Below are 56,437 nucleotides of genomic sequence, written 5' to 3' on the forward strand. Positions count from 1 at the left end.
GTCGCCCGCCGGGTCGGTGACGATCGTCCCGATCCCGTTATCGAGCAGGGGAGTGCGGCTGCCGCGATCGTAGACGGTGAACTCTATGCCGTCATACGCGGCCAGCCCCTCCCAGGTCGCGAACCACAGGCGTCCATCCGGCGTCTGCGCGATGTCGCGGATCGAATTCTGGGGCAGGCCGTCCCGCGTGGACCAGTGATCGATGACGTAATTGGCCAGCGGGGGTGGAGGGAGACCCGCCCGGGCCGGGAGCGGCAGGCCGATCATGCCGCACAGCAGGACGATCAGCACCTGCCACGGCGCCACGCTTCCGGTGGAAGACAAAAAGGGGGCGATGCGCCTCCGGGGCCCTGACGGTGGCATCGGGGAGGGCTTGCCGGAATCCATCGGCGTCAGCTCAGGGCGCCGTTCACGATACGCATCGGGATTCAGGCTCCGCGTCCGACGAGATCCAGGATCTGCACTAACCGCATGGCACAGATGTTCCATCATTGGGAGGTGCGTCAAGACCACATCGCGCGTGCGCGTTTGCATTCCCTTCCGGTCGCCATGTCGATGGGTGAGGGCGCCGTGTTTCAGGCGGGTGTGAGCCTGCGCGGATGATCCCCGGCGGCGGGCTGGCCGGTCTCGCCCAGGATCGCGGCCATCAGGCCGGGGAAGCGCCGGTCCAGCATATCGCGGCGCAGACTGTTCATATGTTCCACGCCCTGGCTGGTCGTGTGCAGCACGCCTGCGGCGCGCAGGATGCGGAAATGGTGCGACATGCTCGATTTCGGACGGCCGAAGCTCAGGTCGCCGCAATTCATGGGGACGGCGCTGGCGGCAAGGGCGCGGACGATCCGCAGCCGGTAAGAGTCGGACAGGGCGTGGAAGATCGCCTCCAGGGATAATGTCCCCTCATCCGGATGAGAAAAGCCGCTTTCGTCTCTTGCCATGGCGCCAACTCTACCCGAGATTTTGTTTGTTCGATAAAAATGGAACTAATCCTTCCCTCGTGGGGAAGGCGAAGGACAAGGAACACGGCATGGCTCATCTCTTTACGCCATACACGCTGGGCGACGTGACGCTGCGCAACCGGATCGCCGTTTCGCCCATGTGCCAGTATATGGCCCGGGATGGTGTGGTGAACGACTGGCACCATGGGCATCTGGGCACGCTGGCCCGGGGCGGTGCGGGGCTGGTGGTGGTCGAGGCTTCCGCCGTCTCGCCCGAGGGCCGGATCACGCCCGGCGATGTCGGCATCTGGCGCGACGACCAGGCCGAGGCCCTGGCGCCGATCGCACGCGCGATCACCGCGGCCGGATCGGTGCCCGGTATCCAGATCGCCCATGCCGGGCGCAAGGCCAGTGCCAATCGGCCATGGGAAGGCGACGACCATCTGCCGCCCGGCGATCCGCGCGCGTGGCAGCCGATCGCGCCGTCGGCCGTGGCCTTCGGCGCAAACCTGCCGCGCCAGCCGCGCGAGATGTCGATCGGGGACATTGAGCGGGTGCGGCAGGATTTCGTATCGGCCGCCATCCGTGCGCGTGAGGCCGGGTTCAAATGGCTGATGCTGCATTTCGCGCATGGGTATCTGGCGCAGAGTTTCTTTTCTCCCTTCGCCAACCAACGGACGGACGCCTATGGCGGTTCCGCCGAAAACCGGGCGCGCTTCCTGGTCGAAACCCTGCGCGCGGTGCGCGCGGTATGGCCGGAAGCCCTGCCGCTGTCGGTCCGGCTGGGCGTGGTCGAATTCGCGGACGATGATGCCGCGATGCTGGCCGAGGCGCTGACCATGCTGCGCGTGATGAAGGAGGACGGGCTGGGCTTCGTGGATGTGTCGATCGGCTTCAATACGCCGGCGGCGGAGATTCCGTGGGGCCCCGGCTTCCTGGGCGCGATCGCGGGGCATGTCCGGCGCGAGACGGGGCTGCCGACGGCAACAAGCTGGAATGCTGCCAGCGCGCCGCAGCTTGCCGACGCGATGGTGCGTCAGGGCGAGGTGGATCTGGTCATGGTCGGCCGTCCGCTGCTGGCCGATCCGCACTGGCCCTATGCGGCCGCGAAGGCGTTGGGCCGTGACGATGCGGCGTCGGTGCTGCCGCCGCCCTATGCACACTGGCTCGCCCGCTACCGCTGAGAGAGGGGTTTCAAGGCACCGATGCCCGGCATTTTCGGGGCATCGGTGCCAAGGGGGGTCACGGGGGGGTGACAAAAAATACATCTCGATATATCTTGATTTTCGATATATCGGGATGCATATCGGAATCATGAAACACAGAAACAGACATGATGGCGGTCGCGATCGCCGGTTTTTTTCCGCTGAAGGCCCGTCCGGGTTCATGGGGCCGGGCCGGCATCACGGCCGGCACGGTGGTGGACGGCGCGGGGGCCGCAACCGGCTGCTGGATTATGGCGAGATGCGCCTGCTGGTCCTCAGCCTGATCGCCGACAGGCCGACCTATGGCTATGAGCTGATCCGCACCATCGAGGAACGGTTCGGCGGCAGTTACACGCCGAGCCCCGGCGTGATCTATCCGACGCTCACCTGGCTGGACGAAGCGGGCTATGTCCGCCTTGCCGAGGAAGAGAGCCGCAAGAGCTATCACATCACGTCGGAGGGCGCGGCCTTCCTGGCCGCAAACCGCGCCGGGCTGGATGAAATTTTTGCCCGCTCGGCAGCCGCCGGCGCGGAAGGGGGTGGCGGGCGGCGGAACATTCCCGTGCCGGTGATGCGCGCCATGGAGAACCTGAAGACGGCGCTGCGTCTTCGCCTGCGCAATGGCGGGCTCGACCCCGAAGCCGAACAGAAGATCGCCGATCTGCTCGACACCGCCGCCCGCGAGATCGGACAGGCCTGAAGGCGGCGGTCGCGTTGTCGGCCGCCCTGCCGGATAGAGGGAAGACAGAGATGACTATGTTCGGATCTCTTCGCGGCCGCGGGGACGGGCCAGCGATCGAGCGGGTACGCCACGAACTGAAGCGGCGCACCCTGGAGGTCGCGGCCGTGGAGCGCCTGACCCCGCATATGATCCGGGTGACGCTGACCGGCACCGATCTGGACGGGTTTGTCAGCATGTCGCCCGACGATCACATCAAGATTTTCATTCCCGACCTTGATGGCGAATGGACGCGGCGGGATTACACGCCGCGCCGCTACGACCCGCAGGCCGGGACCCTGATCCTGGATTTCGTGAACCATGATGGCGGTCCCGCCGCCGCCTGGGCACGGGCCGCCAGAATTGGGGACCGGCTGGAGATCGGCGGGCCGCGCGGGTCGCAGGTCATTGCCGGCCCAGTGGATCGCTGGCTTCTGATCGGGGACGAGACGGCACTGCCTGCCATCGGCCGTCGGGTCGAGGAGCTGTCAGCTCAGGCGTGGGTAACGACGGTGGTTGCAGTGCCGGGTGCCGAGGACGAGCAGGTCTTCATGACGCCCGCCCGGCATGACGCGCACTGGGTCCATCGCCCCATGGCGGATGCGGACCAGGCGCGGCGCATTCTGGACGTGCTTGCCGGGATCGACATTCCGGATCGCACCTTCGTCTGGGTGGGGGCCGAGGCCCGCGTGGCGAAGGCCGTGCGCCGGTACCTGCTGGAAGATCGCGAGATCGCCCCGTCATGGGTCAAGGCATCGGGCTACTGGGTCAAGGGAACGGCCGATGCCTCGGTGAAGGATGTGGGGGAGGGCGCCTGACCGCGGGCTCCGGCTCTTCAGGTCTGGTCTTCCCGGATGGGGGGCGTGATCGGGGTGCGCACCAGCAGATAGGGCGGCTGGCGCAGGTCCCTGCCGCCATTGAAGCCCGCCAGGCGGTTCCACTGGCCCAGCGTGCAATAGACATGGGTACGGGTGGCGAAAATACCGTCCGGCCAGACGATGCGCGGGTCCCGGACCACGACCTCGATCGTGCCGTCCGGTATCCAGCGCATGATCGCATCATGCTCACTCGCCGTCAGATAGATCCGGCCCTGGGCGTCGGTGGCCAGCCCGTCGGTCATGACCTTCTCGCCATGGTCGGTGACGCCGGCCGCGAGCTGTTCCTCGGTCGCGTCGAAATTCGACAGCAGCGCCGTGGGAATGCTGTAGAGGCGGCGGCTGGTCAGCGGCGAATAATAGAGCAGCGCACTGTCCGGGCTGAGCGTGATGCTGTCCACGCCGCCGATCGGGAAGGTCGGGTGTTCGGGGTCGTAGCGCAGCGGGCGCCCTTCCAGGACAGTCAGGAACCCTTTCTCGGCCTGTACCGACGGATGATCGGCGAGGACGCGCCGCTGGCGGCCGGTGGCGATATCGACCACGACCAGCGCCGGCGAAGTGCCGAACGAGGAATCCGCCACATAGGCGGTGCCGCGTGCGCCATGGGTCAGGTCGACGCGCAGATCGTTCATGTGGCTATCGGGCCGCATGGCGGGGGGCTTCAGCACCACGCTGGCGATCAGCCGGTCGGTCGCGGGGTCGATGCCGACCACTTTCGCCGCACCCGGTGCGATGGGGCGGCCGACGATCTTGCCGTCATCGATGGCCCAGAGCCGTCCCTGACTGTCCGTCGTCATGCCGTGGATCGAGATCAGCCTGCGGTCCGGTGCGGCGGATGAGGGCAGGCTGAGTGCTGCGTCGGGATAAGGGACCAGCACGTCGCCTTTCAATTCGGCCAGGGTCGCCTTGCTGTGGTTTTCGGCATGGCGCGGAAAGCCGATGAAAATGCGGTTATCGGGCGTGACGGCGATCCCGGACGGCCCGGGACCATAGAATTCGGCAACGACTTCCAGCGACCCGGTGGGGGCCGTATCGCCCGATACCGTGCCGGCGCGTGCGGGGGCGGCCAGGACGGGCAGAAGGGTGGCGCCAGCGGCGGCGGCGAAAAGGTCGCGACGATTCAATGGAAATCTCTCCCGTGTGCGGGTTCAGGGCGGCTGGTGCCGGCGTGCCTCCTGACCTCATGCGGAAAATGCCGATCCGGTCGGCAGGCCATGCTTCACCAGACCGGAGGTGGTTGCAACAGTGGTCATCGCATGATCGGCCATGCCGGCAGCCCGATCCGGGCCGCGGCCATCAAGCGGGAGTGGGGCAGGCGCGCCATGGCGGCATTGTTCTTAATATTATTTTCATGCGCTGGGAGGCTGTATCCCGATATGCGGGCCGGTGCGGTGGTTCGCAATCGTCTTTGCTACATAAAATTACGTTTTGACGAAAAATATAATTTATATTTTCTTCGTGATTGTATTACGCATTTTGAATGAATGATCCTTTGCGTCCTGACGTGGAAGGCAAGGTAGATCAGGAATATTTTCCTTCAAGGATAAATTCTTTTTTCTTTCTTGTCTGACAGGCAGTGCCCGAAATTATGAATCGTACAGAAAACAGAAAGAAATTGATCGTTGTCCTCGGCATGCATCGCAGCGGAACCAGCGCCATAACATGCGGCTTGCAGGCGCTGGGAGTCTCGCTGGGCGACCATCTGATGCCGCCTGCCGGAGATAATGGTAAAGGGTTCTGGGAAGATATCGATATTGTTGCCTTGAATTCCGAGATGCTTGCGGTGCTCGGGTGCAGTTGGCATGCGCTGCGATCCATAACCGATCAGGATGTCGAATTTCTTTGTGCTCACGGGTATATTTCAAAATCAATTCAACTGTTGAATGAAAAAACCGCGAATGCGCCTGTATTCGGTTTCAAGGACCCTCGGACCACGAAACTACTTCCGTTCTGGAAGCGGGTTTTTGAAAAATCATCTTTTGATGTCGAATATATTCTCGCCAGTCGCAATCCTTTGAGCGTTGTCGAGTCTCTTGGAAAAAGGGATCATTTTTCAAGGGAAAAATCATATATGTTGTGGCTTGAATATACCATGACGGCCCTGTGTGCCGTTGGTTCGGGCCGCGCCCTTCCGGTCGATTACGACAGGCTCATATCCTTCCCGGAAGAAGAACTGGAACGTGTTTCGGATTGGCTCGGTCTTCTTCTCATCAGGGAAGAAGTCGAAAGATATTGCCGCGATTTTCTCGAAAAAAGCCTGCGTCATACGCATTTCGATGCCGAGCATGTCTATGCGGACGAGGCGGCGATGCCTTTGGTCAAGGAAGTCTATGCCTTTCTTCTCGACCTGCAGGCCGGGAAAATCCGCCTGGAGGATGGCATGATGTCGGGTCTGTTCCACGAATGGAAAGGCAGGCTCGACCGCATGCAGCCTCTCCTGAAACTGATCGACAGGCAGGAAATTCGGATTTCAAGCGCGCATGAGAAAATTGAATCCTTCGAAAGGAAGGGTCAGATCGTTTCCAGAGCCGTTGGAAAAATAAGGGGACTGGGGAGAAGGACGGAGTTTTTCATCCGTGCGCATTTTCCGTCAGTCTCCTAAAGGAACGAGACGGGATCGATATCGACATCGATCCGCGCGCCGCGTTCCGGTGCTACCCGCTCCAGCCATTGCCGCACGATCGGTTGCAGCGCGATCTCGCGTCGCGCGCGCAGCAGCAGCCGCCGGCGGTGGCGGCCGCGCAGGATGGCCAGGGGGGCCGGCGCCGGGCCCAGGACCTGCATGCCCTCGCCGCGCGGGGCGCTGGCCCCCAGGGCGCGGGCGGTGGCATCGGCGGCTTCCGGCGTGTCGGCACTGACGATCAGCGCTGCCAGGCGCCCGAACGGGGGCCAGAAGCCGGGGTGGCGCTGCTCGGCCTCCTGCCGCATGAAACTGGCAAAATCGCCCGAGACAAGGGCCTGCATCACCGGATGTTCGGTGCAGTAGCTTTGCAGCAGGACCGTGCCCGGCGCCTCGGCGCGGCCTGCGCGGCCGGCGACCTGGTGCAGCAGCTGCACCGTACGTTCCGCCGCGCGCAGGTCGCCGCCGCCCAGCCCCAGATCGGCGTCGACGACGCCGACCAGGGTGAGGTGCGGAAAATGCCAGCCCTTGGCGACGATCTGGGTGCCGATCACCAGATCGACCTCGCGTCGGGCGATCTGCGCCACCGCGTCGGCGGTCGCCGCCGGGCCGGGCAGCGTGTCGCTGGCCATGACCAGAAGCCGGGCGTCGGGGAAGGTGGCGCGGGCTTCCTCGGTGATGCGTTCCACGCCGGGGCCGATCGGGGTCAGGCTGGCTTCGGCATGGCAGGAGGGGCAGGTGGGCGGCGTGGGCTCCTGATAGCCGCAATGATGGCAGGTGATCACCCGGCGCGCGCGATGTTCCACCAGCCAGGCGGTGCAGTTGGGGCATTGCAGGCGATGGCCGCAGGTGCGGCACAGCGTCAGCGGCGCATAGCCGCGGCGGTTGAGGAACAGCATGGCCTGTTCGCCGCGGGCCATCGTCGCCTGCATGGCTTCGGTCAGCACGGGCGACAGGAACAGCCCGCGTTCGGGCGGGTGGGCGCGCATATCCACGGTGCGCACCTCGGGCATGGCCGCCCCGCCATGCCGTGCGGTCAGCGCCAGATGGCGGTAGCGGCCGGCGCCGACATTGGCCAGCGTTTCCAGGCTGGGCGTGGCGGAGACCAGGATGATCGGGGCGTGGTCCATGCGCGCCCGCACCACCGCCATGTCGCGCGCATGGTAGGTCACGCCGTCTTCCTGCTTGAAGGCGCTTTCATGCTCCTCGTCGACGATGATCAGGCCCAGTTCCGCGAAGGGCAGGAACAGGGCCGAGCGTGCGCCCACCACCACGCGGGCGCTGCCCTCGGCCACCGCGTGCCAGGTGACGCGGCGCAGGCGCGGGCTCAGGTCGGAATGCCAGAGCGCGGGCTCGGCCCCGAAGCGCCGGGCGAAGCGGCCGGTCCATTGCGCCGACAGGGCGATTTCCGGCAGCAGCACCAGCACCTGCCGGCCGCGTTCCAGGCAGGCGGCGATGGCTTCCAGATAGATCTCGGTCTTGCCCGATCCGGTGACGCCTTCCAGCAGCGTGACGGAGAAGCCGCCCGTGCCGGCGAGGTCGCGCAGGCTTTGCGCCGCCTCCATCTGGCCGTCACCCAGGGTTGGCGGGCAATGAGCAGGGTCGGGCGCGGCGAATGGGGGCGCGGGTTTCAGCACCACGGCACGCAGCGCGCCGGCATCGGCCAGTCCGCGCACGACGCTGGCGCCCACACCCGCGCGTCGCGCCAGTTCGGCGCCGGGGAGAGGGCCGTCGCTGCTGGAGATGTCCAACACCCGTCGGCGGGCGGGGGTTTCGCGCAGGTCGGGCGGCGGTTCGGCGACGGCCCAGCCCGTTGAAGGGGTAATGGGGGTGGTGGTGGCGGTCCGCAGCGCCATCGCCAGCACCATGCCGGGCGGTGAGAGCGTATAGGCCGCGACCCAGTCGACGAAACGGCGCAGCGCGCCGGGCAGGGGCGGCTGGTCCAGGCGGGCGATCACCGGCTTCAGCCGTCCGTCGGCGACGGGTTTCATCGGCGGGGGGGTGAATTCGGGCGGCAGGGCCGGGGTCGGGTCCCAAACCACGCCGGTCTCGGTCCGGCGGCCCAGCGGCACGCTGACGATGTCGCCCGGTTGCAGGTCGGCCAGCGCGGGTGGCACGGCATAGTCGAACGGGCAGGGAAAGGGCAGCGGCAGCAGCACCGCGACGCGCGGCCGGCCGGCGCTTTCCGGCTTTCGCGCGGGGGGGCGTTTGTCTAGACTCGCGTTTACCATGAGGTTTTTTATCGTCCTGGCCGCCTGCTGTCTTGTCCCGCGATCGGCGCGCGCCGTGCGGCTGCGGCCATGACCGGCGCCGCGTTGCGCGATGCGTTCCTCGACTGGATGCGCGATGAAAAGCGTGCCGCGCTGCTGACGATCACCGCCTATCGGGGCGATCTGGACCGGTTTCTGGCTTTTGTCGGCGCCCATCTGGGCGGCGAGGTGGATCTGGCGATGCTGGACCGGCTGTCCCTGACCGACCTGCGCGCCTGGCTGGCGTCGGAACATGCCGGCGCCCAGCAGGCGAAGGCCGGCCGTCGTGCGGGTAGTGCGGATCGGGCGGCGCGGACCCGGGCCCGGCGAGTGTCGGCCATGCGCTCGTTCTATCGGTATCTGGCGCGGCATCATGGCGTGACCAATCCGGCGCCCGGCCTGCTGGCCGCCCCCCGTTTCCGCGCATCGCTGCCGCGCCCGCTGACGACGGAACAGGCGCTGGAGGTGCCGGACGGGCTGGGTGCCGTCGCCGCCAGCCCGATGGCCGAGCAGCGCGACCGGGCGCTGTTCCTGCTGCTCTATGGCTGCGGCCTGCGTATTTCCGAGGCGCTGGGCCTCGATATCCGGGATCTGGACCAGGCGCTGTCGGCGGGGGGCACGCTGCTGATCCGCGGCAAGGGTGGGCGGGAGCGGCTGGTGCCGATGGTGCCGGCGGTGGCGCGCGCCCTGACGGAATGGCGGGCACGGCACCCCGCACCGCTGGCCGGCGCGCCGCTGTTTCCCGGTGTGCGGGGCGGCCGGCTGCAGCCGGCGGTGGCGCAGCGCGCCATGCGGGTCTGGCGCGACATGGCGGGTCTGCCCGATCATGCGACCCCCCATGCGCTGCGCCATTCCTTTGCCACCCACCTGATGGAAGGGGGCGCGGATCTGCGCGTGATCCAGGACCTGCTGGGCCATGCCAGCCTGTCGACGACCCAGCGCTATACCCAGGCGGACGAGGCGCGGCTGATGCAGGTCTGGGCCGGTGCCCATCCGCGCGCCACAAGGCCCGGCGCGTCGCGGGGTGAGGATACAATAACAACAACGGGAAAGAACGAGCCATGATCATCGCCGCCGGCCGCGCGCCCTATCCGCCGATCGAGCCCTTTCGCAGCGGCTTTCTGGACACCGGCGACGGCCACCGTGTCTATTGGGAATTATGCGGCAATCCGGATGGAATTCCCGTGGTGTTCCTGCATGGCGGCCCCGGTGGCGGATGCACGCCGTCGCACCGGCGCCTGTTCGATCCGGCGCGCTATCGCATCCTGCTGTTCGACCAGCGGGGCTGCGGCCGCTCGACCCCCCATGCCGGGCTGGACAACAACACGACCTGGCATCTGGTGGAGGATATCGAGCGCCTGCGGGTGCTGACCGGCGCGGAGCGCTGGCTGGTCTTCGGTGGCTCCTGGGGCTCGACGCTGGCCCTGGCCTATGCCGAGACCCATCCCGACCGGGTGACGGGGCTGATCCTGCGCGGGATCTTCACGCTGCGGCGGTCCGAACTGCTCTGGTATTATCAGGAGGGCGCATCCTGGCTGTTCCCCGATAAATGGGAACGGTTCCAGGCGCCGATCCCGGTCGCGGAGCGTGGCGACATGATGGCGGCCTATCGCCGCCGCCTGACCGACCCCGACCGGGCGGTGCGCGTCGAGGCCGCCGTGGCCTGGAGCCTGTGGGAGGGCGAGACGCTGACCCTGCGCCCGGCGCCGACGCTCTCCGCCCAGCATGCCGACGAGGAGTATGCGCTGGCCTTCTCGCGGATCGAGAACCATTATTTCGTCCATGGAGGCTGGCTGGACGAAGGGCAGTTGATCCGCGACGTGGAGCGGATACGGCATATTCCGGCGGTGATCGTGCAGGGGCGTTACGATGTCGCCACCCCCATGCGCACGGCGTGGGACCTGCACCGTGCCTGGCCCGAGGCCGATTTCCATCTGGTGGACGATGCCGGCCATGCCGTGTCGGAACCGGGCATCCAGACCGCGTTGCTGGATGCCACCGACCGTTTTGCTGCCGGCTGACGGCGCGCCCCGACTCGCGGCGGCCCGGCGGGCTGGGTTCGCGGCACTGCTGCTGTGCCTGCCGCCGGCAGCCGGGGTGGCGCAGGATCGGGCGCCGGTTGCCTGTGCCGTCACGCGGGTCGCGCGGGTGCCGTTGCGCGATGATGGCGGCTACCTGTCCGTGCCGGTGTCGATTGCCGGCCGGACCGGGCAGGGCGCCTATAGTCTGGTGGTCGATACCGGCGCCGAAGGCGGGCTGGTCAGTGGCCGCGTGGCCGAAGCGCTGGGGCTGGCGCTCGATTCCGGGCGGCGCACCGTGCTGTATGGCACAGGCGGGGCCGGCAGCATGGTCCCGAACGTCCTGATTGACAATCTGCGCCTGGGCCCTGAAGGCGGGCAGGGGCTGGATCTCGGCCCGCTCTCGACGCCCGTGGGCGAGTTGCCGGGGCAGCCGATGATCGCGCCGCCGGTCGCGGGGCTGCTGGGGGGCGACGTGCTGTCGCATTTCGACGTGGAATTCGATGTCGCGGGCGGCTGGTTGTCCCTCTGGCGCATGCAGGGGGATGACGGCGCGTGTCGCGCGGCACCGGCCTGGCGCGGAGCCTATGATACCGTGACGCTGCGGCGGGAGGGCCACAGGGTGGCGGTCGCGGTGGAACTGGACGGGCAGGCCCTGACCGCGCTGGTCGATAGCGGCGCGCGGTCGCGCATCCTCTCGACCGAAGCGGCGGAACGGGCGGGTGTGCCGGAAGAGCGCCTGGCACTCGATCCGGGGGGCGAGACCAGCGGTGTCGACGGCCGGCCGGTGCCGTATCACTGGCATCGTTTCGCCAGCCTGCGCGTGGGGGGTGAAACGGAGCCCGCACCCGTGCTGACGGTCGCGCCGCTGCGCGAGCAGGTGGACATGCTGCTGGGGGCGGACTGGTTCGCCCGGCACGATGTCTGGATATCCTATGCCACCGGCCGGATGTTCACGCGGTCGGCGAAAAAATAGCGGGCATGGCGGGATGTGCCGCCATGCCCGGCCCGGTTCAGCCCTTCAGATGGGCATTGCAGACGCTGTAATAGCCGCCGCCCTTCTGGATCCATTTCAGGCCGCCATTGGCGTTGGTCGCCTTGTTGGTGTTGTACTGGTCCAGGCAGGTGTGCATGCGGGCCTTGCCGGGGCTTTCGCTGGCATATTTGGGCGAAAGCGCGGTGGGCAGTACCGCACTGCCGGCGGCGGCGGTGGCGGCGATGCTGGCAGGGTTCTTGGACGGCGTGACCGGCGCCTGCGGCGGTGCCGCGGTCACCGACGGGGTCGCCTGCTCGGCGGGCGTGGTGGCGGCGGGTGCGGCAGCGGCGGCGGCCGGTGTCGTGTCCGTCGCGCACTGTGCCGCCTTGAAGTCCTTGTAGGTCTGGCCCTTGATTGTGCCGGCTTTCCGCTCGGCATTGAATTTCTTGTAGCAGGCCTGCGCCGGGCTGTCGGCGTGGGCAGCCGGAGCGGCGAACGGGATGGCCGGCGAGGCGAGAAGCAGGGCGGCGGCGATTCGGCCGCGAAGTGCGAGAGCCATGGCTAAGGCGATCCTTTCCGTTTTCGGAATGGCCCGGTGCTGCTTCATGCGGCAGGGCCGTTCAGTCTGGACAGAATCCCATAACATCATGACTTGAATACGGAAAGAAAAAGGCCGAACCGCGTCCGCGGTTCGGCCTGAGAAGGCGGAGCGGACGGATCAGATATTGATCCGCTCGCCATGCTGGGTCATGTCCAGCCCTTCCTGCTCGTCGTCGCGGCTGACGCGCAGGCCGATGACGGCATCGATGATCTTCAGCAGCACGAACGAGACGATCGCGCACCAGACGATGGTGACGCCCACGGCCTCGGCCTGGGAAACGAACTGCGCGAACGAGCCGCTGATGCCGCCGGGGTTGGCGTCGGTGGCCGAGAGCGGGCCATAGGCGAACACGCCGGTCAGCAATGCGCCGATGATGCCGCCGATACCATGCACACCGAACGCGTCCAGACTGTCGTCATAGCCCAGCATGTGCTTGAGCGACGTGGCGGACCAGAAGCAGATCACACCGGCCACCAGCCCGATGATCAGCGCGCTGCCCGGCAGGACGAAGCCCGCCGCCGGCGTAATGGCGACCAGGCCGCCCACCGCGCCGGAAATGATGCCCAGCACGGTCGGCTTGCCGGTGCGGGCCCATTCGGCCAGCATCCAGCCCACGCCGGCAGCGGCGGCGGCGATCTGGGTCGTGGCCATGGCCATGCCTGCGCGCCCGTTGGCGCCGACGGCGGAGCCGGCATTGAAGCCGAACCAGCCCACCCACAGCAGCGACGCGCCGATGACGGCATAGGTCAGGTTGAAGGGCGACAGATCGTCCTGCCCGTAGCCGACGCGCTTGCCCAGCACCAGCGCTGTCACCAGGCCGGCGACACCGGCGTTGATATGCACGACGGTGCCGCCCGCGAAATCGATGGCGCCCAGGCCGGCGACCCAGCCTAGCGGGCTCCACACCCAGTGGGCGATCGGCGAATAGACCAGCAGCGACCACAGGACGGTGAAGACGCACAGGGCGCTGAACTTCATGCGTTCGGCGAACGCGCCGGCGATCAGCGCCGGGGTGATGATGGCGAACGTCATCTGGAACATCATCCAGATGCTCTCGGGGATCGTCATCGTGACCGAGTTGGGGGTGCCCGCGCCCATCGTGAAGCCGATATCGGCGCCCTTGGCGATATGCGCGCCGATGCCGTTCAGCAGGACGCGCGACAGGTCGCCGATATAGGGGGTGCCGGTGCCGAAGGCCAGGCTGTAGCCGGCCACCATCCAGACGACGGTGACGATGCAGCAGATCGCGAAGGACTGCATCAGCGTCGCCAGCACGTTCTTGCGGCGGACCATGCCGGCGTAGAACAGGGCCAGGCCCGGGATCGTCATCATCAGCACCAGCGCGGTGCTGACCAGCATCCATGACGTATCGCCCGTGTCGATCGCGGGCGGGGCGTCGGCGGCGAGGGCGGGGGTGGACAGGCCGACCAGGGAGACAGCCGCCAGAGCCGCGGCGGGCAGGCGGGGCATTGCGCGATAAGCGCCCGAAATGCTCACAGCGCGTCTTCTCCCGTTTCCCGCGTGCGGATGCGGATGACACTGTCGAGGCTGGAGACGAAGATCTTGCCGTCGCCGATCTTGCCGGTGTGGGCGGACTGCAGGATCACGTCCACGACCTGGTCGACGATGTCGTCGGATACCGCGACCTCGATCTTCACCTTCGGCAGGAAGCTGACATGGTATTCCGCACCGCGATAGATTTCGGTCTGCCCTTTCTGGCGGCCGAATCCCTTCACTTCCGAGACGGTCAGCCCCTGGATACCCAGCGGAGTCAGGGATTCCCGAACGTCGTCGAGCTTGAAGGGCTTGATGATGGCTGTGACAAGCTTCATCGCGCCACGTCTCCTTGTTTCATTGTGGTAGTCCGTTTTTCCTGATGCGGAATGATGATCCAAATCGCGATAAGGGCAATACAAAAACCGTGCCAATCACGCACATGGTTGACGGAGCGCAGTGTCTGGTGTGCCTTGCGCCATCGGTGCGCGGTACTATCTGCCTGAATTGTGGGCGGGCGCATCCGAACGGATCACTCTTGTCGGCGGGCCGTCGGGCCGGCACGGCTATCACAGGACCACAGGCATGACCGCAGGCATGACGTCTCCCCCCCAGACCGGCGCCGGGCATGACGATGTGGATGTCTGCATCGTGGGGGCCGGGCCGGTCGGCGCCACGCTGGCCTGCCGGCTGGCGGTGGCGGGTCTGCGCGTGGCCATTGTCGACCGCGCTTCCCTGCCGCCGATGGAAGACCCGGCGTTCGACGGCCGCGCCTATGCCATCGCCGCCGGTCCGCGCCGGCTGCTGGAGGAGGCCGGGGTGTGGGATCTGCTGCCCCTGCAGGCCTGCCCGATCGAGGAGATCCGCGTTTCCGACGGCCGGCCGGGCGAGGCGCCGTCGCCCCTGTTCCTGGAATTCGGGCGGGAGGATGCCGAGCAGCCCTTCGGCTGGATGATCGAGGCGCGGGCGCTGCGTGTGGCGCTGAATCGGGCGCTCTATGCCCACGACCTGATCACGGTGCTGGCGCCCGACGAAGTGACGGTGACCCGCACGGAAGAAGGCGCGCGGGTGCGGACCCACTCGGGCCGGACCTTCGGCGCGCGGCTGGTCGTGGCGGCCGAGGGGCGGCGGTCCGCGCTGCGCGACCAGGCACGGATCGGCATCACCCGCCTGCCTTACCATCAGAGCGGCATCGTCTGCGCTGTGGCGCACGAACACCCGCACAACAACCGCGCGCTGGAACATTTCCTGCCCGCCGGGCCGTTCGCGCAGTTGCCGATGGCCGCGACGCCCGACCATCCGAATCTTTCGGCCATCGTCTGGTCCGAAAGCGACGCACTGGCCCAGCGCATGGTGGGGTTGCCGCACGATGCCTTCGCCCATGAGATCCAGCGCCGCATGGGCGACTGGCTCGGCCGCGTGACGCCGGTCGGGCGGCGCTGGGTCTATCCGCTGTCCGCGCAATATGCCCAGCGTTATTTCGATACGCGGATGGTGCTGGTGGGGGATGCGGCCCACGGCATCCATCCCATCGCCGGGCAGGGGCTGAATCTGGGCTTCCGCGACGTGGCGGCGCTGTCCGACGTGCTGATCGCCGCCCATGCACGGGGCGAGGATGTGGGCGCGCCGTCCCTGCTGCGCCGCTATCAGGCGCGCTGCCGGCCCGCCAACATGCTGATGCTGGCCGCGACCGATATGCTGGAGCGGCTGTTCGGCAACGACAATCCCGTTCTGCGCCGGGCCCGCGACCTCGGCCTGGCCGGGGTGCACCGGATGCCCGCGCTGAGGCGGGCCTTCGTACGCCACGCCATGGGCCTCTGAGCGTGGGCGGACATGCGCGCTGGTGGCGATCCGACGCACGTTTCCTGTGCTCCGGTGCTCACGGCCAATAAGGCCGCTCCGCTCCGGTGCTCGGAAACGCACGCCGGGCGCGGCCCTGCCGGGCCGCTCTCGCTCACCAGCCCACATGTCCGCCCACGCTTGGGATGATGCACTCGTTTCCGCCGCCTCTGGTTAAGGAGGCGGTGCGTTCCCATATGGTTCCTTCTGCTGACAGGACCGGTTTCATGCCTGATATCTCTCCGACTTCGCTGGCCTCGGCCCGGGGCGCGCGCGCCGTGGTCGATCCGACCTTGCTGCCCATCGACCAGGAACGGTTGTGGACCGATATCGCGGCGGGGTGCGAGGGCTGTGACGATCCGCTGGTGCGTGGGTTGCTGGCGACCGGCATCCGCAATCATGCCACCTTCGCCAATGGGCTGGCCGCGCTGATCGGGCGCAAGCTGGGCGACCGGTCGGTGGCCGATGACGCGCTGTCGGAACTGGTGACCGAGGCCTTCGCCGCCGATCCGGAAATCGTCGCCGCCGCCGCCGCCGACCTGGTGGCGATCCGCGAGCGCGATCCGGCGACGGCGAACTACGCGACGCCGTTCCTGTTCTTCAAGGGCTATCACGCGGTGCAGAGCTACCGCGTGGCCCACTGGCTGTGGAACAACGGCCGGCGCTATCTGGCGCTGCATCTGCAAAGCCGCACGTCGGAACTGTTCGCCGTGGATATTCATCCGGCGGCGCGGCTGGGGCGGCGCATCCTGTTCGATCATGGAACGGGGATCGTGATCGGCGAGACCTCGGTGCTGGAAGATGATGTGTCGCTGTTGCAGGGCGTGACGCTGGGCGGCACCGGCAAGAATGTGGGGGATCGCCACCCGAAGGTGCGGCGTGGGGTGCTGATCGGCGCCGGGGCCAAGATCCTGGGCAATATCGAACTGGGCGAGGGCGCCAAGGTCGGCGCCGGGTCGATCGTGCTGGAATCGGTGCCGCCCTTCACCACCGTGGTCGGCAATCCGGCGCGCCCGGTCGGCACGCGCCACAGCGCGCTGCCGGCCTTCACCATGGATCAGATGCTTCCCCCCATCGACTACATGATCTGAAGGCTTGACCGGACATGCGCGCCGGCGGCGACCCGGCGCGCGTTTTCTGGTCAGGCCCTGGCGGCGAGGGCCGGCTGTCCGAGCGCGCCGGTCCGGAAACGCGGATCAGAAATGCAGGTAGGTCCGCTGGACGACCTCCTTCATGGAGAAGAACGTCCTGGTCATGCGAATCCCCGGAAGCGAAACCAGCCAGTCGCCATAGATCGCGTTGAATTCGTCGATCGACGACGCCCGGATCGTGACCAGGTAATCGAATTCACCGGACACGAGGTAGCACGAGACGACCAGCGGGTGATCGCGGATCGCGGCTTCGAATTCCGCGAAGGCCAGCTTGTTCAGTCGGTCCAGGCAGACGCCCATGACGATGACCGCGCTTCGTCCGACCGCGGTCGGGGCGACGTCGGCCCTGAAGCCGGTGATGATGCCGTCCTCGGTCAGGCGCTGTACGCGCCGGAAACAGGTTGCGGTGCTGGTCGCGGCATGGCGCGCCAGGTCGGTGATCGAAATCCGCCCGTCGATGCTGAGAACCCGCAGGATTCGCTTGTCGATTTCGTCTATGTCAAACTGTTTCACTTTTCAGTGATCCAGGAAAAAATGGAAAAATCGTTCATTTTTGTCTCCGCAATAACGCCATCCGTCTTCATTTTGATGAAAAAACGAATGCACCGATCATAACGGACTAGATATGTTTTGCCCTCCTATTTTGAGGGTCTGATATGCAAAAAACTGATGACTTCGGTTTGAAGGCGACGATTCCCGTGCGGGCGGGAGGGGGTGCGCGCCCCGTCGACCGCCGTCGCCGGCTGATGCTGGCAACGGCCCTGGGGGCAATGGCGCTGGCACCTGTGGCGCTCCCGGATGCTCATGCGCAGGCCGCCCCGCCGGCACCGGCCCACGGCACGGGCGCCCCGGCGCGGCATGCGGCCGTAAAGCCGGCGGCGCACCGCGCGCAAGCCGCGGAACCCCGCTCGGCCGAGGCGTTGTCAGTCGTAGGGTCGCACGAGACGTCCCACGGCATGGAGCAAACCATCACGCGCAAGATGCTCAACCGCTTCGTGGCGGGAACCAGTCCGCTTCAGGTCCTGGGGGCGACGACGCCGGGTGTCAGTTTCGCTACGGCGGACGCGCTTGGCCTCGATACCTATGCCAATTCGCTCTACATTCGCGGCTATAATCAGAGCCAGCTGGGCGTCACGCTGGACGGGATTCCCCTGGGCGACCAGGGATTCATCAACACGAACGGTCTGGATATCAACGAGGCCGTCACGCCCGACAACATCGCGCGTATCGACATGTCCCAGGGCGGTGGCGCGCTGGACGTCGCGTCGACCGCGAACCTGGGCGGCGCGCTGCAATATTACACGCAGGACCCGCGCGACACGTTGGGCGCCGATGTCTCGCAAACCTTCGGCAGCAACAATACCTATCGCACGTTCGGGCGGTTCCACAGTGGCGTGCTGAACCAAACCGGCACGAAATTCATGGCGTCCTATGCGCGCACTGACGCGCAGAAATGGAAGGGCCATGGTGACCAGTACGAACAGCAGGCGAATTTCAAGTTCGTTCAGCCCCTGGGCGAGCGTGGGCAGTTGACGGGATTTTTCGATTATTCGGAATTCAACCAGTATAATTATGGAAATATCAGCCTGGAGATCAAACAGAAGCTGGGATCGAGGACGGATTATTTCTATCCGGACTACAAGGGCGCCTATCTGGCCGCGCAGGGCATCTTTCCCGCCGGATGGGACCAGGTGTCCAGCCCCACGGACATTGCGTATTACGACGCCGCGCAGGATCAGCGGAATTATCTGACCGGGCTGAACGGGAATTACGACCTGACATCGCGGCTGCGGCTGAAGAGCGTGCTGTACGCGCAGGTATCCGGCGGGGACTATGAATTCACCAATCCGTACGTGTCGTCGCCCAACGGCGCGCCGATGATCCAGCAGGCCGACCACCAGTGGTTCCGCCGCGTGGGCGGCACGCTGGCGCTGCAATACCGGCTGGGCCATCACGACCTGGAATCCGGCGTCTGGTACGAAAACAACGATTTCACATATTCGCAGCGGCTGTACAGCCAGCCTCTTCTGGGCGAGGGCACGCCGCGCAAGGGCACCGGCCCCTACGAGGATTCGTTCGCAACGCGCTATGGCGTGCAGATGAACACCAACACCTTCCAGTATTATCTTCAGGATGCCTGGCACATCATGCCCAGCCTGCGCCTGCATGCCGGGTTCAAGTCGCTGCTGGTCACGACGGCGGGCGGCGCGTTCGAGAACAACGAGACCTATACCGGGCAGAGCGCGTTGCCCAGCGGCAGCCTGACGACGGCGGGTGCCTTCCTGCCGCATGTCAGCCTGAACTGGACGTTCCTGCGGCATCATGAGCTGTTCTTCGATGTGTCGCGCGACATGCGCGCCTATTCCTATGGCGGGTGGAATTCACCGGTCGCCTGGGGTGTCGACAACCAGACCATTTTCTCGCAGTTGCGCAAGACGCTGAAGCCCGAGAGCACCTGGAATTACCTGATCGGCTATCGCTACAACTCGAAATATGTCGATGGCGTGCTGAACCTGTATCATTCGGATTATTCGAACCGCCTGGCGCCGATTACCAGCGGTACACTGGTCAACGCCAACCAGACCTTCCTGAATGTCGGGTCCATGGCGATGTGGGGTATCGATGCCGGAGTCACCGTCCGGCCCCTGCCGCACTTGGAAATCTTCAACAGCATCAGCTACAATCATTCGACCTACGGTCAGGGAATCTATAATGCAGGGGTCTATTACGATCTGAAGGGCAAGCTGGAAGTCAATTACCCGTCCGTCATGTACAAGTCGAACGTCGCCTATACCTACGGGAACGCGACGCTGAACTTCAACGTGTATTACATGGGACGACGGTATCTGTCCTACATGAACGATACGTCGGTCGACCCGTACTGGAACGCGAACCTGACGGCGTCGTATGATTTCAAGCATGTCCCGCATGTGGCGGATCTGAATTTCTCCCTTGGCATCTACAACCTGTTCAATCAGGAATATATCAGCTCGATCGGCGCCAATCCGATTTCGGGCGACCGGCAGTCCATGTTCGCTGGTGCGCCGCGCCAGTTCTTCGGAACGTTGCGCGCACGATTCTGATGAGTGCGGGAACCGCGCGCTGGATCGCCCCCAGCGCGCACCCAATGATCTGATCACGAATGGGTTTCCAAAGGGCGATTGCCCTTTGGCGGCTCAAGGGCAAAGTCCTCGTTGACGATATCTCGCGCGTTGATCTTGCGGCGCATGGAAAAATGAGGTGGTGCCCGTCGCCCTGGCCAAGTGTAATGATGGACGGTCGATCTGGACATCCCGGCCATCGCACTGAACACTGTGCGGGACAGTGGAATAGGGGCAGGAAAGGGCGGCCGACATGAAGACTGCATCACGGATTGACGGGAAGTGCACCCGGTTCCGGACGGCTCCATTCTGGGCAGCCCTGTCGCTGGGGACCTGGCTGGCAGGCACCGCATCGGGGGCGCTGGCGGCGCAGCCGGTGCTGCTGGAACATGCGACGATCATCGACGGCACCGGCCGGGCACCGCTGGCCGACGGCGCGCTGCTGATCCGAGACGGGCGGATCGTGTCGGTGGGGGCCGCGGGCACCGTGGCGGCGCCGGGGGCGAAACTGGTCGACTTGACCGGGCGGACCATCCTGCCGGGCCTGATTTCCGATCACAGCCATACCGGGCTGGTGAAAGGCACCAAGGACGACAGCGCCAATTACACGCGCGACAATATCCTGGCGCAGTTGAAGCAGTATGAGCGCTATGGCGTGCTGACCGTGGTGTCGCTGGGCCTCAACAAATCGCCGCTGTTCGACCAGTTGCGGCAGGAACAGCATGCGGGGCGCAATCCGGGGGCCGACCTGTTCGGGGTCGATCAGGGGATCGGCGCCCCAGACGGCGTGCCGCCGCAGGGGATGTTCCATCTGGGACCGGACCAGGTCTATCGCCCCACCAGCGTGGCCGAGGCGCAGGCCGCCGTCGATCGCATGGCCGGCGAGGGCACGGATCTGGTGAAGATCTGGGTGGATGATTTCCGCAATGGCGTGCCGGGGGCCAAGGGCTATCCCAAGATCGACCCGGCGATCTATCGCGCGGTGATCGAACGGGCCCATGCCCATGGGCTGCGCGTCGCAGCACATATCCACGATCTGGCCGATGCCAAGGCGCTGGTCAGCGCCGGCGCCGATATCATTGCCCACGGGGTGCGGGACCAGCCGGTCGATACCGATTTCATCATGCTGATGGAACAGAAGGGCGCCTGGTACATCGCCACCCTGGACCTGGATGAGGCGAACTACATCTTCGCCGAACATCCGGAATGGCTGGACGATCCGTTCCTGTCGGCAGGGCTGAATCCCGATCTGCGGGCGCAGTTCGCCGACCCGGCTTGGCGGGCGAAGATCCTGGCAGCCCCCCTGACGGCGGCGGCGAAGAAGGCGCTGGCCCTGAACGAGCGCAATCTGGTCACGCTTTACCGGGCGGGCATCCATATCGGCTTCGGCACCGATTCCGGGGCGTCCGCCACCCGCATCCCCGGCTTTGCCGAACATCGCGAACTCAAGCTGATGGTCTCGGCCGGCCTGACGCCCATGGAGGCGCTGGCAGTGGCGACCGGCAATGCGGCTGCCCTGATGCATCTGGATGACCGGGGGATTCTGCTGCCGGGCCGCTGGGCCGACCTGATGGTGGTCTCGGGCGATCCGGCGGCGGACATCAATGCGGTCGACAGGATCGAGCAGGTCTGGCATCGCGGGGCGCGGACCGAAGGGCCGTTGGTACCCCGCTGATTCCGGCTGCCCCCGCGCGCCGGTTGGCGGGGAGCGCGCGAGGGAGCAGGAGCAGCATGGCCCATATCGTGGTGATAGGCGCCGGACCGGCCGGTCTGGCTGCCGCCGAGGCATTGGCCGCCGGCGGATGTGCCGTGACGGTGGTGGAGCGCATGCCGACCATCGGCCGCAAGATGCTGATGGCCGGCCGGGGCGGGCTGAACCTGACCCATTCCGAACCGCTGGACCGGTTCCTGACCCGCTATGGTGCTGCGCGCCCGTGGCTGGAAGACGCCGTGCGGGCATTTTCCCCCGACGATCTGCGGGCGTGGGCGGCGGCGCTGGGCCAGCCCTGTTTCGTCGGCAGCAGCGGGCGGGTGTTCCCACAGGCGATGAAGGCCTCGCCGTTGCTGCGGGCATGGGGGGCGCGGCTGGCGAAACAGGGGGTGACGATCCTGACACGCCATGACTGGACCGGCTGGGACGGGCCGGGACGGGTGCGTGTGGTCTCGCCGCAGGGGGAGCGCGTGCTGGCCGCCGATGCGGTGGTGCTGGCCTTGGGCGGGGCAAGCTGGGCCCGGCTGGGCGCCGATGGCGCATGGGTTGGCAGGCTGGCCGAGGAGGGGGTGGATCTGGCGCCGTTCCGCCCGGCCAATTGCGGCTTCCGTACCAACTGGAGCGATACGCTGAGCGATCGTTTCGCAGGCACACCGCTGCGGGGTATCGCGCTGACGCCCGAGGGCGGCCCGACCGTGCGGGGCGAGGCGGTGGTGACGGCGCGGGGGCTGGAAGGCGGGGCGGTCTATGCCCTGTCGCCCCTGCTGCGTGACCGGATCGCCGCCGACGGGCAGGCGCGGCTACTGGTGGATCTGCGCCCCGACATGACCGAGGCGGCGCTGGCCGAGCGGCTGGCGCGGGTGCGGGTGCGGGAGAGCCTGTCGAACACGCTGCGCAAGGCGCTGCGCCTGCCACCGGTCGCGGTGGCCTTGCTGCGCGAGGGGCCGGATGCGCCGCCGCGTGACGCGGCGTCGCTGGCGGCCCTGATCAAGGCGGTGCCCGTGACGCTGACGGCGCCCGATTCGCTGGACCGGGCGATCTCCGTGGCCGGCGGGGTGCGGGCCGATGCGGTGGATGCGCGCTTCATGCTGCGGGCGTTGCCCGGTGTGTTCGTGGCGGGCGAGATGCTGGATTGGGAAGCGCCGACCGGCGGTTATCTGTTGCAGGCCTGCTTCGCGACCGGCGTTGCCGCGGCGCGCGGCGTGCTGGACTGGTTGCAGGAGGGGGGCAAGGAACGGTATCCGTCCTGTCCATGACGGTTTCGATCACGATTGGGGATGTGCGGGGTGGCGGCCCGGCGGTCATGGACCTGGCAGAATTGCTGTCCACCCGGCTGCTGGTGCAAGGCAATTCGGGATCGGGCAAGTCCCACCTGCTGCGGCGCCTGCTGGAGCAGTCCGCGACGCTGGTGCAGCAGGCGATCATCGACCCCGAGGGCGATTTCGTCAGCCTGGCGGAACGGTTCGGCCATCTGGTGATCGACGGCGCCACCCATACCGAGGCCGAGTTGCAGGCGGCCGGCGAACGGATGCGCGTGCATCGGGCCTCGGTGGTGCTGAACCTGGAAGGCGCGGATGCCGAGGTGCAGATGCGCCGGGCGGCGGCCTTCCTGGGCGGGATGTTCGAGGTCGGGCGCGAATATTGGTATCCGGTGCTGGTGGTGGTGGACGAGGCGCAGCTTTTCGCCCCCGCCGCCGCGGGCGAGGTGACGGACGAGGCGCGGCGTGCCTCGCTGGGCGCCATGACCAACCTGATGTGCCGCGGGCGCAAGCGCGGGCTGGCGGGCGTGATCGCCACCCAGCGCCTGGCCAAGCTGGCCAAGAACGTGGCCGCCGAGGCGTCGAATTTCCTGATGGGGCGCACCTTCCTCGATATCGACATGATGCGCGCCGCCGATCTGCTGGGTATGGAGCGCCGGCAGGCCGAGAGTTTCCGCGACCTGGAACGGGGATATTTCGTGGCGCTGGGGCCGGCGCTTTATCGCCGGCCGGTGCCGGTGCGCATCGGCGAGGTGGAGACCGAGAGCCGGTCCGCCGGCCCGTCGCTGCTGCCCATGGCGCCGGCCGCGCCGCCCGAGGATATTCGCGACCTGATCCTGGCCAGACTGCCGGAACGCGAGAGCCTGCCGAGGCCGGCCCGGCCGGCCGCCCCGCCGCCGCCCGATATTCTGGCACAGCTTGCCGCCCATGCGGCCTCGGCGGCCGTGGAGGCAGAGGCGGAGGCACCGGTGGTGGAAACGCCGGCCGACAAGGCCGAGCAGCGCCGGCGTTTCCTGGCGATCCTGACCGAAATCCTGCGTGACGAGGATGCCGGCTTCCGCCCGCCGCCCGTGCTGTACCAGGATTTCCTCGTCCGCTGCCGGATCGAGGGCATGGGGCGCGAGGCATTGGACATGCCGCGTTTCCGCCGGCTGCTGGCGACCGCGCGGGCCGGTGTGGATGCCGAGACCGCCGAATCCGACCGCTGGATGCAGGCGGAACGTATGGCCGCCCCGCTGCCGGAGGATGTGCGCAGCATTTTCCTGCTGATCGCCCGCGCCGCGATGGAAGGCGAACCCTGCCCATCGGACGCAGCAGTCGCGCGCGTTTACGGCACTCATTCGCTGGGTCGCGCCCGCCGCCAGCTGACCTATCTGGAAGAGCAGAACGTCATTGTCCTGCGCGTGGATGGCATGGGGCGGCGGAGTGCCGCCGTGATCGGGCCGGGATGGGAAACCGCGCCCGCCGACCCTAACGAGGCAGCATAGCAGAGCCCTGCACAGCGCAGCCGGGTTCCTGTTATAACAATAACGTGTGGAATTTCCCGCATGCCGGCTCTATATTCGGAGAAAGATAGCCATTGATGTCTTAACCGCTCGACGACCGAGATGGGCTATGCCAGGAGCGGTGCTGAATGGTGGGACCTGCGCGTCCGTGGATGACGATCGGCAGATCATTAACAAAATGGCGTCCTTTCCGCGAAGCGGAACAGTCGCACGGGGCCGGCCTGGTCCTGATTCTTCTTGCCCTGTTCACCGGTCTCGTTGCGATCACCCGTTTTCTTATCGAGGATAATGACGGGTTTTCGGTCTTCTGGCCCGCCAACGCGGTGATGCTCGTCGCCCTGCTGATCCTGCCCGAGGCACGGGCCCTGGCTGTGATCGGTGCCTGTGGCGCGATCAATCTGTGCATCAATTATGATGCGGGGTGGACAAATGGCGAGGCTATTCAGGCCTGTCTGCTGAATGTCGTGCAGGTGGCCATTGCCGCCCCGCTGACGCGGCGCTTCTGCGGCGCCCGGACGGATCTGGCGCGTCTGCCGCGTTTCGTCGCGTTTTCGATCATCGCCGTCGCCTCGTCCGCGATCGAGGGCGGGCTGGGCGTCCTGGGTGATCGTTTCATCATGGGGGACCCCGACCCCCTGCTCAGGGACTGGATGCAATGGACGGCGTGCGACGCGCTTGGCCTGATCATCGCAACGCCGGGCGTCATGTACCTGGTCCGGAATGCGCGTGGAGATGACGATCCCCGGCGCAGCCTGTCGATGTTCCTTGCCCTCCTGTGCCTGGCTGTCACGATCGCCAGCTTCATATGGGGGCGTTCGCCGCTGCTGCTGTTCAGCTATCCGCTCCTCACCCTGGTTGCATTCCGGGCGAGGCCGGTATGGACGTCGGTCACCGTCTTCGCCGTGGCGGTCTGCGCGGCGGCGTTCACGCGGCGGGAATGGGGGCCTATTGCGCTCTTTTCAGGGGACGATGTCCACATGCACCAGTTTGCGGTGCAGGCCTATCTGGTGTCGCTTGTCCTCACCGTCCTGCCCGCGAATGTATCGGTCGATGAAAACCGGCGTTATCTGAGGCGCATGCTCTTCGTGCAGGAGCGGCTGCGGCATGCATCGTCGCATGATGACCTGACGTCGGCCCTGAACCGGCGGACCTTCGAGCCCGCGGTCGAGGCCCGGATGAGGCTTTCCGCGACGGGGGCCTTGCTGATCGTCGATCTGGACCATTTCAAGCAGATCAACGATACGTTCGGCCACAGCATGGGTGATGAAGTGCTGCGGGTTTTCACGCAGCGCCTCATCCGGATGCTCCGGGACGTGGACGGGCTGGTCGCCCGGTATGGCGGGGATGAGTTCGTGGCGTTCACATCCGGCGTCCGCTCGGCGCCGGAACTGGAAGCGCTGTGCAGCCGGATCTGTCACGAACTGGCTTTGCCCTACGACATGCCGGTGGTGGGTGGGGCGGTGACGGCCAGTATCGGGGCGGCCCTGTCCGGGCCGGGGGCGCAGAATTTCAAGGACCTGATACGGCGGGCCGATCTCGCGCTTTACAAGACCAAGGCGGCCGGTCGGAACGGTTACACGCTCCTCGCCTGACAATGAAAACGATGTGCGGATGAGGCGGGTCCGGGCCGAGGCTCTCGGGATGTGGCCAGGGGGCATGGCTCATTTCCATATCCAGGTCATGCCAGCGGGCCATGGCGATCAGGCCATTGGTCTCCGCAACCGGCCCTTCTCTGCGCCGCCTATGTCGCTTCCAGAAAACCCTGTCCGGTCGCCGTCAGCACCACGGCGCCGGGCATCCCGACATCCAGATGGCCCATGCGCAATCCGGGCCGCGCCAATCCGTTGGACGCGATTCGCAGGTTCGGGCTATGCTGGGTGCGCAATGAAAACAGACGACAGGCTGGACTCCCCGATCGCCGCAATGTGCCGCGAGAAGGGCATGAAACTGACCGGGCAGCGGCGCACGATCGCGCACGTCCTGTCCGAATCCGACGACCATCCCGATGTCGAGGAACTCTATCGCCGGGCTACGGCGGTCGATCCGCGCATCTCCATCGCAACAGTATACCGCACGGTCCGGCTGTTCGAGGAAAACGGCATCCTGCGCCGGCGGGATTTCGGTGGCGGCCGCGCGCGGTACGAGACGACCGATCATGGTGATCATTTCCATCTGATCGATGTCGACACCGGTAACGTCATGGAGTTCGACGACGAGGAACTGAAGGCGCTTCTGGCCGGAATCGGCGCCCGGATGGGCTACGAGATCGCGACGACCCGCCTGGAGCTTTATGGGCGCCGGCTGAAGAAAAAGGATCGATAAACGATCGGGTCCCCGGCCGGTGCCGATATTTTCAAACAGGTTCGCAGGCGGGGTGGTGCCTCGATAATCCCGCCGTGCGCGCATGGATTTCGGCGTCCGCGCTGACGCCCCCGCCTCGGTGAGGTCAGGGGGCCTTCATTCTTCGTATTGCAATTGCGATGCGGTCGCAATAATGATTGGACGTCCACGGGACATCCGGCAGTTGCCCGACCGTCGATTTCCCAACCCGTTCCCGTGGAAACTGCAGGCGGCATCGATGGCGCGCTTTTGCCCTCCGATGCCGCTGGTCTCTTTTCGCCTCATGACGGGAAGCTGTTGACGATGAGCGAGACAATCGGTTGCGACGCCTCCTGGCACCTCACGCACTCGCAGCCGCCGCTGCTGGTGGATTATTTCGACCCCGGCCGGGGCTTTGCTGGGCAGATCAATATGCTCGTCAGCCGGTTTCAGACCGTCCAGGCTGTGTGCCAGGGCGGTGAGGGGCCCGTGCGCCTGACGGAACTGCGCAATGAACTGGCCTTTCACCTGGTGAAGATGTCGCGCTGGTGGGGGTTCGATTTCTGCCCTCTCGGCCTGACCGGCGTGCGGAATCCGCTGTTCATGAGCTATGTGAAGGCGCATGCGGCCCGTTCGATCGAGGATGAAGCGCTGCTGGATCTCTTTACCATGCAGCAGCATATGCATGCGGGCGATCCGGGGCATATCCTGGTTCTGGGCAAGGACCCGGGCAGCACTGGCGCGCTGTCGATTTTCTATGGTCTCGACGGCCAGAAATCCTTTCGGTTCACGACCGGGGCAAAGGGGGCGACGATCGAATGGCGTCGCCACAGTTACCCTGATTTTGTCAGCGCGTGGCTGGCGGCATGGACCTGTCATTGTCCGGCTGGCCATGTCTGCGCGAATATGCGCGAGCATCTGGCTGCCGAGCGTGAACATGGCTGGGCGCAGAGCTGGCACCGGCGGCATTTTCATCGCACGGGAGGAAACCTGCTTGTCCGGCTCTATCTGGATGCGATGAGCCAGCTTTCGGCGTGTCAGTCCCGTTTCGGCCGGGCGGAGTTTGAATCCATCGTGAACGCCATTGCCTTCAAGATGGTGCGGCACGCGGTCGAGCGGCGGATTTCCCTTGCTGCCCTGCTTGAGGAAGGCGGTTCGCGGCAGATGAGCCAGCGCGTTGTCGCTGTCGTCAGGCAGCGGGCGCGCCTGTATGTCGGCCGATCGATCGATTCGCTTCAGCGCCCGAAACTGGCGGCCCTGATCGAGCAGTGCCTCCCATGATCCATGACAGCCTCACCGGCGGGAGGGGGGAGGGCATCAGATCGGCAGTGCGGCCTTGTCGGGATCGACCCAGCGTGATCGTGCGTCGGGGCTGAATAAGGTTTCCCGATTCCAGTAGGCGAGTAACCAGTCGCTTCTGCCGGGAGGTCCGGCCATCAGAGCGTCCAGGACGCAAAAAAGCGGCGTATTGGGCGGGTGGGTTTCGAGGAAGGACTTCGCGGTGCGCATCGAGGCGATTGTGATCGTTTCGTGATAGCCGCTGGAGGACGCATTGGCGGTTCCGGTTGCCGTATTATAGGCGCGGATAAGACCGCGCATGACGGCAAGTTCCGCGCATTCGGGCCGATGACGCAGCAACCAGAGGGCGGCGGCGAAATGCGCCGCATGCGTCCATTCGGCCTTGGGCAGGTTTCCACTCAGGAAACTCGCCACGAGGTCGTCGATCTCGGTGTCGTCGGTATAGGTCGTCATGGCTGCATGCTTTTGGGGGCTCGTCTGGCAATGTGCGCCGGTGGCGCGTCCTGCGGAGGCTTTCCGTTGTTTCAATGTCCGGCCGCTGTCCAGCCCTGCCTTCAGGCTGTCCCAGGCAAGGCCGACCGGCAAATGAAACTCTTTTGAAAAGATCACCGCCGGTTATCCGGCGGCCTCCCGGTTGCACGAAAGCTCTTACGCTCTGTTCCTGGCCCTGTATTCTGCGAGATTCGCAGTGCTGGCCAGCCGGAAACGACTGACGAGTTGTGTCAGTTTGTCCGTCTCGCCTGCCAGGCGGCGGGACGCGGTGCGGGAATGTTCGGCAACGGCGGCATTGCGCTGCGTCACCTGATCCATGTTGCCGACAGTGATGTTGATTTCGGTCAGGGTGGCGGACTGTTCCTGCGCCGCCGTCAGGATCTGATTTAGATTGTCGCTGATCTGAGCGATGAAGCTGGAAATATCCTGAAGCGCCTTTCCGGTTTCGGTGACGCGCCGCGAACCGGTCCGGATGTCTGCCGTCGTGGTCTTGACCAGGGTGCCGATCTCTTTCGCTGCCTGGGCGCAGCGCAGCGACAGTGCCCGCACTTCGCTGGCGACGACGGCGAAACCCTTGCCCGCGTCTCCGGCCCGGGCAGCCTCGACGGCGGCGTTGAGGGCCAGGATATTGGTCTGGAACGCGATGACGTCGATCGTCTCGACAATGGCGACGATCTGCTTGGAACTCTCCTCGATCCTCAGCATGGCCGTCTGCGTCTGCTGCATGATGTCGGAAGAACTGCTGGCGGACCCGCGCGCCTGCAGGCCGACCTTCTGTGCGTCGCTGATCTGCTGGACGGAGCTGCTGACGCTTTCGGTAATTTCGTTGACCGCGGCGGCAGTTTCCTCCAGCGACGCGGCCTGCTGCTCCGTCCGCTCGGCCAGGGTTTCGGCCTCCGTCGCAAGTTGCGCGGTGCCCTTGCTGATGCTGCGGCCCGTGCCGGCGATTGCGGACAGGGCCTCGGCGAGCTGGTGCACCGACTGGTTGAAATTCTGCCGCAGGGGCTCGAACTCGGGCGGCAGGGGATTATCGATCTGGCAGGACAGGTCGCCCCTGGCCAGATTGTCCAGCCCTTCTCCCATGGTCCGGATGACGTTGTTGATGTTCCGGATCTTGGTTTCTTCTTCCTGCCTCGTCTTCTTCTGGAGCTGCTCGTGCTGGTCACGGGCTTCCGCCGCGCGGGCCTCGGCCTCCCTGCTTTTCAGGAGCGTCTTGCGAAAACCTTCCAGCCCCTGGGCGACCATGCCGATCTCGTCGCCCCGTTGCGTCCCGGAAACCTGGTTATCATATTTGCCTCGGGTAAGGTCGGAAACCGTGCCGAGCAGGTTGCGGAACGGCGCCTTGATCAATTTTCCCGAGATGAAATAGACGACGAGCACGGAAAGGATCATCAGCAGCACGCCTGAAATCATCAGGGCGATGACGTTGTTCTTCACCGGTGCGTCCAGCGCGGCGCGGGGGATGTCGACGACGAGGGTCCAGACATTGCTGAAGCCCGGGATCTGGAAGGGGACCAGGACCCGTTCCTGCTCCCCGTCATGAAAGCCGCGGATGATCCGCACCTTGCGGCTGGAAATCGCCTGCGACAGTTCGGCCTTTCCGTCGTCCTTGTAGGGCTGGAGCAGGCGCTTCTTGTCGGGATGCGAGATCCAGACCATGTCTTCGGACAGGAGCGAAATGCTGTTGCTGCCGAAGACGTCGGAATTGCCGAGAAGGGTGACGATCCAGTCAAGCGGGGTATCGATCCCGGTAACGCCGATCTTCTTGCCGTCGAAGGTGACCGGATAGGAAAAGGAGACCATCTCCACCCCGCTGCCCTCGTCGATATAGGGCTCGGTCAGGATGCCGGTTCCACGCTCCATCGGCAGTGTGAACCAGGTCTGGCTGTAATGTTCGTCGACGGCATTGAAATCGATCGAACCGTCCGGCTTGCGCACATAATAAGGATTGAGGATGCCGTGGCTGTTGGTCCCCGGGGCATTGAATGCCTTCTGGCCGTCGAACCCCCCGGGTATTTCCTCCATCCAGACGGCATAGAGGTTGGGGGAGCGGATCTCGGCCTCGCGGAGCAGGCTGACGATTTCGGCCCGGCTGGCCGTTCCGGCCTTGTGGATTGCTTCTACGGCCACCGAATTGGCGCGTGCGATGTCGTTCTGGTCCAGCAATCGCCGTGTGATCTGGTCGACCAGGATCTGGCTGCGGGATGTTGCTTCGGAAAAAACGCTTTTCTCGACTTGGGACTTCATCATCCATGCCGATATCGTCACCGCCATTGCCTGTATGGTGATGAAGGCGAGCCCGCATATCAGAACAATTCGGGCGGACAGGCTGTTCCATAAACGGCGTTCTGAATGACCTGACATAAAAGGCACTATCCTTAATTTGGCTCTCATGACCTTCGATGGGAGAGAAATCACATTTCCTTCATCGGCCCGGCCGTCGCGGGCGCAAGGATGGCGCGGAAGGCTATCGGCTGCCCATCATGGACATTGTCGCGTCACTCATGCCGAAAGATCAGGGCATATTCGGCGACGCCAGACAGATCGAGGCGCTGGCGGGGTGTCCCCGGCCCTTATGGGGGACGTCGGAAACCACCTGCCGCACCGGGCCATATCGTTTGCGATATGAGGGCATGTCATGGAGTGGTTTCGACATGACGATCCTGAGTGTTAACGGTTCCCTAACGTAACATATCGTTCGTTCATGTAAATGAAGTAATGTGGCCGGGGTCTCGCTCCCCCGCGGCTTCCGGGGCGTCCCGGTCATGGACCAGTTGGCCGGCCACATAGGTTGCGCGGACGCTGCGGTCGTCCCCCAGCATCATCAGCACGAACAGCAGGTCTTCGATCGTTTCGCACTGTTCGGCACGCTGGGCCATCAGCGGCGTGGCGTGCGGATCGAGCACGCACAGATCGGCTTCCATGCCGGGGGCGATGGTGCCGATGCGGTCGTCCAGATACAGTGCGCGGGCGCCCCCGGCCGTGGCCAGCCAGAAGGCCTGGGCCGGATGCAGGCGCCGCCCGGTGGATTGCGCGACCTTGTAGGCTTCGTTGAGCGTCTGCAATTGCGACAGGCTGGTGCCGGCGCCGACATCGGTGCCCAGGCCCACGCGCACCGGCCGGCGCGGGTCGAGCGCGTCGAAGAGGCGGAAGGCGCCGCTGCCCAGGAACAGGTTGGACGTCGGGCAATGCGCCAATGCGCATCCGGCCGCATGGCAGGTATGGAATATGTCTTCATCGACATGCACGCCATGGCCCAGCACGCTGCGCGGCCCCACCAGGCCGGCATGAGCATAGACATCCAGATAGGAGGCACGCCGGGGAAAGAGGTGGCTGATCCATTCCACCTCGGCCAGGTTTTCCGACAGATGCGTCTGCATGAACAGGCCCTCGCGCTGGCGCAGCAGGCTGCCTGCGAGGTCGAGCTGCTCTTCAGTGCTGGTGGCGGCGAAGCGCGGGGTGACGGCATAGAGCTGCCGCCCGTGCTGGTGCCAGCGCTCGATCAGCGCCAGGGAATCGTCATAGCCGCCCTGGGGCGTGTCGCGCAGGTTGGCCGGTGCATTGCGGTCCATCAGTACCTTGCCCGCCACCATGCGGGTATTCAGGCGGGCCGATTCCGTAAAGAAGGCATCGACCGACTGGGGGTGGACGGTGCAGTACACCGCCGCGCTGGTGGTGCCGGCACGCAGCAGTTCCCGCAGGAAACGCCGCGCCACGCCGGCTGCGTAATCGGGGTCGGCAAAGCGGGCCTCGGTGGGAAATGTATAGCGCTCCAGCCATTCCAGAAGCTGTTCGCCATAGGCCGCGATCATGGGCAGTTGCGGGTAATGGACATGGGTGTCGACGAACCCGGCCGAAATGATGCCGTGGTGCCAGGTGGTGACCGGTGTATCGGGCGGCAGCGTGTCGCGCAGCGCATCGAAGGCGCCGAATCGCGTGATGTGTCCATCCTCGATCAGGATCAGGGCATCGGGCTCATGCACCAGCGCCCGCGCCGGATCGTCCAGGAAAGGATTGGTACCGAAGGTGACGGCGCGCCCCCGAAGGGCATGGCGGGCGGGTGCAGGGGGCAGGGACGGGATCATGATCGGGTACTCGGTCTGGTACGATCCGGCCAGTGTTGCCTGTTTTGCCCCGGTGGTGAAGGCGCGGTGCCCGTCAGGCTGGCGGCTGGGGACGATAGGACCGGGAGGTATCGAGAAACACAGCGTTGGCGTCCAGTTCGTTCGAAATGACCAGCAGATAGGCGATGGCGCGGGTCAGTTCGATGCGGGCGCCGATATTGGTCTCGCGCGCCTCGATGGCGCGCAGGCTGGCGACGGCGGTGCGCGCCGCGCGGGCGGTGCGGCCGTGCTTGCCGGTCAATTGCGCCATCCGCCGCAGCACCAGGAGCAGGGGGCGGCGCGCCTGGAGCGGCAATTGCTCTCGGGCCAGGACCGTCCGCACGCGGATGATGTTCAGCCCGATCGTCATGACCGACAGCGTGCCTTGCAGATAGGCTTCGATGGTGGGCGTGGGGGTGGGGCCGGCATGGCGGATCAGGCGGGCGAAACGGTCGGTGTTCAGCCCGATCCAGTCGTGGGTCTGCGGTATGGGCAGCGCCGAGGCCAGATGATGCAGGTCGTGCAGATTGCGCTCGCGCATGCGCAGGCGCTCCGCCTTGCTGCTGAAGGGCAGGACGGTGCGGAAGATCAGGACCGAGAAGCCGATGCTGGCCAGCAGCGAAAGTGAGGAATTGAAATAGGCGATCTCGTCCAGCCTTCCCTGGTTCGACGGCCCGATCAGGTTGGAGAGGAAGAGCGTATAGGATGCGGCAGCCCCCGCCGTTGCGGGATTGCGGGTCGCCAGGCCGCCGGCAATCATCGGGGGCGCCAGGCAGGCGGCCAGGATTTCGAAATCCGCCGGGTGCGGCAGGATCAGGACGACCAGGACGAACGAGACCCCGACCGCCCACACCGCGCCGAGCAGGAAGTTCATGGTGGCCAGGACCGGGTTTTCGCGCGTCGCGAACAGGCCGCAGGTCAGGGCGACCATGATGATGAAGGCCAGGCCGCTGGGCCAGGCGGTCACTTCCCAGATCAGGCCGGCGGACGTGATCGCGACGGCGGCGCGGATGCCGTTATGGGCCGCCTCCTTGAGGTCGCGATGCGATTTCAGGCGGAAATGGAAACGGTCGCCGCGGATGACGCGGTGACTGGCATCGAATTCCTCCAGCGCCTGCTGGAGTTCCGCCAGCAATTCCTCCAGCGCGCTGTGCAGGATGCGCCCATCCAGCAGTGCCTGGATCTCGGGGCTGTCGGGCGGGTGCTGGCCGTTGCTTTCCTCGGTCAGTGCATTGACGATCTGCTGGCGGCAGACGCCGCGCAGCGCGCGCAGGTCGGCCAGCACCGCCGGCAGGTCCTCGTCCTGTTTCAGGCGCGGTGGCAGGCCCTGAAGAAAGGTGCGTACCAGCAGCGAGGTTTCGGTAAAGCCCTGGTGTGCCGTGCCCAGCGCGCGCAGGCGCGCGGTCATGCCCAGGCCGCGCGACAGCAGCACCGATACCGTGGCCAGGGCGGCGCGGGCATGGTCGCCCTCATGCCCGTGGGGACCCATCTCGATCTCGCTGAACTCGATCTGGTCGTTGATGGTCAGGATGGTGCCGAACAGCGCGCGCGAGCGGACGAAAGCCTCCTCATTGCCGGCCAGCAGGTCGGCGATGGCGCCCGAGGTGCTGGTCAGGGCCGTCAGCAGTTTCTCGCGGATATTGCGGCGCGCGGTGTCGGCCAGGTTGTGGGACAGCAGGCCGGCGATCAGGCTTTCGCACGCAATGCCCAGTACGATGTAGGTCGAGCGCGACATGGCGATCATGAACACGTCGTTCGGGCTGCGCACCGCATCCAGCGCGATGATGGCGCAGGTGTAGCCCGACAGTACCAGCGCGTAGGAGCGGAAGTTGCGCACCAGGGTCGCCACGCCGCAGCACAGGCCGATCCAGATGCCGATGGCGGGAAAGAACAGCCACGGCGCCTGTGGAAACGCCGCGACCAGGGCGACGGCCGAAATGGCGCCGATGGCGGTGCCGACCAGGCGCCATCGCGCCTTCGACAGGCTTTCGCCGCGCGATCCCTGCGCCACGATCCAGACGGTCATCGGCGCCCATTGCGGATCGTCCAGTTCCATCCACATCGCCAGGATCAGCGACAGGATGGCCGCGGCGGTGGTGCGCAGCGCAAAGCCGACCGCCTCGGCCTTGGGGGCATACAGCCAGCGCAGATGGCTCAGCCGTCCGGCGCCCGGCGGGCGCAGGGAACGGGGGCGCCATGACAGAAGGCGTTCCAGCACGGTGAGGGCAAAGTCAGGGAAGGCGGGCACGGGGCGTGGAGTTTCCGGCGGCAGGGGCTATTACGCGACAGACTAGGTCAGGCATCTCCGGGACGATAGCCAGGCCGTGTATATCAGTCATAGACATCGGAAGTCGCATGGCGGGGACACCGCACGGAGGGAAGGATGACCGACCGATATTCCGCCGCGCATTCATGGGCGGACCTGCGGAACCGCGTGGTGGCCGGGGACTGGTTCCATGCCCCGTCGCCCGGCCGGCTGGAGCGGATGGAGGGCGGCCTGGTCGAAATCGGGGCCGATGGGCGGATTGTCGCAGTGTGCCATGCAGGCAGCGAAGGGCATCGCGCGATGGCGCGCGCGGCGGCGCGGGCGGGCCGGCTGGTGACGCTGGACGGGCTGATGATCCCGGGGCTGGTCGATCTGCATGTCCATGCGCCGCAATATCCGCAACTGGGCAAGGGGCTGGACCAGCCGCTGGAAGTCTGGCTGCAACGCTATACGTTCCCGCTGGAGGCGCGTTATGCCGACCGCCTGTTCGCCCGGCATGTCTATCGGCGCCTGGTGGCCGACCTGCTGGCGGGCGGCACCACCACGGCGCTGTATTTCGCCAGCCGGCATGTCGAAGCCACCTGTGAACTGGCCGATGCCTGCATCGCGGCCCGGCAACGGGCGCTGGTGGGGCGGGTGGTCATGGACAATCCCGGCCAGTGTCCGGACTTCTATCGTGACGCTTCGGTGGCCGAAGGGCTGGCGGCCACCCGGGCGGTCGCGGCACATATTGAATCCCACCCGGCCAATGACGGATGGGTGCGGCCGGTGGTGACCCCGCGCTTCCTGCCTTCCTGCACCGACGACATGCTGCGCGCGCTCGGGGATCTGGCCGGGGAATGCGGCTGCCATGTCCAGACCCATTGCGCGGAAAGCGACTGGGCGCGCGATTACGGCCAGGCCCGTTTCGGGCACAGCGATGTCGAGACACTGGACCGTTTCGGCCTGCTGACCCGCCATACCGTGCTGGCCCATAGCAATTTCATCACCGGGTCGGACATGGACCTGATGGCCCGGCGGGGTGCCGCGGTGGCGCATTGTCCGCTGTCGAACGCCTGGTTCGCCAATGCGGTCTTTCCGCTGCGCGCCGCACTGGAAAAAGGTGTGCGGGTTGGGCTGGGGACCGACATTGCGGGTGGCCCTTCGGCATCGATGATGGGGGCGATGCGCATGACGGTCGCCGCCTCGCGCATGCTGCGCGACGGTGTCGATCCCGACCGGCCGGCGGCGGAACGCGGCCGGCCGGGCAGCGATGTGGACATGATCACGGCTTTTCATCTGGCCACGGCCGGGGGCGGCGACGCGCTGGACCTGCCGGTGGGGCGGTTTGCCCCCGGCCAGCATTTCGACGTGCTGCGCATCGACCCCGACGCGCCCCTGGGCACCATGCGGCTATGGGGCGACGAGAGTGACGAGGACCTGCTGGCGACGGCGCTCTATACGGCGTCGCGGGCCAATATGACCCATGTATGGACCGGCGGGCTGCAAACAGGGCAGGCCTAGCCGGGCTGGGCCGCCAGCAGGCGTTCGACCTCGGGCCGGGTCGGGGCTGCTTCGGCGGCACCCTTGCGCGTCGTGGCCAGGGCTCCGCAGGCGGCGGCGTAGCGCGTGGCGCCCGCCAGATCCATGCCGGATGACAGCGCGACCGCCAGGCCGCCATTGAAGCAGTCCCCGGCCGCCGTGCTGTCGATGGGGACGACGGCAAAGGGTGGCACGAAGCCTTGGCCGGATGCGTCGGAATACAGCACACCCCGCGCCCCCAGCTTGACGATGGCGCGCCGCAGCCCCAGCCGGTGCAGCTTGTCGGCGGCGAGGCGTGCGCTGTCCGCATTGTGCGGGCGCAGGCCGGTCAGGCGTTCGGTCTCGGTCTCGTTGGGCGTCATCAGTTCGGCGAGCGCAAACAACTCGGCGTCCAGCCCGTCTTCGGGCACCGGGGCCGGGTCGAGAATCAGCCGCGCCCCGACCTGCGCGATCGCCCGCGCGGCGGCGCGCAGCGTGTCCATCGGAATTTCGCATTGCGTCAGCACGATCGCGCCCGGTGTCAGCAGGGGCGACAGGCGGGCGATATCGGTGGCGTCGATGGTCATGTTGGCGCCGCCCACGACGACGATCGTGTTTTCGCCGCCCGAGTCGGTGCAGATCATCGCGAGTCCCGTCAGATCGGCCGCCGAACGATACAGGTCGTCGGGCGCGACACCGTGCCGCCGCAGCGCCGCTGCCGCGAAATCGGCCAGCGGATCGTCCCCCGTCCGGCCGACAAGCCGGACATCCGCGCACAGCCGCGCCGCCGCCACCGCCTGGTTGGCACCCTTGCCGCCCAGGCCCAGCCCGGCATCCCGCGCATGGAGGGTTTCCCCTGGAACGGGAAAGTGATTCAGTCGCGCGCTGACGTCGATATTGACGCTGCCGAATACGAAGATTGGGGATTTATTACTTCCTGTTACGAACACCGGCGCCTCGTTCCCGTTAAAAATTTAAAATGTTTTTGTAAGAATTATTTGTCTTCGCTATCATTTCAAGATATTTATGATAATGAAGCGGTGCGAATCGCTGACGTCGTAAGAAGTCATAATAACAGGATGGAATTTCGGTATGTCGGAAATCGAGCAGGGTGCATCTTTGTTGGAACTCACGGCGCAGATCGTGTCGGCGCATGTTTCGAACAACAGCGTGGTCGCCGATGGCGTGCCTGATCTGATCCGGCAGGTCTACCAGGCGCTGACCTCTCTCGGCCAGGCCGCGCCGGAGCCCGAGAAGCTGCAGCCCGCGGTGCCGATCAAGCGTTCGGTCTTCCCGGACTACATCGTCTGTCTCGAGGACGGAAAGAAGTTGAAGATGCTCAAGCGGCATCTCCAGAGCGCCTATGGCATGACGCCGGAGCAGTATCGCGAGCGCTGGGGCCTGCCGACCGATTATCCGATGGTCGCCCCGAACTATGCCGAGCGCCGCTCCACCCTGGCGCGGGAAATCGGTCTGGGCCGCAAGATCACCGCGACGGTGGAAGAAGCGCCGGCCGACAACGGTGCGGCCGCCAAGCCGGCCCGGCGCGGGCGCAAGGCCGCCGCGCCGCAGGAGTAACGGTGCGGTTCGCGTCGCGGCCGGGCCGGAGGCCCCATGGCTGATCCCGATCTGGTGGTGGACCGGCTGCGCCTGCGCCGCCGGTTGCTGTTCTGGCGGGTGGGGGCGGTCGCCGCGTTCGTCCTCGCCTGGCTGGGGCTCGGCGGTCATGCGCTGTTCCATCATGGCGCCCTGATCGGTGTCGACCATCTGGCGCGGGTGCGGGTGTCCGGCATCATCGGGTCGGACAATCGCAAGCTGATCGACCTGATCGACCGTGCCGCGAAGGCGGACACGGTGCGGGGCCTGGTGCTGTCGGTCGACAGTCCGGGCGGTTCGGTCAGCGGCGGCGAGGCCCTGCATGATGCGGTGGCCCGTTTTGCCGCGCGCAAGCCGGTCGTGGTGACGATGGGCGGAGTCGCGGCGTCGGCGGGGTACATGATCTCGGTTCCGGCGCAGCGCATCTTTGCCAGCCAGTCGACCCTGACCGGATCGATTGGGGTGATCATGCAGGCGCCGGATGTCTCCGGCCTGCTGGACCGGGTGGGCGTTCGCGTGGACGAACTGGTTTCCGGCCCGATGAAGGGGCAACCTTCGGTCGTTCAGCCGCTTTCGCCCGAGGGGCGGCAGATGCTGCAGGGCGTGGTGGCGGATCTGTTCGACCAGTTTGTCACGATGGTGGCCGACGGGCGGCATATGCCGGTCGACCGGGTGCGATCGCTGGCCGATGGCCGCCCCTATACCGGCCGGCAGGCGCTGCCGCTTGGACTGATCGACCAGATCGGGACCGAACGCGATGCCGTGACCTGGTTGGCGCGGAGGCTGCACCTGTCCGAGACGGTTCCGGTTCTCGATCTGAAGGTCCCGGCCGACCGGGACTGGATTCCGCGGCTGACGCGCAGCATGCTCGGTGTCATTCTTGGTGAGGAATGGGCGGGATCTGTGGTATCGCAAGGTGTTGCGCTCGACGGAGCGGTTGCGCTCTGGAAACCTTGAATCGAAACGGGACAAGACGGATGACCAAATCGGAGCTGATTGCCGAACTGGCTGCGGCCAATCCGCATCTTCTCGGCCGCGATGTCGAACTGATCGTTCAGACGATTTTCAGCGAGATCAGCGCGGCGCTGGCCCGGGGCGACCGGGTGGAGCTGCGCGGATTCGGCGCGTTCACGGTCAAGAAGCGCGATGCCCGTACCGGCCGCAACCCCCGCACCGGCGAGATGGTGGCGGTGGACGAAAAGGTTGTCCCCTTCTTCAAGGCGGGCAAGGAACTGCGTGAACGCGTCAATGGCGGCGTCGAACCCGGCGCCGACTGATCGTTCCGGCCTGGCGATCGCGGGACGGGACGTGTCCTGTGTGTCTGATAGAATGTTCTTGATATGTTCTGACTGCCGCTGCTACGAATCCTTCTCCACGAGCGGTGCCGGACCGCGGAGGTGCGTAAGGGTGCGGGACGTAATCTCTGGACTTCTTGTTGTGTGCGTTGCGGTGTCGTGTGTTGCCGTGCCGGCATGTGCCGGCACCCGCCATGCGCCGCATCATCATCGTCGCACGGGGCTGGCAGCCCATCTCTGCGCGTCTCATGACGCCGTGATCGGGACCCATGGCCACCGGCTGCGTGCCATCGGCCGTCGGCAATATTTCGCCCCGATCGGGCAGGCCATGTATTATCGCGACAAAGCCCACCGCTGCCAGCTTGGCCGCACCGCCCGCCGGCATAGCTGACAGGGCAGGGCCGCCAGCGGCCGAGGTCGTGGTTTTCTTACGCTCTGGCGCAAGGCCAAGACCCGCAGCCATGAAACATGGCGCACACAACGCTTCGGTTTGACAACCGATGAGAGACCCGGTTGGGAAATGTGGGCTGGTGAGCGAGAGCGGCCCGGAACGGACCGCGCCCGGCATGTGTTTTCGAGCACCGGAGCGCAGAAAACGCGCGTCGGATCGCCGCCAGCGCGCATTTCCCAACCGGGTCTCGGCTTAGAGGGGGCGGTGGGCGCGCTCGATCAGCCGCCGCCACACCGAGCGGGCTTGGGCCAACACGGGGTTAGGCTGCGCGGCTGGGGTGGAAACGGCCTTGCGGGCCCCTTCCTTGCGGGCCAGCCAATTATCGAGGCTGACGCCTGCCTTCGCGGCCCGGCGGGCTTCGTAGGCCTGCTTTCCCGGGCCGCTTGCCGGCTTGTCGCGACTGCTCATCGGTGCTGCGCTTCCTTGCGGGCGTTGCACCGCCTAATGGCGGGCATTGATTTCCGACAGCAGGAAGTCGCGGAACACGGCGACGCGCTTCGATGTCCGCAATTCTTCCGGATAGACGAAATAGGCATCGACCGTCGGCAGGGGAACGTCGGGCAGGATCTTGACCAGGTTCGCATGCGGTCCGGTCGCGTAAAGCGGCACCGAGCCAATGCCGACCCCGGCCGCGATGGCCGATGCCATTGCCGGCAGGCTGTTGACCTCAAGCCGGGCGGCCCGCTTCTCGTCCGACGGCACGCCGGCTTCCGCCAGCCAGTTGATGTGCGGGACGGGCGGATGATAGCCGCCGAACAGCACCAGCTTGTGGGCCGACAACTCGTCCAGGGTCTGGGGGGTGCCGAATTCTTCCAGATAGCTGGGGGAGGCATAGATCGGCAGCGGGAAATCCGCGAGGTGGCGCTGGATCAGGTCGGGCTGGCGCGGCGGATGCATGCGGACGGCCACATCGGCCTCGCGCATGCCCAGATCCAGGTCGTTATCCTCCAGGATTAACGTAATCGTGATGTCCGGATTGGTTTCCATGAAGCGATGCAGGCGCGGCGTCAGCCAACAGGTGCCGAAACCCGTCGTTGTGGTCACGCGCAGGCGGCCGGCGGCCTTCTCCTTGCTTTCGGTCAGCAGGGACTGCGTCATCGCCAGTTTCGAGAAGACTTCCCGCACCGTCTGGTTCAGGGTCTCGCCCTGTTCTGTCAGGATCAGGCCACGGGCATGGCGGTGGAACAGCGGAACCTGAAGCGCTTCTTCCAGGGCCGAAATCTGTCGCGAGACGGCAGACTGGCTGAGGTTGAGTACGTCGCCCGCATGCGTGAACGAACCGGCTTCGGCCACCGCATGAAAAATACGGAGTTTGTCCCAGTCCAATGTACGCTCCGATCCTGACAGGAGGAATTGTGAAACCAATGTTACTTTTGGTGACCGAAACGGGCCGTCCGGTCAAGGATTTGATGGGGAGTCAGCCCGGGATTCCAGCCAGGAAACGTTCCGCTTCCAGCGCGGCCATGCAGCCGGTGCCGGCGGCCGTGATGGCCTGGCGATAGATCTTGTCCTGAACATCGCCGGCCGCGAAGACACCGGGCACCGATGTCCGGGTTCCGCCGGGGTTGGTGACGATATAGCCCTCGTCATCGGTCTCGACCTGGCCACGGAAAATGTCCGTGTGCGGCGCATGGCCGATGGCGACGAACACGCCGTCGACCGACAGATCTTCATGCGCGCCGGTCGTGGTGTCGCGCAGGGTGATGCCGGTGACGACGGGCGGCTCGCCGTCCGCGACGATCTCCTCGGTCACGCGGTTCCACTTCACCGTGATCTTGGGGTGCGCGAACAGCCGGTCCTGCAGGATCTTCTCGGCGCGCAGGCTGTCGCGCCGGTGGATCAGGAACACATGTTCGGCATGATGGGTCAGGTAGAGCGCTTCCTCGACCGCCGTATTGCCGCCGCCGATGACGGCCACGGTGCGACCGCGATAGAAAAACCCGTCGCAGGTGGCGCAGGCCGAGACCCCGGCGCCCTGATATTGGGCTTCGCCGGGAATGCCCAGCCACTTCGCCTGTGCCCCGGTCGCGATCACCACCGAGCGGGCCAGGTAGACATCGCCCGAATCGCCGACCAGGCGGAAGGGTTCGCCCGCCTTGCGCCCCACCAGCGCGCATTCCGTGATGATGTCGTGGATGATCCGCGTTCCGACATGGGCGGCCTGGGCGGCCATCTGCTCCATCAGCTCGGGGCCCTGGATGCCTCGGGCGAAACCCGGATAGTTTTCCACGTCCGTCGTGATCATCAGCTGGCCGCCGGGCTGGAGGCCGGCAACCAGAATCGGCTTCAGGTTGGCGCGGGCGGCGTAGATGGCGGCGGTGTAGCCGGCGGGGCCGGCCCCGATCACGAGCAGGTCGGTGGAATGGGTATGGGTCATGGACTCGGCACAGGTCTGTTCAAGCTGCATGGGATATGGCCGTGTGGCGCGCCAGGCACAAGCCATGTGGGGATCTGGATGCTCTTTTCGGCGAGGGGCGCATGCCGTATCCTGAAGGCTTGATATTCTGGGACGGACAAAACTGACGTGATGGATCTGGATGCGATTGACCGTCGGATCGTAGCGGAACTCCAGGCGGATGGCCGCATGACCAACGTGGAACTCGCGCGTCGGGTTGGCATTTCCGCCCCACCATGCCTGCGGCGTGTGCGCCGGCTGGAGGAGGAAGGGCTGATCCGCGGCTATCATGCCGACACCGACGCGGCCCTGCTGGGATGGACGATCACGCTGTTTGCCCTGATCGGGCTGGACAGCCAGAAGGAAGCGGTCCTGACCGCCTTCGAGTCCCAGGTCGCCGGATGGCCGGAGGTGCGGGAGTGCCACATGATCCGCGGCGGCGGCGATTTCCTGGTCCGGCTGGTGGCGCGCGACGCCGCGCATGAAAACCAGCTGACCCGGCGCCTGACCGAAAGCCCGCATGTCAGCCGGGTCCAGACATTGCAGACCATCCGCACCTCGCTCAGCCGCGCCGGGGTGCCGGTGCAGCCACTGGCCCAGCCTTTCGGCGACACAGACGGCGCATGACCCAGGTCCGGGGCCAGGCCGGCCCCGTGTGGGGGGATGACGCCGGAGTTGCGGGCGGGGCCGGCCTGGCGCGTCCGGCGGCGGATATCAGCATCGTGGTGCCCTGCTACAATGAGCGCGCCAATGTGCGCCCCCTGGTCGCGGCGCTGTACCAGGCCCTGGCGGGGCGGGCGTGGGAGGTCATCTTCGTTGATGACAGCTCGCCCGACGGCACGATCGACGAGGTGCGGGCCCTGGCGGAAAGCGATGGCCGCGTGCGCGGATTGCTGCGCGTGGGGCGGCGCGGCCTGTCGTCGGCGGTGATCGAGGGCGTGCTGTCCTCCTCGGCACGGATCGTCGCCGTCATGGATGGCGACATGCAGCACGACGAATCGTGCCTGGGGCGGCTGATCGACGCCGTGGCACGTGACGGGTACGACATCGCGGTCGGCAGCCGCCATGTGGCCGGCGGCGACAATGCGGGGCTGGCCAATGGCTGGCGGACCTTCCTCTCCGACTCCGGCATCCGCCTGGTGCAGATGATCCTGCCGGTGCGGCTGGGCGATCCGATGAGCGGATTCTTCGCCATGCGCCGCGATCTGTTCGAACGCACGGTGCCGCGCCTGTCGGGCACCGGCTTCAAGATCCTGCTGGATGTGTTCCTGTCCGCGCCCCAGCGGCCACGGGTGCTGGAGGTGCCGTTCGTCTTCCGCCCCCGTGCGGCGGGCGAGAGCAAGCTGGACATCCTGGTACTGATGCAGTTCGTAGCGATGCTGGCGGACAAGATCTGCCGGGGGTTCCTGCCGACCCGGTTCATCGCGTTCTCGCTGGTCGGGCTGGTCGGCATTCTGGTCAATCTGGCGGTGCTGGATATCGGGCGGCGTTTCGGGGCCGATTTCACCACCAGCCAATGGCTGGGCACATTGGTCGCCATGGTGACGAATTTCTGGATGAACAACGCGCTGACCTATCGCGACCGGCGGCTGCGCGGCGCGCGGATGTGGCTGGGGCTGGGGCTGTTCATGATCATCTGTTCGGCCGGGGCCGTCGCCGATGTCGGCATCGCACGGGCGATCTTCAGCCGTGACGGGGAATGGCGCCTGGCCGGGGCGGCCGGGGCGGCGATCGCGGTGGTGTGGAATTACGCCGTTTCATCGACCCTGATCTGGCGCGTGCGATGACGGGCGCCAGGGGACTGGGCGGGCCCGACCTGTCGCGATGGGGCCTGGCCCTCCTCGGGGTGACGGTACTGCGCGTGATCGTGGCCGCGTGGACGCCCCTGTCGCCGGACGAGGCCTATTACTGGGTCTGGTCCCGTGCGCTGGCGCCGGGCTATCTGGACCATCCCCCGATGGTGGCGCTGTGGATCCGCGTGGGCACGGCCCTGCTGGGAGACGGCCCCCTGGGCGTGCGCCTGCTGGCCCCGCTCTCGGCAGCGATCGGCACGCTGTTCCTAGTTGTGGCGGCGCGCGACCTCGGCCAGGGCGACGGGCCACCGGCCGGCCGGATGGTGCGGGCGGGGCTGCTACTGAACGCCACGCTGGCGCTGGGCATCGGCGCCGTGACCATGACCCCGGATACGCCGCTGCTGTTCTTCGTGACGCTGGCGCTGTGGGCGCTGGGCCGGCTGCTGGCCACGGGTCGGGGGGTATGGTGGCTGGTGCTGGGGGCAGTGCTCGGCCTGGCCTGCGACAGCAAATATACGGCCGTGCTGCCCGGTGGCGGGCTGGCGCTGTGGTGCCTGTGCAGCCGGTTCGGCCGGGCGTGGCTGCGCACGCCCTGGCCCTGGTGCGGTGTGGTGCTGGCCGCGATCCTGTTCCTGCCGGTCATCGGCTGGAACCACGCGCATCACTGGGCCAGCTTCGTGCGTCAGGGCGGTCGGGCAGGGGATTGGCGGCCGGCGCGGGCCGTGCAGTTCCTGTCGGAACTGGCAGGGGGGCAGATCGGCCTGATGACGCCGCTGATCGCGCTGGGGTTCGGCGGCGGAATGTGGCGGGCCTGGCACCGTGCCGGGCGCGATCCGGGGGCAGCGGTGCTGCTGTGGTGGATCGTGCCGTCGGCGCTCGTGTTCGTGCAGCACGCGCTGGGCGATCGGGTGCAGGCCAACTGGCCGGTGCTGCTCTATCCTGCCATGGCGGTACTCGCCGCTTCGCCCGCCTGGCGCTTCTGGCGCGCGGGAACGGTCCTGGGGTTTGCGCTGACGCTGCTGGTCTATGTCCAGTCCACCCTGGCGCCCGTTTCGCTGTCGCCGCATCTGGACATTACCCTGCGGCAGATGGCCGGCTGGCAGGACCTGGCGCGCAAGGTCGATGCCCTGGTGGCCCCCGGCGACATGGTGGCGGCCGACGAATACGGGCTGGCGGCGGAACTGGCCCTGGCCCTGCCACGCCGGACAGTGATCGGGATCGAGCCGCGCTGGGCGCTGTTCGACCTACCGCGCCCGGTGGGGGGCAGTGGTATCTTCCTGTGCAGCGTCCGGCGGCTGCGCGACCTCGATCTGTCGCCTTTCAGCAGCGCCACGCGGATCGGCACCGTGGAGCGGGCACGCAAGGGCAGGGTTGCCGAACGCTATGCCGTCTTCCGTGTCACGCTGGCGCCCGGCCCGCTCGCCGGCGCAGCCCGCCTGTCGGCTGGGGAGGAATAGAGCGTCGTTATGGCGCCGCGCTGTCCAGTGTGCCGCGCACCAGCTCCATCAGCGCGCGGACCCGGAATGGCTTTTCCAACGTAGGGATCGGCGCGAGGGTGGCCAGGCGGGCCGGGTCACCGCTGATGGCGATCAGGGGGATGCCCCCCGCCTTCAGTCGGGCGATCAGGCGATCTGGCGGGCCGTCGGGCAGGGACAGGTCGATGATGGCCAGGTCGATCGGCCCCTGTTCCACTGCGTTCATGGCCGATTGCACGCCCGGACAGGCGGTGACGCGCAGGTCGGATGCCTCCAGCGCCGTGCAGATCAGGTCGGCGATGGCGGATTCGTCCTCGACCAGCAGGATATGGCGGCCAGATATCATGATGCATGGTCCTGTGCGGGGATGAGGCGACGGGGATCGCCCCCGGGGACGGGCCAGGGGGCGGCCCCCCGTTCGGAAAGCGCCAGGGTGCCCAGTTCCAGCAGGCCGGGGCTCATGCGCTCCGGGTTGGCCCGGATCTGGTCGAGGGTGAACCAGCCCGTGGCTACCGCGTCATCGGCAGCCTGGATGTCGGTCTGGCCGGAATCGGCGCAGTGCACGACGGTGATGACGTAATGAAAGCGCAACTGCCCGTCGGGTGCCCGGTCCAGCACGTCGAATGCCGTCAGCACGCCCTGGGCCCGGGTGACGAACCCGGTTTCCTCGCGCAGTTCGCGTTCGGCCGCCTGGAACAGGGTCTCGCCATGTTCGATCCGGCCGCCGGGAAAGCCCCATAGCCCCTGATCCGGCGGGTTGGCGCGCCGGATCAGCAGCAGGCGCGCGTCACGGACAACAACGGCCAGGATGGCGGCCGACACGGTGGAGGAAGCAGTCATGCGGTAATCTTAACCGCATGCCTGCCTCCGGCGCCACCATGCCGGGGCGCCGCAAAGCCTGGCCGGACATGTGGGTTGACGAGCGAGAGCGGCCCGGAACCGGCCGCGCCCGGCGTGTGTTTCCGAGCCTCGGAGCGGAGCGGCCTTGATGGCCGCGAGCACCGAAGCACAGGAAACGCGCGCCAGATCGCCGCCAGCGCGCATGTCCGGCCACGCTGTCAGGGGACGACCGGCAGCCAGATGGCCGTCGACTGCTCACCACCCCGATGGATTGTCTGGGTGGCGGTCACATAATCATGCGGCGTGGCACGCAGCACGTTGGGGACGAAGGTCTGCGGATTGCGGTCGTAGAGCGGGAACAGCGAGGACTGGATCTGCACCATGATCCGGTGCCCCGGCTTGAACACGTGGTTGACCGCCGGCAGCGTGAAGCGATAGCGCGCCGTCGCGTTGGCTACCGCGGCCACAGAATGGTCGAACCCTTCACGGTAGCGGCCACGGAAGATGTCCATCGACACGGCCAGTTCGTATCCGCCCATTTCCGGCCGGTCGCCGTCGGTGGCGGGCATCACGTCGATCAGCTTCACCACCCAGTCGGAATCGGTGCCGCTGGTCGCCGCGAACAGGTCGGCCACCGGCACGCCGCTGACGCGGACGGACTTGGTCAGGACCGGCGTTTCATAGGTCAGCACGTCCGGGCGGCTTTCGGCCGGCCGCTGGTCCTGGACCAGCCAGGTCTTCCAGCGCGGTGAATCCTCCGCGAAATTGAACGGACGCTGCACGAACGGCACCGGATGCGCCGGGTCGGACACGTAGGAATCCTGTCCGGTGGCGGGGTGGTCGAACGACAGGCTGTAGCCGGCCTGCAGGTACAGCGGCTTCAGCTTCTGGTCGCAGCTCTTGTCGTCACACGCCAGGGGCCAGTGCGGGAAGCGGTCCCAATGGTTCTCGCCGGAATTGTAGATGATGGCTTCCGGCAGATGAACCTCGGGCGAGCCGGGGCGCAGATACTGGTTGAAGAAGGGCAGCAGCACCTCGGCGCGGAATTGATGCGCGGTGTCCCCGTTCCAGTGCAGCGGGCCCAGTTCCGACCCGTCGTAATTGACCTGGCTGTGGCGCCAGGGGCCCATCACCAGCACGTTGGGCACGTTCGGGCTGGTCGCCTTCAGCGCCTGCCAGGAATGGATGGCGCCCCACATGTCTTCCTGATCCCACAGCCCCTGTTCCCAGATGGTGGGAACGGTCAGCGGGTGGCGGGTGATCAGCTTGTCCAGCGCCTGGTCCTGCCAGAAGGAATCATAGTCCGGATGGGCCAGCATGCGCTGCCACCACGGAAACTGGTCCAGCCCGGCGGCGGAGGCGAACTGGGCGGCCGAGCCTGCGCGCAGGAAGTTGGTGTAGTCGTCGCGATCGACGCGGGGGATTGAGGAGCCGGAGCCACGCACCGTCATCTGGTCGGTGAAATAGTCCAGTCCGCCCTGGCGGAAGGCGCCGTAATGGTACCAGTCGTCGCCCATCCAGCCATCGACCATCGGGCTTTCCGGGGCCGCGACCTTCAGCGCCGGGTGCGGGTTCAGCAGCGCCATGACGACCGTGAAGCCTTCATAGGACGAGCCCAGCATGCCCACGCGCCCGTTGGACTGCGGCAGATTGTGGACCAGCCAGTCGATCGTGTCCCACGCATCGGTGACTTCGTCGGTATGGGTGGGGTTCAGCGGGCCGCGCACCGGGCGCGTCATGACGTAATCGCCCTCCGACCCGTATTTGCCGCGAATGTCCTGGAACACGCGGATATAGCCGGATTCCACGAACACATCGTCGCCCTGGGGCAGTAGCGCGCGCATGGTCGGCGCATCCTCGACCCGGTTGAGGCGCTTCGAGGCATGATAGGGCGTGCGCGTCAGCAGGATCGGCGCATCATGGGCGTCGCGCGGGATTACGATCACCGTATGCAGCTTCACCCCGTCGCGCATCGGGATCATGATCTCGCGCTTGACGTAATCGCGCGCGGCGGTGGGGAAGGTGACGTGGGCGGGAATGTCGCTGCCCGTCTGCACCGTCAGGGACGATGCGGCCGTCGGCGCCGCCGGAGGGGCGGCATGGCCCAGACTGCTGATCAGGCCGAGGGCGGTCGCAAAGGCGATCGCCCCGCCCGGGCGATGGAAGGGAAGGGTCAAACCAGGCGCTCCTGCTCTATCCGTCATGGCGGAGATGTCATGCTTTTCGCGTGGTCGACCATGTCGCAACCGGATGGATCAGGCAACCGCCCATCATCCCGGCGCAAGGCGTTCGGCAGGCCGCTTCAATGGCCCAGGAAATGCTCCCTGGAATGGGATTGCGGGCGGGTCAGGACCACATGGGCGTGGCAGCGCGGCGTGCCGTAGGTGCCATGGATCTCAACCCCTTCCGGCGTGCCTTCGAACACCATGGGAAAGGGCTTGTGGTTCATGTCGCTCAGCACGAGCTGGGCGTGGAAATGGCCCGGTGTCGCATCGCGCTGGCCGCGCAGGGTGTGCGCGCCGTCGGCGGGGGTGAAGGCAATGCGCTTGCCTTCGATCTGCAAGGTCGACGGGGCCCGCGTCTCGGGGCAGATGCCACGGTCGGCGACCAGCGTGCCGGTCCAGATCCCGAGCGGATCGCGGGCCGCATCGTCGGCCGCTCCGGCGGCCCGCGACAGGCCGCCCGTCGACAGGGCGAGGATGAGGGCGCCCATCATCGTCGCGCGCCCCAGGCAGGCGCGACGGGAAACGGGCAAAGGGTGGTCCAGTCGGAAGAGGGACACGTTCGGGCTCCGTAACACCTTGGTCTGGCCCCTTATATGGCGGCGGCCGGCCCGTTGGACCATAGGGTCCCGCCCGCTCCGGGCTTGCACTATATTCTGTGTCGACGCATATCCGGCTCCTGCACGGCCCGCCCGGTCGCGCAGCGCGCCCTGCGACCGTAACGCCGCGACCGAAAGAGCAACGATGAGCGACGATGTGAAGACCGCCGGTTCCACCCAGACCCTGCCCGAGGATACGACGACGCTGGACGCCGCGTTGCATCAGGACCGGATTCTGATCCTGGATTTCGGCAGCCAGGTCACGCAGCTGATCGCCCGCCGTGTGCGCGAAAGCGGCGTCTATTGCGAAATCTGGCCGTTTTCCACCGACGCGGCGCGGATCCGCGCCTTCGCCCCGCGCGGCATCATCCTGTCGGGCGGCCCGGCCAGCGTGCTGGACGAGAACGCGCCCCGCATCCCTGATGTCGTGTTCGCCCTCAACGTGCCGGTGCTGGGCATCTGCTACGGCCAGCAGGCAATGTGTTTCCAACTGGGCGGCGCGGTGGAAACGCACGCGCATCGTGAATTCGGCCGCGCGCATGTCGATATCGTCGAGGATTGCGCGCTGTTCCGTGGCACCTGGACGCGAGGCGGGCGCGAGCAGGTGTGGATGAGCCATGGCGACCGGGTGACGAAGCTTCCGCCCGGCTTCCGCGCGGTGGCCGTCAGCGAGGGCGCGCCCTATGCCATCATCGCGGATGAGGGGCGGCGCATGTATGGCGTGCAGTTCCACCCCGAGGTGGTGCATACGCCGCATGGTGCGGCCCTGTTGCGCAACTTTACCCACGGCGTGGTGGGTTGCCAGGGCACCTGGACCATGGCCGGGTTCCGCGACATGGAAATTGCCCGTATCCGCCAGCAGGTCGGGTCGGGCCGGGTCATCTGCGGCCTGTCGGGCGGGGTCGATTCCTCGGTGGCGGCGGTGCTGATCCACGAGGCGATCGGCGACCAGCTGACCTGCATCTTCGTCGATCCCGGCATCCTGCGCGCCGGCGAGGCCGAGGAGGTGGTCAAGACCTTCCGTGGCCGCTTCAACATCAAGCTGATCCACCGCGACGCGTCGGACCTGTTCCTCTCCGCCCTGGAAGGCGTGACGGACCCAGAGGTGAAGCGCAAGACGATCGGCCGTCTGTTCGTCGAGGTGTTCGAGGAAGAGGCCGCGAAGCTGGGTGGCGCGGAGTTCCTGGCCCAGGGCACTCTGTATCCGGACGTGATCGAAAGCGTCAGCTTCACCGGCGGCCCGTCGGTGACGATCAAGTCGCATCACAATGTCGGCGGCCTGCCGGAACGCATGAAGATGCAGCTGGTCGAGCCGCTGCGCGAACTGTTCAAGGACGAGGTTCGGGAACTGGGCCGCCAACTGGGGATTCCCGAGGCCATCGTCGGCCGCCATCCGTTCCCCGGGCCGGGCCTGGCCATCCGCATTCCCGGCGCGATCGATCGCGACAAGCTGGCGCTGCTGCGCCAGGTCGATACGGTTTTCCTGGAAGAAATCCGGGGTGCCGGCCTGTATGACGCGATCTGGCAGGCCTTCGCGGTCCTGCTGCCGGTCCGCACTGTCGGCGTGATGGGCGACGGCCGCACCTACGACTATGCCTGTGCGCTCCGCGCAGTCACCAGCACCGATGGCATGACGGCCGATGTCTATCCGTTCGACATCGGCTTCCTGAACCGCGTCGCCAGCCGCATCGTGAACGAGGTGCGCGGCATCAATCGCGTGACCTACGACATCACGTCGAAGCCGCCCGGGACGATCGAGTGGGAGTGATTTTGGTCTATCCGGGCGTATCCAAAACTACGCCACAGTAAGATCTAACCAACGGAAAAAGATAAATAATTAGTCCAATATCTGTCGATATCCATTGGTGGGCAGAGATCGCGTCCGTCGGCCCGTGTGACGGACCTCGCGCATATTGATCGCGGGGAAATTTGAAAGTACCGTCAGGACAGATGAGGCTCCTGACGGTATTTTTTTTGCGCTAAGCTTCTGACAATACGCCGTCTTTTTCGACGAGAGCCCCCCAAAAAAACCGCGTGACGGTACTTTTTGGAGGTGGTCCACCATGTTGAAGGACGCTGCGATCAAGGCGCTGAAATCAAAAGATAAAATCTACAAAGTGACCGATCGCGACGGCATGTATGTGCGCGTCGCGCCATCGGGCGCCCTTTCATTCAGGCTGGACTACCGGCTCGATGGTCGGCGCGAGACGGTCCATCTGGGCAAGTACGGACGAGACGGAATCTCGCTAGCGCGAGCTTGAGAGCTGTGCCTGCCCTATTGCCGAAGCGGCCGAAAGAACGCCCTGATATCTTCGGCCAGCAGTTTGGGTTGTTCGAGTGCAGCGAAGTGCCCGCCCGCCGGCATCTCCGTCCAGCGGGTCACAGGAAATACCCGCTCGACCCAACTGCGCGGTGGCGTCGGCAGTTCATAAGGGAACACGGCCACGCCGAGGGGAACGTCCACGCGCTCACCCACTTCGAAGGCAAGTGGGTTCAGACGGTTCTCCTTGTAGAGGCGCAATGATGCATCGACATTTTCGGAGAACCAGTAAAGCGAGATGTCGGTGAGCAAGACATCGAGGGGAACGCCAGACTGTGGAGCATTCCGCCTGTCGGTCCAGGTATGGAACTTCTCGGCGATCCAGGCAGCAAGCCCGACCGGGCTGTCCGTTAGCGAGAACGCCAGCGTTTGCGGCTTGGTGGCCTGTAGGGCGGAGTAGGCTCCTTCCTCCGCCGAGAAACGACCGGCACGTTCAAGGAAGCTGTTTTCCTCGGCTGAGACCGGCTGGCTCACATTGACGATCCCTGGTTTGAAGCTGCCGGGGATGTAGTTCACATGAGCGCCCAGAATGCTTTCTGGAAAAAGCCGCGCGAGCCACATCGACACGCCTGCGCCAATATCGCCACCTTGTGTTGCGAACCGTTCATAGCCAAGCTCGCACATCAATTCGCGCCAGAGCATGGCGATCGTCTTCGAACTCGTCCCAGCCTTTGTCGGGCGCGCGGAGAAGCCGAATCCGGGCAGTGAGGGAATCACCACGTCAAATGCGTCTGCGGGATCGCCTCCGTGCGCGCCAGGGTCGGTCAGCAAAGGAAGGATGTGCTCCATTTCGCAGAAAGAGCCTGGCCAGCCATGTGTCAGGATGAGCGGGATAGGCGCAGGGCCGATACCTTTCTGATGAACGAAATGAATGTCAGTGCCGCCAACATCCAGCAGGAATTGTGGCAGGCAATTCAGTCGTTGTTCCTGGCTGCGCCAATCGAAGTTGTGAAGCCAATATTGAACGAGTTGCCGGATCTCGGTCAGACTGGCGCCATCCGCCCAACTCGTATCATCGAGTACGACCGGCCATCGCACCGCCTGCAACCGTGCTCTGAGGTCAGCGATCGCATCGTCGCTGACATGAATCTTATATTCACGTATTCCCATCTGAATTTCCTATCTTGGCGCGGCGTGCCGATGAAGCAACATCATGTTGTGCGCTGTAAGCATCAAGCGCCTCCGCCTGCTTCCCGACTAGGGGTTTCCGTAGGGCGTGTCAGGCTCCAGGCCGATTTGTCAGGATGGTGCTGGTAATGAGATTGAAGAGATGATCGGATCGTGAAACAAACGCCCGTTGGCTGACCAGCCAGCCGAGCCCCGACATCAGGGCGAACAGGTCGTCCGAATCCATATCCTTGCGCGCCGTTCCCTCGGCCTGGGCACGAAGAAGCAGTCACGCGCCGGCCGAGTGCACCGCTGCACATGGCGCATAGAGCGCGGAGTTCGGGTCTGCGTGGGCGCTGGCCATCAAGGCAACAACGCCGCTGTAGCTGCCAACGAACGCCACGCCTTCGCGAAACCAGGATGGCTGGCCGGCAAGGCGCTGGAACGCGACGTGCGCGAGTTGCCGCAGGCCAATGAAATCCTGCGGAAAGCGTCGGCGTATTTCGCCGAGGCGGCGCTCGATCCCTTCTGCCTATCTTCCAACGATGCTACGCATCGCCGGAACCTTCCGGCAGGCTTTGCCTTTTTCGGAAATGAGGACATTCGTTGACACGCCCCGTGGGAATACGGGGTCGAGCCGATCTGCAGGATGCTGAAGATCACCCGGTCGGCCTATTATGAGCGGCTGCGCAAACCGGTCTTCACCAATCCCGAGGCGGTTCAGAGTGGATCACTCATGTGCCATCGGCGAAAGGGTTTTTTAACAGTCTGTTAGAATGTGTAACCTGCACCCACGATGAAAATGGTCATGAAGGACGGTCTACTATAGGATTCGTAGGAGCGGACCGCATTTGAACCGCCATTTGAAACGCTCATATGTGCATCGAGCGCGCCGAACTGGCGCGACATGCTGATGAGCCAGTCGTACTGGACGCTGCCGGATCGGATATAGGCTCGGGCAGAGCCCGTCTCGCCATTCAAATATGTCAGCAGACCCAAATGCGCGCTCAGCCGGATTCCTGCCACCAGACCCGTATTGCCGCCCAACTCGGCATAGAACGTCTGATTGTTCGATTTCCAGTAATCGGGAGAGTAGTAGAGATGAAGGGAGACGTGACGCGAACTGAGGCCCGTGTAGACCTCGCTATACCCGATGCTTGTACCCCCTGGGCCGACGCCGATATATTCCGAGTGCGTCACCCCGGCATCGGCGGAGAGCCACAAGCCCAGGCGCCTGGCATAGCCTGCGTCGCCAATGATACCGGTGAGCCCCGGATGGTTGCGATCGGGGAGCGCCCCCAGAGCGGATCCGTTGAAGAACAGGCCCGACGTTAAATCATACGAAAGATCCAGCCTGCCAACGGGGCGTCCGCCAGTGACGGAGATGCCACGTACTTCATAATTGTTTTGCAGGCCCATCTGGCCGGCCACCTGCGCATGAGCGCGGCCGCAGCACATGATGGCCAGGGTGGCGGCACCCAGAACATGCACGCCCGGAAAACGAAAGGAAGAAAAAGCCGATTTATCTCCCCGCCATGATGGCGTGCGCATGGATTGGGCAGTCACAGTCGCATGGTTTTCCAGCATGCAATAATGTAGCACAGGCATCGATCACTCCTCCTGTCAGCCGAGGCGTGGCCAGCAGGGCAACAGGAGCATTTTTGCGGTCCTCACGGAGCAGCGCAACGAGTCCGCTGACATGAGCTGCGGCATAAGAGCTGCCATGGGCCAGGGCCCACTGGCCGCCCGGCTGCGTCGTCGGCACGTCCTCGCCAGGGGCGAGGTAGACGCCTGATGGCGCGGTGGACGCGGAATCGATATCCACCGGAATGACATCGGGTGCGGAGGCCGGAAACCCGCCTTGGGGCAATGTCGGGTCGTACGCTGCAACGATCACTATGCCGCGATGAGCAGCTATATCGATCAGGTTCGCGAGCAGGCGGTCAGGAGGACCTGAAAGGCTGAGATTGATGACGTCAGCAGAGTGTTCAATAGCGTATTGCAGTGCCTTTGCGAGGCTGAGGCTGTCACAGACAGTCGGCGCCGTCTGCTTTGTGGCATCGGTCTGCCAGCAGGCGCGTAGCGCCATCAGCTTCGCCCGAGGTGCTACGCCGGCGATACCAATGGCGTTGCCGGCCTTCGCCGCAATCACGCCTGCGACGCCAGTGCCATGCGTCTCGGCTGGTCCGTTGTCGGTGTCGACGAAATTCTCGCTGGAGACGAACTGGCCCGCAAGGTCGGGATGGTCAAGCTGAACGCGGCTGTCGACCACCGCGACGACCACGCCGCGCCCTGTTGCGACCCGGTGGAGGGCTGTCAAATTCCAGGCGGTGGTCACCGGCTGGAGGTCTGCCAGGGGGTCGTTAACAATGGGTGAGGGCGATGCTTCGGCCCTGTAGAGATGCATCGCCTGGGACCACAGAACGTTACTGTCGTCAGAAATGCGTTTTATCGCGGTTTCAACCGTATCGCCTGGCCCGACCTGCATAACGTAGCAGTCCACGCCCAGCAGGGGCATTTGCCATCCGTTGCCGACAAACGCCAGCCCGTAGCGATGGGCGATATCCTCCGCGCGCCGTCTCTGCGCAGCGATGGTGAACGCGTCGGCGTAATCCCCGCCATAGGACGCGCTGGGCCGGTGATGGTCCGGTGGAATGCGAAGCATCACGAGGATCTGCCGGGCATTCGTGGCCACTTCGCGCGAGGCGGCCGGCATATTGGGCAACATTAAACCCAGAAGCAGGACAAAAATGGTCTGAACCGCGCGGCACCAGGCCAGGGCAGCCACTTTACGCGTCACTCATCGCATATCACCGTCGATCGGTTCCGCGACGGTGACGTTGCTGTTGCTCCGGAGCCGGGACAGGGCCGCTGCACGCTGGTCATCGGCCACGTGCAGCACATAGGCATCAGACGTGGTGGGGCCATCCACAATCCTGGCCTGGTTCTGCGTCAGCACCGTGCGCAGGATGGCTTCGGACGTGTCTGGCTTGAATTTCACAATGACATTGCCAATGCTGGGATGAGGTGACCCACCAAGTGTCCGGTAGAGTGGCAGCGGTTTCACCAGCAAGAAAATCGCGACCGAAGCCGCCGCTGCAAATGCCATCGCTCCGGAGACCAATCTTCGGCTGCTGCGAGCATGTTGTCTCGGCTGCGGCCGCTTCATATCTGCCTGACCGGCTTCGATACGCGCCTTCATCGCGGCCCACCCCTGATCGACATCGCCCGGAAGCGCCCTGATCTTCCGCGCCTGGGCCCGTTCCATCCGCAAATCCTCACGGCACTCCGCACATTCAGCGAGATGCCGCTGAACGAGCGCCCTGTCGGTATCGCCGAGCGTGCCGGTCACAAACCAAGGCAACAATAGCTTGGTTTGGCTGTGCGGGGAGTCGTCGAAACGGCTGATGCCCATCTTAATGGACTCGATAATGTCCACCATAATGGACTCCTAGATCCAATCCGGCAGAGTGCCGTCCAACAGGCGACGCAGCTGACGCCGCGCATGGAACATGCGGGTCTTCACGGTACCGACTGGGCATGACATGATGTCAGCGATCTCCTGATAGCCAAATTCCTGAAAATAAGTGAGTTCGAGAACCTCGCGGTGCTCGACAGAGAGGCCTTCCATCGCTTCCAGGAGCAGCTCCCGGTTGCGCCGGCGGCCGAGATTGTCTTCCGGGCTGAGTTCGGGGCTTACCTGTGACTCCGCGTTCTCGTCTTCCATCGGGTCCTGGTGATTTCGGAGCGCCTTCATGGACTTGCGGTAGGCGATGCCGAATATCCAGGTCGATAGCCTGCTGTCGCCCTTGAACGAATCCGTGTGGTCCCAAACCACCATCAGCGTGTCATTTACAACCTCTTCAACAAGATGGGGACGATGAACGCGTTTAAGCACAAAGCGTGCGAGACGATCATAATAGCCGCGATAGAGTTCTTCAAAGGCAACCATGTCTCGCGCCCGGATGCGCTCCACCAACAGCGCATCGTTGTTGTTTCGGGCAACTGGCTGGCGCCGCGCAGCTTCCACGCTGCGGTCGCCCAAATCTTGGTCCCCCATGCTTATTCCTTTTGGTGCCCTGGAGCGCGTCCAAGGTTCAAGATTCAA

General features: G+C 65.6%; 53 protein-coding genes, 1 pseudogene and 1 other annotated feature (2 of these 55 running past the window's edge). Of the genes and pseudogenes, 28 read left to right on the forward strand and 26 right to left on the reverse strand.

Annotation, left to right across the window (positions count from 1 at the left end; genetic code table 11):
• Positions 1–324: the 5' end (the start) of a ligand-binding sensor domain-containing diguanylate cyclase gene (locus HLH35_RS13115; RefSeq protein ID WP_182979561.1), read on the reverse strand. Its footprint begins 2,670 nt before the window's first position; 324 of the gene's 2,994 nt are visible here — the first part of the coding sequence; its start codon is at positions 322–324; its stop codon lies off the left edge, out of view.
• A gap of 251 nt (positions 325–575) precedes the next feature.
• A complete protein-coding gene (locus HLH35_RS13120) occupies positions 576–935 on the reverse strand; it encodes an ArsR/SmtB family transcription factor (RefSeq protein WP_182979562.1) in 360 nt (119 codons plus the stop codon).
• 89 nt (positions 936–1,024) lie between these two features.
• On the opposite strand from HLH35_RS13120, the gene HLH35_RS13125 reads away from it, so the two are divergent.
• The 3 genes from HLH35_RS13125 (at position 1,025) to HLH35_RS13135 (ending at position 3,676) form a co-directional block, all read left to right on the forward strand.
• Positions 1,025–2,119, forward strand: a complete 1,095-nt coding sequence (locus HLH35_RS13125; protein WP_182979563.1) for an NADH:flavin oxidoreductase/NADH oxidase — start codon at positions 1,025–1,027, stop codon at positions 2,117–2,119.
• 130 nt (positions 2,120–2,249) lie between these two features.
• Complete coding sequence (locus HLH35_RS13130; protein ID WP_182979564.1) at positions 2,250–2,840, forward strand: PadR family transcriptional regulator; 591 nt, start codon at positions 2,250–2,252, stop codon at positions 2,838–2,840.
• 50 nt (positions 2,841–2,890) lie between these two features.
• Complete coding sequence (locus HLH35_RS13135) at positions 2,891–3,676, forward strand: siderophore-interacting protein (protein ID WP_182979565.1); 786 nt, start codon at positions 2,891–2,893, stop codon at positions 3,674–3,676.
• A gap of 17 nt (positions 3,677–3,693) precedes the next feature.
• Here HLH35_RS13135 and HLH35_RS13140 read toward each other — a convergent pair whose 3' ends face one another.
• Positions 3,694–4,857, reverse strand: a complete 1,164-nt coding sequence (locus tag HLH35_RS13140) for an L-dopachrome tautomerase-related protein (RefSeq protein ID WP_182979566.1) — start codon at positions 4,855–4,857, stop codon at positions 3,694–3,696.
• 132 nt (positions 4,858–4,989) lie between these two features.
• Here HLH35_RS13140 and HLH35_RS13145 point away from each other — a divergent pair, with 132 nt between their 5' ends.
• Both HLH35_RS13145 and HLH35_RS13150 read left to right on the forward strand, forming a co-directional pair.
• On the forward strand, positions 4,990–5,217 hold the full coding sequence (locus HLH35_RS13145; RefSeq protein ID WP_182979567.1) for a hypothetical protein: 228 nt from the start codon (positions 4,990–4,992) through the stop codon (positions 5,215–5,217).
• 104 nt (positions 5,218–5,321) lie between these two features.
• Positions 5,322–6,335 (forward strand): sulfotransferase family protein, encoded by a 1,014-nt coding sequence (locus HLH35_RS13150; protein ID WP_182979568.1) that lies wholly within the window; start codon positions 5,322–5,324, stop codon positions 6,333–6,335.
• Here the strand turns inward: HLH35_RS13150 and HLH35_RS13155 are convergent.
• Positions 6,332–8,584 (reverse strand): primosomal protein N', encoded by a 2,253-nt coding sequence (locus tag HLH35_RS13155; RefSeq protein WP_182979569.1) that lies wholly within the window; start codon positions 8,582–8,584, stop codon positions 6,332–6,334. The two genes, HLH35_RS13150 and HLH35_RS13155, sit on opposite strands and share 4 nt — an antisense overlap.
• Positions 8,585–8,653: 69 nt before the next feature.
• Here HLH35_RS13155 and HLH35_RS13160 point away from each other — a divergent pair, with 69 nt between their 5' ends.
• From HLH35_RS13160 to HLH35_RS13170, 3 genes are read left to right on the forward strand one after another with little or no spacing between them, the layout of a single operon-like run.
• Positions 8,654–9,667, forward strand: coding sequence for a tyrosine recombinase XerC (locus HLH35_RS13160; protein WP_182979570.1), 1,014 nt, complete (start codon positions 8,654–8,656; stop codon positions 9,665–9,667).
• Positions 9,664–10,623: a prolyl aminopeptidase gene (gene pip, locus HLH35_RS13165; RefSeq protein WP_182979571.1), complete on the forward strand. Its 960-nt coding sequence runs from the start codon at positions 9,664–9,666 to the stop codon at positions 10,621–10,623. Before HLH35_RS13160 ends, pip begins: the two co-directional genes overlap by 4 nt.
• Positions 10,595–11,596, forward strand: a complete 1,002-nt coding sequence (locus tag HLH35_RS13170) for a retroviral-like aspartic protease family protein (protein ID WP_182979572.1) — start codon at positions 10,595–10,597, stop codon at positions 11,594–11,596. Before pip ends, HLH35_RS13170 begins: the two co-directional genes overlap by 29 nt.
• 37 nt (positions 11,597–11,633) lie before the next feature.
• Here HLH35_RS13170 and HLH35_RS13175 read toward each other — a convergent pair whose 3' ends face one another.
• The 3 genes from HLH35_RS13175 to glnK all read right to left on the reverse strand — a co-directional run bounded on the left by HLH35_RS13175 (position 11,634) and on the right by glnK (position 14,029).
• Positions 11,634–12,155: a hypothetical protein gene (locus tag HLH35_RS13175; protein WP_182979573.1), complete on the reverse strand. Its 522-nt coding sequence runs from the start codon at positions 12,153–12,155 to the stop codon at positions 11,634–11,636.
• A gap of 159 nt (positions 12,156–12,314) precedes the next feature.
• Positions 12,315–13,667, reverse strand: coding sequence for an ammonium transporter (locus tag HLH35_RS13180; protein ID WP_182979628.1), 1,353 nt, complete (start codon positions 13,665–13,667; stop codon positions 12,315–12,317).
• 23 nt (positions 13,668–13,690) lie between these two features.
• Positions 13,691–14,029 (reverse strand): P-II family nitrogen regulator, encoded by a 339-nt coding sequence (gene glnK, locus HLH35_RS13185; protein ID WP_012226274.1) that lies wholly within the window; start codon positions 14,027–14,029, stop codon positions 13,691–13,693.
• A gap of 247 nt (positions 14,030–14,276) precedes the next feature.
• On the opposite strand from glnK, the gene HLH35_RS13190 reads away from it, so the two are divergent.
• Together HLH35_RS13190 and cysE are read left to right on the forward strand one after the other, a co-directional pair.
• Positions 14,277–15,512 (forward strand): UbiH/UbiF/VisC/COQ6 family ubiquinone biosynthesis hydroxylase, encoded by a 1,236-nt coding sequence (locus HLH35_RS13190; RefSeq protein ID WP_182979574.1) that lies wholly within the window; start codon positions 14,277–14,279, stop codon positions 15,510–15,512.
• A 245-nt stretch (positions 15,513–15,757) separates the two neighbouring features.
• Complete coding sequence (cysE, locus tag HLH35_RS13195; protein WP_182979575.1) at positions 15,758–16,621, forward strand: serine O-acetyltransferase; 864 nt, start codon at positions 15,758–15,760, stop codon at positions 16,619–16,621.
• Between the two features lie 105 nt (positions 16,622–16,726).
• Here the strand turns inward: cysE and HLH35_RS20315 are convergent, their stop codons facing one another.
• Positions 16,727–17,194 carry an Lrp/AsnC ligand binding domain-containing protein gene (locus tag HLH35_RS20315; protein WP_182979576.1) on the reverse strand — a complete coding sequence of 156 codons (468 nt, stop codon included), beginning with the start codon at positions 17,192–17,194 and terminating at the stop codon, positions 16,727–16,729.
• 143 nt (positions 17,195–17,337) lie between these two features.
• Between HLH35_RS20315 and HLH35_RS13205 the strand changes: the two genes are divergently transcribed.
• The 7 genes from HLH35_RS13205 (at position 17,338) to HLH35_RS13235 (ending at position 27,857) form a co-directional block, all read left to right on the forward strand.
• Positions 17,338–19,764, forward strand: a complete 2,427-nt coding sequence (locus tag HLH35_RS13205) for a TonB-dependent receptor domain-containing protein (RefSeq protein WP_246385072.1) — start codon at positions 17,338–17,340, stop codon at positions 19,762–19,764.
• A 271-nt stretch (positions 19,765–20,035) separates the two neighbouring features.
• A complete protein-coding gene (locus HLH35_RS13210) occupies positions 20,036–21,457 on the forward strand; it encodes an amidohydrolase family protein (protein ID WP_182979577.1) in 1,422 nt (473 codons plus the stop codon).
• A gap of 56 nt (positions 21,458–21,513) precedes the next feature.
• Positions 21,514–22,749 (forward strand): TIGR03862 family flavoprotein, encoded by a 1,236-nt coding sequence (locus HLH35_RS13215; protein WP_182979578.1) that lies wholly within the window; start codon positions 21,514–21,516, stop codon positions 22,747–22,749.
• On the forward strand, positions 22,746–24,239 hold the full coding sequence (locus HLH35_RS13220; protein WP_182979579.1) for an ATP-binding protein: 1,494 nt from the start codon (positions 22,746–22,748) through the stop codon (positions 24,237–24,239). The genes HLH35_RS13215 and HLH35_RS13220 overlap by 4 nt, the downstream gene beginning before the upstream one ends.
• 146 nt (positions 24,240–24,385) lie before the next feature.
• On the forward strand, positions 24,386–25,849 hold the full coding sequence (locus tag HLH35_RS13225; protein ID WP_182979580.1) for a sensor domain-containing diguanylate cyclase: 1,464 nt from the start codon (positions 24,386–24,388) through the stop codon (positions 25,847–25,849).
• A 292-nt stretch (positions 25,850–26,141) separates the two neighbouring features.
• A complete protein-coding gene (locus HLH35_RS13230) occupies positions 26,142–26,579 on the forward strand; it encodes a Fur family transcriptional regulator (protein ID WP_182979581.1) in 438 nt (145 codons plus the stop codon).
• A 321-nt stretch (positions 26,580–26,900) separates the two neighbouring features.
• Positions 26,901–27,857: a hypothetical protein gene (locus HLH35_RS13235; protein WP_182979582.1), complete on the forward strand. Its 957-nt coding sequence runs from the start codon at positions 26,901–26,903 to the stop codon at positions 27,855–27,857.
• A gap of 36 nt (positions 27,858–27,893) precedes the next feature.
• On the opposite strand, the gene HLH35_RS19960 is transcribed toward HLH35_RS13235, so the two are convergent.
• The 4 genes from HLH35_RS19960 to HLH35_RS13255 all read right to left on the reverse strand — a co-directional run bounded on the left by HLH35_RS19960 (position 27,894) and on the right by HLH35_RS13255 (position 34,718).
• Complete coding sequence (locus HLH35_RS19960) at positions 27,894–28,484, reverse strand: hypothetical protein (protein ID WP_246385073.1); 591 nt, start codon at positions 28,482–28,484, stop codon at positions 27,894–27,896.
• 39 nt (positions 28,485–28,523) lie between these two features.
• Positions 28,524–30,617 (reverse strand): methyl-accepting chemotaxis protein, encoded by a 2,094-nt coding sequence (locus HLH35_RS13245; protein WP_182979583.1) that lies wholly within the window; start codon positions 30,615–30,617, stop codon positions 28,524–28,526.
• A 452-nt stretch (positions 30,618–31,069) separates the two neighbouring features.
• Complete coding sequence (guaD, locus tag HLH35_RS13250) at positions 31,070–32,452, reverse strand: guanine deaminase (protein ID WP_182979584.1); 1,383 nt, start codon at positions 32,450–32,452, stop codon at positions 31,070–31,072.
• 73 nt (positions 32,453–32,525) lie between these two features.
• Positions 32,526–34,718, reverse strand: coding sequence for an FUSC family protein (locus HLH35_RS13255; protein WP_182979585.1), 2,193 nt, complete (start codon positions 34,716–34,718; stop codon positions 32,526–32,528).
• Between the two features lie 135 nt (positions 34,719–34,853).
• On the opposite strand from HLH35_RS13255, the gene HLH35_RS13260 reads away from it, so the two are divergent.
• Complete coding sequence (locus HLH35_RS13260) at positions 34,854–36,239, forward strand: amidohydrolase family protein (RefSeq protein WP_182979586.1); 1,386 nt, start codon at positions 34,854–34,856, stop codon at positions 36,237–36,239.
• Here the strand turns inward: HLH35_RS13260 and HLH35_RS13265 are convergent.
• Entirely contained in the window at positions 36,236–37,186 is a 951-nt protein-coding gene (locus HLH35_RS13265; protein WP_182979587.1) for a PfkB family carbohydrate kinase, read from the reverse strand. The two genes, HLH35_RS13260 and HLH35_RS13265, sit on opposite strands and share 4 nt — an antisense overlap.
• A gap of 142 nt (positions 37,187–37,328) precedes the next feature.
• Between HLH35_RS13265 and HLH35_RS13270 the strand changes: the two genes are divergently transcribed.
• The 4 genes from HLH35_RS13270 (at position 37,329) to HLH35_RS13285 (ending at position 39,518) form a co-directional block, all read left to right on the forward strand.
• A complete protein-coding gene (locus tag HLH35_RS13270; protein ID WP_182968904.1) occupies positions 37,329–37,814 on the forward strand; it encodes a MucR family transcriptional regulator in 486 nt (161 codons plus the stop codon).
• 36 nt (positions 37,815–37,850) lie between these two features.
• Positions 37,851–38,789, forward strand: a complete 939-nt coding sequence (gene sppA, locus HLH35_RS13275; protein ID WP_182979588.1) for a signal peptide peptidase SppA — start codon at positions 37,851–37,853, stop codon at positions 38,787–38,789.
• Between the two features lie 20 nt (positions 38,790–38,809).
• The gene (gene ihfB, locus HLH35_RS13280; RefSeq protein ID WP_182968902.1) at positions 38,810–39,109 is read left to right on the forward strand and encodes an integration host factor subunit beta; all 300 of its coding nucleotides are present in this window, start codon (positions 38,810–38,812) and stop codon (positions 39,107–39,109) included.
• Between the two features lie 130 nt (positions 39,110–39,239).
• Positions 39,240–39,518, forward strand: a complete 279-nt coding sequence (locus HLH35_RS13285) for a hypothetical protein (RefSeq protein ID WP_182979589.1) — start codon at positions 39,240–39,242, stop codon at positions 39,516–39,518.
• Between the two features lie 252 nt (positions 39,519–39,770).
• On the opposite strand, the gene HLH35_RS13290 is transcribed toward HLH35_RS13285, so the two are convergent.
• The 3 genes from HLH35_RS13290 to trxB all read right to left on the reverse strand — a co-directional run bounded on the left by HLH35_RS13290 (position 39,771) and on the right by trxB (position 41,955).
• Entirely contained in the window at positions 39,771–39,986 is a 216-nt protein-coding gene (locus HLH35_RS13290) for a hypothetical protein (RefSeq protein ID WP_182979590.1), read from the reverse strand.
• A gap of 33 nt (positions 39,987–40,019) precedes the next feature.
• Positions 40,020–40,904, reverse strand: coding sequence for a LysR family transcriptional regulator (locus tag HLH35_RS13295; protein WP_182979591.1), 885 nt, complete (start codon positions 40,902–40,904; stop codon positions 40,020–40,022).
• A 91-nt stretch (positions 40,905–40,995) separates the two neighbouring features.
• Complete coding sequence (gene trxB / locus HLH35_RS13300) at positions 40,996–41,955, reverse strand: thioredoxin-disulfide reductase (protein ID WP_182979631.1); 960 nt, start codon at positions 41,953–41,955, stop codon at positions 40,996–40,998.
• Positions 41,956–42,105: 150 nt separating this feature from the next.
• Here trxB and HLH35_RS13305 point away from each other — a divergent pair, with 150 nt between their 5' ends.
• Genes HLH35_RS13305 through HLH35_RS13315 form a run of 3 tightly spaced genes read left to right on the forward strand, consistent with a single transcriptional unit; the run spans position 42,106 to position 45,223 of the window.
• A complete protein-coding gene (locus HLH35_RS13305; protein WP_182968844.1) occupies positions 42,106–42,600 on the forward strand; it encodes an Lrp/AsnC family transcriptional regulator in 495 nt (164 codons plus the stop codon).
• Positions 42,597–43,760, forward strand: coding sequence for a glycosyltransferase (locus HLH35_RS13310; protein WP_182979592.1), 1,164 nt, complete (start codon positions 42,597–42,599; stop codon positions 43,758–43,760). The genes HLH35_RS13305 and HLH35_RS13310 overlap by 4 nt, the downstream gene beginning before the upstream one ends.
• Positions 43,715–45,223 (forward strand): ArnT family glycosyltransferase, encoded by a 1,509-nt coding sequence (locus tag HLH35_RS13315; protein ID WP_338029348.1) that lies wholly within the window; start codon positions 43,715–43,717, stop codon positions 45,221–45,223. The genes HLH35_RS13310 and HLH35_RS13315 overlap by 46 nt, the downstream gene beginning before the upstream one ends.
• 7 nt (positions 45,224–45,230) lie before the next feature.
• Here HLH35_RS13315 and HLH35_RS13320 read toward each other — a convergent pair whose 3' ends face one another.
• From HLH35_RS13320 to HLH35_RS13335, 4 genes are all read right to left on the reverse strand, one after another.
• The gene (locus HLH35_RS13320) at positions 45,231–45,587 is read right to left on the reverse strand and encodes a response regulator (protein ID WP_182979593.1); all 357 of its coding nucleotides are present in this window, start codon (positions 45,585–45,587) and stop codon (positions 45,231–45,233) included.
• The gene (locus HLH35_RS13325) at positions 45,584–46,081 is read right to left on the reverse strand and encodes an NUDIX hydrolase (protein WP_182979594.1); all 498 of its coding nucleotides are present in this window, start codon (positions 46,079–46,081) and stop codon (positions 45,584–45,586) included. Before HLH35_RS13325 ends, HLH35_RS13320 begins: the two co-directional genes overlap by 4 nt.
• A gap of 218 nt (positions 46,082–46,299) precedes the next feature.
• Complete coding sequence (locus tag HLH35_RS13330; RefSeq protein ID WP_408870127.1) at positions 46,300–48,258, reverse strand: CocE/NonD family hydrolase; 1,959 nt, start codon at positions 48,256–48,258, stop codon at positions 46,300–46,302.
• 125 nt (positions 48,259–48,383) lie between these two features.
• A complete protein-coding gene (locus HLH35_RS13335; RefSeq protein ID WP_182979596.1) occupies positions 48,384–48,863 on the reverse strand; it encodes a hypothetical protein in 480 nt (159 codons plus the stop codon).
• A gap of 184 nt (positions 48,864–49,047) precedes the next feature.
• Between HLH35_RS13335 and guaA the strand changes: the two genes are divergently transcribed.
• Both guaA and HLH35_RS13345 read left to right on the forward strand, forming a co-directional pair.
• Positions 49,048–50,670 carry a glutamine-hydrolyzing GMP synthase gene (guaA, locus tag HLH35_RS13340; RefSeq protein ID WP_246385074.1) on the forward strand — a complete coding sequence of 541 codons (1,623 nt, stop codon included), beginning with the start codon at positions 49,048–49,050 and terminating at the stop codon, positions 50,668–50,670.
• 295 nt (positions 50,671–50,965) lie between these two features.
• Positions 50,966–51,163, forward strand: coding sequence for an Arm DNA-binding domain-containing protein (locus HLH35_RS13345; protein WP_246385075.1), 198 nt, complete (start codon positions 50,966–50,968; stop codon positions 51,161–51,163).
• Between the two features lie 14 nt (positions 51,164–51,177).
• Here HLH35_RS13345 and HLH35_RS13350 read toward each other — a convergent pair whose 3' ends face one another.
• Both HLH35_RS13350 and HLH35_RS20240 read right to left on the reverse strand, forming a co-directional pair.
• Positions 51,178–52,332, reverse strand: a complete 1,155-nt coding sequence (locus HLH35_RS13350; protein ID WP_182979597.1) for an epoxide hydrolase family protein — start codon at positions 52,330–52,332, stop codon at positions 51,178–51,180.
• Positions 52,333–52,441: 109 nt separating this feature from the next.
• Positions 52,442–52,576 carry a hypothetical protein gene (locus HLH35_RS20240; protein ID WP_275944245.1) on the reverse strand — a complete coding sequence of 45 codons (135 nt, stop codon included), beginning with the start codon at positions 52,574–52,576 and terminating at the stop codon, positions 52,442–52,444.
• Between the two features lie 186 nt (positions 52,577–52,762).
• Here HLH35_RS20240 and HLH35_RS13360 point away from each other — a divergent pair.
• Positions 52,763–53,023, forward strand: a pseudogene (locus tag HLH35_RS13360) (hypothetical protein); the annotation flags it as partial.
• Positions 52,825–52,996, forward strand: a sequence feature (AL1L pseudoknot). It overlaps the preceding pseudogene by 172 nt.
• A gap of 77 nt (positions 53,024–53,100) precedes the next feature.
• On the opposite strand, the gene HLH35_RS13365 reads toward HLH35_RS13360, so the two are convergent.
• The 4 genes in view from HLH35_RS13365 to HLH35_RS13380 are tightly spaced (at most 9 nt apart) and all read right to left on the reverse strand, a layout consistent with a single transcriptional unit that may run on beyond the window.
• On the reverse strand, positions 53,101–53,895 hold the full coding sequence (locus tag HLH35_RS13365) for a TorF family putative porin (protein ID WP_182979598.1): 795 nt from the start codon (positions 53,893–53,895) through the stop codon (positions 53,101–53,103).
• Positions 53,852–55,129 (reverse strand): S8 family peptidase, encoded by a 1,278-nt coding sequence (locus tag HLH35_RS13370; protein ID WP_220790671.1) that lies wholly within the window; start codon positions 55,127–55,129, stop codon positions 53,852–53,854. Before HLH35_RS13370 ends, HLH35_RS13365 begins: the two co-directional genes overlap by 44 nt.
• Complete coding sequence (locus tag HLH35_RS13375) at positions 55,130–55,771, reverse strand: anti-sigma factor family protein (RefSeq protein WP_182979599.1); 642 nt, start codon at positions 55,769–55,771, stop codon at positions 55,130–55,132.
• Between the two features lie 9 nt (positions 55,772–55,780).
• Positions 55,781–56,437: the 3' portion of an RNA polymerase sigma factor gene (locus HLH35_RS13380; RefSeq protein WP_220790672.1), read on the reverse strand. It continues 21 nt past the right edge of the window; only the last 657 of its 678 coding nucleotides appear in the window; its start codon lies beyond the right edge, outside the window; its stop codon occupies positions 55,781–55,783.

Origin of the sequence: Gluconacetobacter asukensis, from assembly GCF_014174375.1 — a bacterium.
In the GTDB taxonomy this organism is placed as follows: domain Bacteria; phylum Pseudomonadota; class Alphaproteobacteria; order Acetobacterales; family Acetobacteraceae; genus Gluconacetobacter; species Gluconacetobacter asukensis.

What these genes read in the sequence shown, in the direction of transcription:
- HLH35_RS13120 (WP_182979562.1), bottom strand. Translation starts at nt 935, where the DNA reads ATGGCAAGAGACGAAAGCGGCTTTTCTCATCCGGATGAGGGGACATTA.
- HLH35_RS13125 (WP_182979563.1), top strand. Translation starts at nt 1,025, where the DNA reads ATGGCTCATCTCTTTACGCCATACACGCTGGGCGACGTGACGCTGCGC.
- HLH35_RS13130 (WP_182979564.1), top strand. Translation starts at nt 2,250, where the DNA reads ATGAAACACAGAAACAGACATGATGGCGGTCGCGATCGCCGGTTTTTT.
- HLH35_RS13135 (WP_182979565.1), top strand. Translation starts at nt 2,891, where the DNA reads ATGACTATGTTCGGATCTCTTCGCGGCCGCGGGGACGGGCCAGCGATC.
- HLH35_RS13145 (WP_182979567.1), top strand. Translation starts at nt 4,990, where the DNA reads ATGATCGGCCATGCCGGCAGCCCGATCCGGGCCGCGGCCATCAAGCGG.
- HLH35_RS13150 (WP_182979568.1), top strand. Translation starts at nt 5,322, where the DNA reads ATGAATCGTACAGAAAACAGAAAGAAATTGATCGTTGTCCTCGGCATG.
- HLH35_RS13155 (WP_182979569.1), bottom strand. Translation starts at nt 8,584, where the DNA reads ATGGTAAACGCGAGTCTAGACAAACGCCCCCCCGCGCGAAAGCCGGAA.
- HLH35_RS13160 (WP_182979570.1), top strand. Translation starts at nt 8,654, where the DNA reads ATGACCGGCGCCGCGTTGCGCGATGCGTTCCTCGACTGGATGCGCGAT.
- pip (WP_182979571.1), top strand. Translation starts at nt 9,664, where the DNA reads ATGATCATCGCCGCCGGCCGCGCGCCCTATCCGCCGATCGAGCCCTTT.
- HLH35_RS13170 (WP_182979572.1), top strand. Translation starts at nt 10,595, where the DNA reads ATGCCACCGACCGTTTTGCTGCCGGCTGACGGCGCGCCCCGACTCGCG.
- HLH35_RS13175 (WP_182979573.1), bottom strand. Translation starts at nt 12,155, where the DNA reads ATGGCTCTCGCACTTCGCGGCCGAATCGCCGCCGCCCTGCTTCTCGCC.
- HLH35_RS13180 (WP_182979628.1), bottom strand. Translation starts at nt 13,667, where the DNA reads ATGCCCCGCCTGCCCGCCGCGGCTCTGGCGGCTGTCTCCCTGGTCGGC.
- glnK (WP_012226274.1), bottom strand. Translation starts at nt 14,029, where the DNA reads ATGAAGCTTGTCACAGCCATCATCAAGCCCTTCAAGCTCGACGACGTT.
- HLH35_RS13190 (WP_182979574.1), top strand. Translation starts at nt 14,277, where the DNA reads ATGACCGCAGGCATGACGTCTCCCCCCCAGACCGGCGCCGGGCATGAC.
- cysE (WP_182979575.1), top strand. Translation starts at nt 15,758, where the DNA reads ATGCCTGATATCTCTCCGACTTCGCTGGCCTCGGCCCGGGGCGCGCGC.
- HLH35_RS13205 (WP_246385072.1), top strand. Translation starts at nt 17,338, where the DNA reads ATGCAAAAAACTGATGACTTCGGTTTGAAGGCGACGATTCCCGTGCGG.
- HLH35_RS13210 (WP_182979577.1), top strand. Translation starts at nt 20,036, where the DNA reads ATGAAGACTGCATCACGGATTGACGGGAAGTGCACCCGGTTCCGGACG.
- HLH35_RS13215 (WP_182979578.1), top strand. Translation starts at nt 21,514, where the DNA reads ATGGCCCATATCGTGGTGATAGGCGCCGGACCGGCCGGTCTGGCTGCC.
- HLH35_RS13220 (WP_182979579.1), top strand. Translation starts at nt 22,746, where the DNA reads ATGACGGTTTCGATCACGATTGGGGATGTGCGGGGTGGCGGCCCGGCG.
- HLH35_RS13225 (WP_182979580.1), top strand. Translation starts at nt 24,386, where the DNA reads ATGGTGGGACCTGCGCGTCCGTGGATGACGATCGGCAGATCATTAACA.
- HLH35_RS13230 (WP_182979581.1), top strand. Translation starts at nt 26,142, where the DNA reads ATGAAAACAGACGACAGGCTGGACTCCCCGATCGCCGCAATGTGCCGC.
- HLH35_RS13235 (WP_182979582.1), top strand. Translation starts at nt 26,901, where the DNA reads ATGAGCGAGACAATCGGTTGCGACGCCTCCTGGCACCTCACGCACTCG.
- HLH35_RS13245 (WP_182979583.1), bottom strand. Translation starts at nt 30,617, where the DNA reads ATGATGAAGTCCCAAGTCGAGAAAAGCGTTTTTTCCGAAGCAACATCC.
- guaD (WP_182979584.1), bottom strand. Translation starts at nt 32,452, where the DNA reads ATGATCCCGTCCCTGCCCCCTGCACCCGCCCGCCATGCCCTTCGGGGG.
- HLH35_RS13260 (WP_182979586.1), top strand. Translation starts at nt 34,854, where the DNA reads ATGACCGACCGATATTCCGCCGCGCATTCATGGGCGGACCTGCGGAAC.
- HLH35_RS13270 (WP_182968904.1), top strand. Translation starts at nt 37,329, where the DNA reads ATGTCGGAAATCGAGCAGGGTGCATCTTTGTTGGAACTCACGGCGCAG.
- sppA (WP_182979588.1), top strand. Translation starts at nt 37,851, where the DNA reads ATGGCTGATCCCGATCTGGTGGTGGACCGGCTGCGCCTGCGCCGCCGG.
- ihfB (WP_182968902.1), top strand. Translation starts at nt 38,810, where the DNA reads ATGACCAAATCGGAGCTGATTGCCGAACTGGCTGCGGCCAATCCGCAT.
- HLH35_RS13290 (WP_182979590.1), bottom strand. Translation starts at nt 39,986, where the DNA reads ATGAGCAGTCGCGACAAGCCGGCAAGCGGCCCGGGAAAGCAGGCCTAC.
- trxB (WP_182979631.1), bottom strand. Translation starts at nt 41,955, where the DNA reads ATGACCCATACCCATTCCACCGACCTGCTCGTGATCGGGGCCGGCCCC.
- HLH35_RS13305 (WP_182968844.1), top strand. Translation starts at nt 42,106, where the DNA reads ATGGATCTGGATGCGATTGACCGTCGGATCGTAGCGGAACTCCAGGCG.
- HLH35_RS13310 (WP_182979592.1), top strand. Translation starts at nt 42,597, where the DNA reads ATGACCCAGGTCCGGGGCCAGGCCGGCCCCGTGTGGGGGGATGACGCC.
- HLH35_RS13320 (WP_182979593.1), bottom strand. Translation starts at nt 45,587, where the DNA reads ATGATATCTGGCCGCCATATCCTGCTGGTCGAGGACGAATCCGCCATC.
- HLH35_RS13325 (WP_182979594.1), bottom strand. Translation starts at nt 46,081, where the DNA reads ATGACTGCTTCCTCCACCGTGTCGGCCGCCATCCTGGCCGTTGTTGTC.
- guaA (WP_246385074.1), top strand. Translation starts at nt 49,048, where the DNA reads ATGAGCGACGATGTGAAGACCGCCGGTTCCACCCAGACCCTGCCCGAG.
- HLH35_RS13345 (WP_246385075.1), top strand. Translation starts at nt 50,966, where the DNA reads ATGTTGAAGGACGCTGCGATCAAGGCGCTGAAATCAAAAGATAAAATC.
- HLH35_RS13350 (WP_182979597.1), bottom strand. Translation starts at nt 52,332, where the DNA reads ATGGGAATACGTGAATATAAGATTCATGTCAGCGACGATGCGATCGCT.
- HLH35_RS20240 (WP_275944245.1), bottom strand. Translation starts at nt 52,576, where the DNA reads ATGGATTCGGACGACCTGTTCGCCCTGATGTCGGGGCTCGGCTGGCTG.
- HLH35_RS13375 (WP_182979599.1), bottom strand. Translation starts at nt 55,771, where the DNA reads ATGGTGGACATTATCGAGTCCATTAAGATGGGCATCAGCCGTTTCGAC.